Genomic DNA, 57671 nt, shown 5'->3' on the forward strand with positions numbered 1-57671 from the left:
AAACACCCCAGAGTACATAAGATTGATCTTTATTTTCGTCTTTACCTTTCGAGATCACATAGCGTCCGCTATCTTGAAGACGGATATTTGCGTAGTGGCCCGTAGCAATAAATTCACAATCCAGTTTATCAGCACGCTTTAGCAGCGCTTCCCATTTAATATAGGTATTGCAAAGGACACATGGATTGGGAGTCCTCCCGGCGAGGTATTCGTCAACAAAGTTATCTATTACGAAGTCGCCAAACTCATTGCGGATATCAAGGATATAATGAGGAAATCCATAGGATACAGCGAGGGCGCGGGCATCATTAATAGAATCAAGACTACAACAACCGGTTTCTTTAGAGGAACTTCCTGAAGAGGCATAATCCCAGGTTTTCATGGTTAAACCAATTACCTCATAACCTTGTTCATGTAACATAACCGAGGCAACTGAGCTATCCACTCCGCCACTCATCGCAACTAAAATTCGTCCGTGCTTACTCATAATATAAGTTAGCAAAGATAGGTGTTTTAAAGAGGTTGCGTGAAAGAGGGAAGTCAGGAAGTTGTAAAATAGAAAGGGAAGGTTGATTTGAAGTTAAGATCGGTAAGAATCCTGAGTTTAGCTGCTGAATGCTTGCGCTAAACTCAGGATCAACGATTAATTCTCTACAGGTAAAAAGGAATATTTCTTAGCATATTCCATCATCTGCTGATAGAAGGATGTTGGATAAACGACTTTAACATCTGTAATGACATTATTTTTCATGACAGGAACCAGTTTAGCTTGCACAAATCCTTTGTATGGTTTAGCATTTAGCTTAGCATACCGGGCTAAAACTTCTTTCAGAAGCTCCTGATCAACTTTTACGCCGTAGTTCTCAATTAGATTTTTACCTCCCTCGTAATCACCCTCTGATTTAACACGCTGGATCTCTCTAAGCAACTGGCCAAATAATGATCGTAGCTTGTTGTAGTCATTGATCTTTGTGTACGTTTTTCCGTTCTCCTTTACAAACTCGATGACGTTGTCTTTCTTGCCCATTTGATACACCCAATTAGCATTTAGCTGCCTGTTACGCATATGTGCTTCCTGAAGGTCGTCTCCGGGTTTCAAACGGGTAAGCTGGGTGATCAAACCATTCATGATGTAGCTATCGTATTCTGCTTTACCGACTTCCAGGGAGGGCATCACACCGATTTCAACTAGTTTAGGATCCATTACATAGTATAAAGCAACAAGATCTGCCCGTGCTTCTTCGAGTGCCGAGGAGTAATTGCGAAGGGTCTTGTCTGGAGTTTCAACACCTGGGTTGATCTGCCCGGATGCATGACCTATACATTCGTGCATATCGGTATGTAGATCAGATGAAAGGGCTCCGTATTTCTTAATCCGTTCTTTAACCTCTGCGCCATAGGCAAACTCATCCAGTGTACCTCCACCTTTACTGGAAGCAACATTATAGGAATGGATTATATTGCTTAGAGATACAGATTTAGAACCGTGTTCCTTTCTTAGCCAATCCGCATTGGGAAGGTTTATTCCGATAGGAGTAGAGGGAGCAGCGTCTCCACTTTCTACGATCACTGTAATTGCCTTGGCGGTAATTCCGGTCACTTTCTTCTTTTTATGCTCGGGCATTAAAGGAGAATTGTCTTCAAACCATTGCGCCTGATTGGCAATAGCTTTGATTCGCTTTGTTGCTTCAAGATCTTTTAAAGATACAACGCTTTCGAAGCTTCCTTTTTTACCAATGGCATCATTGTACACTTCAATGTAACCATTTACAACATCTATCCTTGAAGCCGTATCTTTTACCCAGGCAATGTTATATTCATCAAAATCTTTTAGATCACCCGTCCTATAATACTTGATCAACTTTTGAAGAGCATCTTTCTGCTCAGCATTTTCAGCAAAAGGTACAGCCTTCTCTAACCAGAAAACTATTTTCTCTATTGCTGCACTATACATGCCTCCAACTTTCCAAACCTTTTCTGTAACCTTGCCATTAACTTTCAAGGTTTTTGAATTTAGTCCCCAAGAGGGAGCATTTCCTTTAGTGTTAAACTTCGAGTAGAAATCTTCGACCTCTTTCTGAGTTACGCCTTCGTAGAAATTATTTGATGACGCAACCACATTATCGATGTTTGGAGAGAGATCAACCATTTTAGGCTGGAAATTCGGATCAAAAATGAGAGGCTTTATACGGGTTAAGAAGGCCTCTAAACTTTCGCCTTTTTTCAAAGGAAAGTTCTTAGTATCTGAATTCTTCACCAGTTTTGTGAAATAGGAGAAATCGTGTTCAGGAACAAATTTTTCATTTCCGTAATGATGATATATACCATTACTGAACCAAACACGCCCGGCGTAGGTTTTGAATTTTTCCCAGTCGGCAGTCTTCCTGTCTCCTTTATAGGTACCGTAAATATTTTCAATCGTCTTCCTTACAAGAAGGTTATACTTCCCTTTTTGATCGTAAATTATATCCCTGCCCGAAAGCCCTGCCTCATACAAGTAATAAGCTAGTTTTTTCTGCTGGAGTGATAATGTTTCAAATCCGGGAACCTGATAACGGAGAATCTGGAGATCGGCAAAAGCTTCTGCATTAACATCGAATGATGATTTCGTGGAGTTCTGCCCATGAACAGAAGAGCTATAACCTAAGCCGCCCAACAGCATGGTTGATAGTACTAAAGAATTTAACTTCATATTAATGATCGTGTATTAGAAAAAAGCAAAGTAAACAATTATTTGCTTTTACTCAACAATCTATAAGTTCATGAAGTGATCTGTAAACGTTTTAAAATCGTCAAACCTAAGATCGTATTTTTCTACCTTACCAAAACCGAAACTAAAAAATACAAAAGGTACACCAGCCAACTCGCTTTCTTGTTGATCTCCTTCTGTATCTCCTATATATACGGGTGTTTTAAGATCATACTTATCGATCAAAAGCTGAATATTATGATGCTTGGGCATGTTATTTACGCCATAAGCCATCTCATCTGTGATATATTCACTAATTTTTGCCCATTGCATAAAGAGAATGATCATCCCTTCGGGACAATTGCTTACTATAAAGAGCTTGTATTTTTGTGAGAGCTGCTTTATTCCATCGACCACTCCTTCGTACATGGATCCTCCTTTTGTGCTGACTAAGTCAGCACGATGTTTATTGATGGTTCCGTAGATCCTGTATTGCTCCTCAGAGGAGTATTCAGGTAAAATTGCGTTCAGAACAATGCTTGAGTCCTTACCCATTAGCGAACTTAATAATTCAGGAGAAACTGATCTTTCAACTCCCTCAGCACGCAAACCGCTATTCCAGGATTCAACATATAAGTCGAGGGCATCCCAAAGGGTGCCATCCATATCAAAGATTAAACTATCAGGTTTTAACATGAAGCAAGTATAAACAAAATGCCTTTTAAGTTAGCGCGGGAGAGGTAATTGTTGCTTCTTCTCCTCACTGATTTTTGAGGGACTGCCAAAAAGAAAATGAAGCTTATTCTTTAAGCCCTGTGCATGAGATACATCTTTCAAAATATCGGCATATTCATGAAAGTTGAGATAGAAGGGGTCTGCCTTGCTTTTTATTGGAGAAGTTAATCCGTAAACAGGCTTTTCGTTTTCTTCCTGAAAGGTATTGAACAGCCTGTCCCAAATAATAAAAGTAGCGGCAAAGTTCTTGTCAATGTACTTTGGGTTGGAACCATGGTGAACCCTGTGGTTGGATGGAGTTGCAAAGATATATTCTATTACTGGATGAAGTTTAGGGATATACTCGGTATGCACCCAAAATTGATAAAGTACGGCCAGCTGATTAGTTATAAAAAAAATAACAGGATGGAAACCAACGAAAGCCAGGGGCAGGAAAAACAGAAGTTTGAAATGCTGCACCCAGCTCTGTCTGAAAGAAACTGTTAGGTTATAATGCTCGCCTGAATGGTGCACTACATGCGACGCCCAGAAGAAGCGATTAAAATGGGAGATCCTATGGGACCAGTAACTACAGAAATCGAATAAAACATAACAAGGCAAAAGGGTGATCCAGTGAAAAGACATCCTCCATGGTACCAGGTTATAAATATATACAGCACCGTACAGCAAAACTACCTTTAGGAAAAGGTTAACTACAAAATTGCCCAGGCCTACCAGTATTGAGCCTATCGTTTCTTTGGTTTCAAATAGCTGCCGGTGCTGAATAACAGAAATAATAAACTCAAGGATAGTAAAGAAAGCAACAGCTGGCAATGCATATAATATGATATTTGGAGAACTTTGTTCAAGCAGAGAAAGATCTTCGTATCGTATTCTGGGCGCACCGATTATTAAATTAACAATATGGATAGTGCTACTCCCCATAATCCTTATTCGGAATTACCAAAACGGGACATTTAGCCTTTCTGACTACCTTTTCGGCTACACTTCCTGAAATAAAATGATCAAAACCAGTTCTGCCATGCGTACCTAAAATGATCATATCTGCATTCCACTCTTCGGCCGCACTCAGGATCTCATCCCTTGTATTACCAATTCTGGGAAAGGTATAAATAGGAGCTTTCCCCATCTTTTCGTTGGCAATCCTATCAAGCAATTTTTTACTTGTTTCTTCCTGAACTTTAATGAGTTCTGGCATCATAACAGGTTGCTCTGTTACCAACGGGTCAGCAACATAAGGAGTTGCAACAGGAAGCTCATCCACATGTACTAAGCCCACTTCTGCACCTAACTTCTGAGCAAGGTCAAAGCCATATTCAACCGCTCTGGTAGAATAAAGGCTATCTTCAACAGCTATTAATATTTTATGTACTTCACTTAATGTTTTCATATATATAAAAACACTAATTGATTTGGTTAAGTTTTTAAAGTTTATATTCTTGGTAATTTTTGTGTTGATTTGTATATATGACAGAATCCGGAATTTGTAATCTTTCCATAGTACCTATTCGCGCCGAAGCCTCCGATAAAAGTGAGATGTTATCGCAGTTGCTATTCGGCGACTGTTTTGAAGTTTTAGAGAAGACGGAAAAGTGGGTGCGTATCCGTACTTATTATGAGAAATATGAGGGATGGATAGATCACAAACAATACGCGATGGTGGAGGAGACTGACTTGTATCAATACCAGAAGGCACTTACATTAAATCTGGCTGTTAGTCATCCTGTAACAAAAGTGTCAAGCGGAGAGGTCATCCATCTGGTTGCAGGAAGCTCTATACCTTCAACTTTCAGGGACAAAACATTTTCTATCAACCAGGAAACTTATGCTTTTACTGACGAGCCTGTATTCTGTACCAACACCGACTTTAGCAGTATGGTCGAAAGTTTGGCCAGATTCTACCTGCAGGCTCCGTACTTATGGGGAGGCCGCACACTGTTTGGCATTGACTGTTCTGGCTTCAGCCAGATTGTATATAAGATGTTGGGGCTACAGTTGGACCGGGACGCCTGGCAGCAGGCAGAACAAGGTTCTGTGGTAAATTTCTTACAGGAGGTAAAGCCTGGTGATCTTGCATTTTTTGATAATGAGGCAGGAAGGATTGTTCACGTGGGAATAATGTTAAATGAAAATAACATCATTCATGCATCGGGTAGAGTAAAAATAGATCCGATTGACGATCAGGGAATATACAGTCTTGACCTAAAAAAGCATACTCATAAGTTACGTATTATAAAGCGATATACTGGTAATTAATTGTTTATAGGGTAATTTTATAAGAACTTTGTCCTATACTTTTGTAGATCTTATGAAACAGGTAGTACTACTTTCTATTTTTCTTTTTTTTGTTACTGGTGCGTTTGCCCAATATGGTAAGCTTGAACCATTGGATGCAAGCAAGGAGACAATTTTTGTTCTTCGTACACCTGAATCGACCTTGAAAAGATTACAAGACACTACTGACAAAGTAAGCAGAAGGAAAGCCGAGTTTATCGAAAATACCGAGCATCAGCTTGAAATTGCCCGCCAGGGCTTCCTTGCGATGAAGCTACCCACTATTAACGTGCAGTCTTTCCTTAATGCAATAAAATACTTGGAGAACCATGGAGTAGACGTGAACTACTACGTTCAGGAATATTTTTACTATTACCCCAACAGACGTAATAGCAGATAATCAGAAGGTCAGTTCCCAGATAATTACATTCTTATCATCTCCTGTGGAGATCAGATGAAAGGTTTCTCGTTCCCAAAATATCTTGTTTATAGAATGAGAATGACTTTCGAAGCCTTTTTCGCGGCTGATGATCTTACGGAGTTTATAGCTTTCTGCATCCCAGATCTTTATACTTTTATCCTGACTTGCAGTAGCAAAATAGGGAAGGGTGGGATGATATTTTATGTCGTAGATTGCAAATAAATGGGCAGGAATAGTTTCAACTAACGAAAGGTCTTGCACATTCCAGATCTTCAACTGCGCATCTCTGCTTCCGGACAAAAGCCTGTTGCCATCCGGTGAAAATTGGAGGGATGTTATGGGCATAGTATGCTCGTGAAGCTCTCCAATAAGAGAATAGTCCTCCACATCGTATAGGCGAATGACATTGTCCTTTGCTCCGAATGCTACTAGTTTCTCATCCGGGCTGACAGCTAAACAACGGACTGTTTCTTTCGAGACCTGGAACTGATAAATCAGCGCAGCATTTAAGGGATCCAGAACAGACACTGTTCCGTCTTCAGAAGTTGCGAGCAATTCTTTTTTATGATCGATAGAAGACAGTGCGAAGACTGGCTTATTGTGGTGATTAAAGCTTGCTTTAACCCTTTGTTCTACAAAATCAAAAAGGTTAACTTTTCCACTCCTCTCGCCTGAGGCCAGAAGGGGAGCAAAAGAAAGTGCATGAAGTGAATAAACTGAACTTGCTACAGGCATCAGTACCTTGATGAACTCCTGTTTCCGGGAGCTCCATTCGACTATGCCTTTATCATTACCCCCTGTAAAAAATATACCGGGTTTTCTGGAAGGTTCAAGTGCATAAATAGGATTTTGGTGTCCGGATAATAATGCCAGTCGTTTTACTTCAATCATAGAGATCCAAAAGTAAAACTTAAAAATCAAATTGGCTGAAACAGACGCATTCCGCTTTCTTAAATTGCATTAATAAAACAAAAGCCCGTAAACGGGCTTAAAATGTATTTATTTTGCTATACGTTTTGACTACCTATGCCTGCTTTCCAGATTTTTAGCTATTGTTTCAAGAGTTAAATTCTTCTCTTTCAATAAAACGAGTAGGTGAAAAACAAGATCAGAAGCTTCATTGATAAGATCATTTTCCGTTTGAGCCAAAGCTGCTATAACGGTTTCAACACCTTCTTCTCCCACTTTTTGAGCGATTTTGTTCAGACCCTTTTGTCTCAGCTTGTTTATATACGAACTTTCAACCGGATTTTCAAACCTGTCTTTAATGATCTCCTCCAGTTGGAATATAAAGTTTTGATTGTACTCAGTTTTAAAGCAGCTACGAGAGCCGGTATGGCAGGTAGGACCAATGGGATTAACTTTTATAAGTAAAGTATCATTATCACAGTCAATACTGATGGACCTTACATTAAGGAAGTTACCGCTCTCTTCGCCTTTTGTCCATAAGCGGTTCTTGGTACGAGAGAAAAAAGTCACTTTTCCTTCGGCCTCTGTTTTCTTAAAAGCCTCCTCATTCATATAACCAAGCATCAATACTTCCAGCGTACTTTCATCCTGAATTACGACCGGAACTAATCCTCCTGATTTTGAAAAATCTATGTTCATTATAATCTTACTTCGATTTGGTGTTTTTTTAATTCTTCTTTCAACGAAGGTATAAGGATTTCACCATAATGAAAAACTGATGCGGCCAAAGCTGCATCAACATCAGTTTGCTGAAAAACATCAATAAAATGCTGAACATTTCCAGCACCTCCGGATGCTATAAGTGGAATTGAAATTTTGTCGTTAACTTTCTTTAAAAGTCCGTTATCAAATCCTCCTTTGGTACCATCATGATCCATTGAGGTTAAGAGGATCTCGCCGGCACCGCGTTCTTCTGCCTCCTTGATCCACTGCTCGGTTTCCATTTCTGTAGCAATGCGTCCTCCGTTCAAGTGAACAAGATTCTTCCCGTTTACAAACTTCGTGTCTACTGCAACTACAACAAACTGCTTTCCAAAAGCAGCAGCAAGTTCATTAATAAGAGCAGGGTTCCTGACAGCAGCAGAGTTAATTGATATTTTATCGGCGCCGGAATTAAGAAGGATATCAGCATCGGCGATTTCATTAATTCCACCACCGATAGTGAAGGGAATATTAACCTGACGAGCGACAGCTTTCACCAGTTCTACCATGGTCTTGCGTCGTTCGTGTGTTGCCGTAATATCGAGGAACACTAGTTCATCAGCTCCTTGCTTGGAGTATTGATAGGCAAGTTCCACAGGATCGCCGGCATCACGAAGATCAACGAAATTAACCCCTTTGACAGTGCGGCCTTCTTTAACATCAAGACAGGGAATAATTCTTTTAGCAAGGCTACCGGCCTCACGGCCCCCTGAAGGGGATGTATGCTTAGCGACTTGTACGGTGGTCAAAACGGAATCTAAATTTCTAAATACTTCGTCATGGATATGCGGTCTGACAAATACCCGAATGATTCGAGTAGAATCGGCCGCTCTTAATCGTTTTACTGAACTTCTGGCTCTGATAGAACAGAGCCAGAAATAATGGGTTTGGTAGTTAGAAAGAGATCAGACTTTTTAAGTTCCAGTCTTTAACTTCTTCTATGGTGATTCTACCCTCATAAATGGCTTTACCAACTACACATGATTCCACTTTAATATCTTGCAAAGCTTTAATATCATCCATAGAGCTGATACCGCCAGATGCAATTAATTTTATGAAAGGGGAGTGGTCAAGTAATTTTTGATATAACTCTACGCCTGCACCGCCTAATTTCCCGTCTTTGTTAATATCGGTACAAAGAAAGCGGAAGAAACCCAGATTAAGACAACGGTCAACGTAATCCATTAGCTTAATTGGCGAGCTTTCCATCCAACCGGAGTACTTGATCACTTCGTCTAAAACGTCAATAGCTACTACGATCTGATCTGAAAGTTTTTCCTTACTGCATACCTGTTCGCTTAAAAGAGGAAGGAAGTCTGGATTTGTAATAGCCTGTGTACCCACTATAACACGGTGGATACCTGCATCTAACAATTCTTTAACTTTTTCTATACTTCTTACTCCACCACCGTACTGAACCTTCATTTCAGTTTTTCTGATGATATCGAAAAGATATTCCTGGTTTGAAAAATCACCCTTTGCGCCGTTCAAATCAATAATGTGTACGTATTCAGTACCATTCGACTGGTACTTTTCAATCATCTCCTCTAAGGTTACATCGTACAATGTAGCGTCATCATAGTTTCCTTCACGCAAACGGACAACTTTCTTGTCCAAAATATCAATTGCCGGAATAATATACATAGTTTAACGTTTTGCTTTTATTTAAATAGTCACATGGACTGAAAAAAATACTTTTAATATTAATAGACTTTAATTGATGCAAAGTTCTTTAACAATTGCTCACCAGCTAATCCTGACTTTTCAGGATGGAATTGAACTCCGTAGAAATTGTCTTTTTTCAAGGCTGCAGAGTACTTTAATCCATACTCTGTAGAAGCGATTGTAAAAGTAGGATTAAATTCAATAAAATAGGAATGTACAAAATAAAAGTACGTTCCACTTTGAATATCCTTAAATAGCTCATTATCAAACTCTCCGTTAACCTTGTTCCAACCCATGTGAGGAACTTTTAGTTTTAGGTTTTCTAAAAAATGACGTGTTTGTAAAGGTGCTATCCCTAATAGCTGCGCATTGCCCTCCTCAGAATAGTCTGTTAATAGCTGCATACCGACACAAATACCTAGAACAGGTTTTGTGGTAGACTTTATTTTTTCGATCATCCCACTTTCCTGAAGCTTCTTCATTGCAGCTCCAGCATGGCCTACGCCAGGAATTATGATACGTTCGTAATTATCAAAATTATCAGGAGAATTAATCATCTCATACGAGATGTTCTGCCGCTCGAGAGCCGCAGTAAGTGAAAAAATATTGCCAGCTCCGTAATTAACGATGCCGACTTGAGCATTGTTAGAATTCCTTTTTATATCGTCACTCATAGTTGAATCTTTACCGCCTTCATCTACCTTTTACTTCTTAAAAGGATGTGCAACTCACATCCCTGTCAGTTGGTCCTTTGAATAGTAATGAATAAGACTATAACAGTCCCTTTGTACTTGGAAGCTGCATGTTATTTACATCACGCTTTACAGCAACCTTAATTGCCTTTGCAAAGGCTTTAAAGATCGCTTCAATTTTATGATGTTCATTCTGACCTTCCGCTTTAATGTTTAGATTACTTCGTGAAGCATCACTGAACGATTTGAAGAAATGAAAAAACATTTCAGTAGGCATTTCTCCTATTTTCTCTCTTTTAAATTCTGCATCCCAGACAATCCAGTTCCGTCCGCCAAAATCTATTGCTACCTGGGCTAAACAATCATCCATTGGAAGACAAAATCCATAACGTTCTATACCTCGTTTATCACCCAGGGCTTTTGCCAAAGCTTCTCCTAACGCAATACCAGTGTCCTCAATGGTATGATGTTCGTCTATGTGCAAGTCGCCTTTGGCTTCAATTTCAAGATCAATACTTCCATGACGAGCTATCTGGTCCAGCATATGATCGAAGAAATGCAGACCTGTAGAAATCTTTGCATCACCCTTACCATCCAAATTCAACTTGATATAGATATCAGTCTCCTTTGTCGTTCTACGATGTTCAATTTCTCTTTTACCGACCTTTAAAAACTCGTAAACATCTTTCCAGAGGGTAGTATCAAGGCTTATAAATGGCTTAAGTTCTGTTGCCTGCTCTCTTATCTCATCAGAACCCAACTCTGGGTTTTGTTTGAGCCAGATTGCTTTACACCCCAGATTCTTTGCAAGCACAACATCTGTAATACGGTCACCAATTACAAAGGAATTAGCAAGATCATACTTATCACGATCAAAATAATGCGTTAAAAGGGCTGTGCCTGGTTTACGGGTAGGTTTATTCTCATGAGCAAATGTCTTATCGATTATAACCTCCTTAAAATAAACCCCTTCAGCTTCAAACGAGTCGATGATAAAATTGTGTACCGGCCAGAAGTTTTCTTCGGGGTGAGAGTCTGTTCCCAAGCCATCCTGATTGGTAACCATGACCAAATCAAAATCCAACTCCTCGGCAATCTTCGTCATGTACTTGAATGCTGACGGATAAAATTTCAATTTCTCAAAGGAATCTACCTGGTAGTCTGCAGGTTCTAGACAGAGAGTTCCGTCACGGTCGATAAAAAGTACTTTACGAGCGCTCATATTATGAGTGAAATGTTTTTAAAGTTTCAACGAGGGTTTCATTTTCGGCTTGAGTTCCAATGGTGATCCTCAAACTTCCTTCACAAAGCTCTACTTTGGAACGGTCACGAACTATAATTCCTTTACTGACAAGGTAGTTATAGATGCCTTTTGCATCAGTAGTTTTGACAAGGATGAAATTGGCGTCTGAAGGGAAAACTTTTAATATAAATGGTAATTTAAGTAATTCTGATACAAGCTTTTCCCGCTCCTTGATCGTGTCTTTTATCCAATTATTAACCTGCTCTACATTCTGTAAGGCTTCTAGAGCAATAAGCTGTGAGGCCTCATTAATATTATAGGGAGGTTTCACCTTATTGAATACCTCTATGATTTCCTCACTGGCGAAGGCCATACCTACACGCAAAGCAGCCAGGCCCCAAGCTTTTGAGAGGGTCTGAAGAACAACAAGGTTACTGTATTCAGTAAGCTCCTGAATAAAAGTTTTTTGACGGGAATAGTTAATATAAGCCTCGTCGATCACCACGATACCTTTAAAATTAACCAGTATTGTTTCTATATCCTCGCGGTTGATAGAGTTCGCTGTAGGATTGTTAGGGGAGCAAATGAAGATCAGTTTGGTTTGTTCGTCTATTGCCTCAGCTATACCTTCCAAATTAAGTTGATAATCAGGCGTCAATGGTACCTTTTTAATCGCAACATCATTGATATTGGCCGATACCTCGTACATTCCGTAGGTAGGAGGGACGGTAATCACATTATCAACTCCTGGCCGACAAAAAGCTCTAAATAAAATATCAATTGCCTCATCACTGCCATTACCAAGGAAGATATTTTGAGGGGGTACCCCTTTTATCTCACTGATTCGTTTTTTAACCTTCCATTGAAGAGGATCTGGATACCTGTTATATTGATCCTTGATTGGAGAGCCATAGCTGTTCTCGTTAGCATCAAGAAAAACAGAAGCTTCGCCTTTAAATTCATCCCGGGCAGAGGAATAGGGCACTAAGTTTTTTATATTATCTCTTAAAAGAGCATTTAAATTAAATTCCATTGTGTTAAATTTAGCTGAGTCCCAACTTTCTAACTGTTACAGCGTTCTTATGGGCTTGTAGTCCCTCTAATTCCGCAAGCACTTCCACAGCCGTTCCTATGTTCTGGATCCCCTGAGGGGTAATGTGCTGAAAGGTGACTTTCTTAACAAAAGAGTCTACTGACACACCTGAATAAGAGCGTGCATAGGCACTAGTGGGAAGGGTGTGATTTGTACCGGACGCATAATCTCCGGCACTTTCAGGGGTAAGATTGCCTAAGAAAACGGAGCCTGCATTACTGATCTGATCTGTAATGGATGCCCACCGTTCTGTTGCCAGAATTAAGTGTTCGGGAGCATACAAGTTACTGAAGTCCATAGCCGCTTCCAGACTGTCGGCTAGTACTGCATAGGAGTTCTCTATTGCTTTTGCTGCAATTTCTTTTCTGGGCAAAACCTGTAGCTGAGCTTCCAATTCCTTAATTGTTTCTGATATTACAACAGAAGAGGTTGAAACGAGTACGGCCTGAGAATCGACTCCATGCTCTGCCTGAGCCAGAAGATCAGCGGCAACATAAATTGGATTTGAGGTTTCATCTGCTATTACCAGTACTTCTGATGGTCCTGCTGGCATATCTATTGCAGTCTGGGTTGTTGACTGTATTATAGTTTTCGCCTTCGTTACATATTGATTACCAGGACCGAAGATCTTATCTACTTTAGGGATAGTTTCTGTACCGTAAGCCATGGCTGCAACAGCCTGAGCTCCACCAGCAAGGTATATCCTGGTAATCCCAAGCAATTTGGCAACATAAGCAACGTAGCAATTTATAGAGCCGTCTTTTTGAGGAGGGGAGCATACTACAACTTCTTTGCAACCAGCGATCTTTGCAGGAATTCCAAGCATTAAAAACGTACTCGGGAGAACGGCTGTACCACCGGGAATATACAGACCAACTTTTTCGATGGGTCTTAACTCTCGCCAGCAAGTTACCCCAGGCATTGTTTCAACCTTCTCTTCCTGCTTAAGTTGCGACTGATGAAACTTATAGATATTCTGATAAGCTGTTTCTATGGCAACTCTCTGTTCTTCTGCAATTGTAGCGGCTATAAGTTCGATTTGCTCCTTATCCAAAAAAAGGGATTTCAGTATTACTCTATCAAAAGCCTCTGCGAAGCCGAATAATGCCTGGTCTCCTTTTAGTCTTACGTCTGAGATAATTGATTCGACCCGTTCCCCTATTACGTTGCTTTCATCTGCATTTCTTGAGACAAGTTCTTCTATTGCAGCTGTGCCTAGTTCGTTGTACTTATAAGTCTTAAGCATCTTTATACCTCACACCTCCTTGATGGAGGAGTTTTTGAATGTATGAGCTACCTTACGCAGCCTTTAAATGATTATCTTTTCAATTGGCATTACCACAATTCCCTGGGCTCCTGCCGCTTTTAACTGGCTGATCTTTCCCCAGAAATCTTTTTCAGGAATTACAGTATGCACTGCCACCCAGCCCTCTTCAGCCAGGGGAACGACCGTTGGACTTTTAATACCAGGCAGAAGAGCCTTTATCTCATCTAAACGGGATTTTTCAACATTAAGAACAACATATTTAGTTTCTTTAGCTCTTAGAACAGACTGAATTCTCTGAATAAGCTCAACTATTAGCGGGTCACTTTCTTCACCTTTACGCCCAATCAACACAGCTTCTGAATGCAACACATCCCCGAATGGCTTCAATCCATTGCTCTTTAAAGTTCCGCCGGTAGAAACCAGGTCACAAATAGCATCACTTAAACCCAGACCCGGAGAAATTTCAACAGAACCAGAGATAGTACGTATTTCAGACTGGATATTATTATCTGCTAAAAACTTCTTAAGTATAGAAGGATATGAAGTAGCAATCGCTTTTCCGTTCAGGTCAGCAAGGGTTTGATAGTTTGCCTGATTGGGAACTGCAAGCTTTAAAGAACACTTCCCAAATCCAAGTCGTTGTAAGTAGGCTACCTCAACTTCGGTTTCACAAATTACATTTTCGCCAACAATACCCAGATCAGCAATTCCGTCCTGAACGTATTCAGGGATGTCATCGTCGCGAAGGAATAGGATCTCTAGAGGAAAATTGGATACTGGGGAAATTAAAGAGCTTTTATAATTTTCGAAATTTAAACCGCAGTTTTTAAGAAGCTCAACAGATTTTTCGTTTAACCTACCCGACTTCTGGATAGCAATTTTGAGTGTTTTCAATGTTTAAAATTTTATAATCAGTTCAACAAAAATATTCGGGGTAAACATGCTTCACGTAGAAACATACAAATTCTATCTATCGCCTACTGGCGATGATGGAAATGCATGCTATGTGTGAATTCGTGTTTCATTTTGTTGATATCCTGATTAACAGGGAGCCGCAAATATATATAAAAATCAAAATTAAAAAGCCAAAATTCGAAAAAGCCATACAAGCTCACATTCATTGGTGCATTCTTTAAATTTATCCTTAAATAAATAGCCCTATCTTTGCGGCATGGCGCAAACTTTTGAAGATTTTAAATTAAACCGGCAAATACTTAATGCAATTGATGATGCTGGATATACCCAACCAACGCCAATTCAGGAAAAGGCAATAGGACCAATTTTATCCGGTCAGGATATTATGGGAGTTGCTCAGACTGGAACAGGTAAAACGGCTGCTTATGTTTTACCGATGCTAATGAAATTAAAGTATGCTCAGGGGGTTGATCCAAGGGCTCTAATCCTTGCTCCTACAAGAGAGCTTGCCATGCAAATTGAGGAAAATATTAAAATCTTCGCGAAATATACAGACCTGAGAACGGTAGTACTATATGGAGGATTGGGACCTAAAACTCAAATAGCGGAGTTAGAGAAGGGATGCGATATTATAGTAGCTAGTCCGGGTAGGTTCTTAGACCTTTACCTGGCTGGAAATATAAATACAAAATATCTTCAGTTCCTTGTGATGGATGAAGCTGATAAAATGATGGATATGGGATTTATTGGTTCAATCCATCGGATATTGGAGGTTGTACCACGCAAACGACAGAATTTATTATTCTCGGCAACCATGGGGGATCTGGTACATAAAATTGCTGGAGACTTTTTAAAATTTCCAACGGTTATTGAGGTTGCGCCCCAGGCAACACCAGCTCAAACTGTAACGCAAATCCTCTATAACGTCCCTAATCTTAAAACCAAACTGAATTTGCTCCAGCATCTACTAAAAAATGACGAGGAGTTCCACAGACTTATCATTTTCTGCAAGACAAAAAATGTTGCAGATAACATCTTCAGTTATTGTGAACGTCGTTATGGGACTAGTAGTGTGAGAGTAATTCACGCAAATAAAGGCCAAAATACCCGTATAAATTCGATTAATGCCTTTAAAGAAGGGGAGGTTCGGATACTGGTTGCTACAGATGTTGCAGCGCGGGGTTTAGATGTAACCAATGTGAGTCACGTTATTAATTTTGATGTTCCTATTGTTATTGAGGACTACGTGCACCGGATTGGAAGAACGGGTAGAGCTTATAATACTGGGACGGCGATAACATTCTGCAACCCAGCTGAAACCTATTTTATCAAGAAAATTGAGAAGCTTATCAGACAGGATATTCCAATTGAAGAAATTCCGGAGGGAGTATTTATTGAGGAAACTCCCTATAATGAACGTCAGGAGATTGCGAAAGAAATAGATATTCAAAAAAGAAAAGAAAATCCTGAATTTAAGGGTGCTTTCCACGACAAGAAAGCATCAAATACGAAGGATACTAAGAAAACTAAACCAGGGAAACAGGCTAAAGAATCTAAGGAGAGCTTTAAGGAGAGAACTGCTGCTGCGAAAAAAGCTCTTAGTAAGGGATCTTTTCAGGGGAATAAACGGGGCAAAAGGTAAGTTTAATGAAAGTAACGCCCTTCAACCTCATATTTGCAGTATTGCTGGGATATTTTGCAGTTAACTTATTGGGTATTAGGCAAACAACCGCGGGAAGCTCGCCTTCTAACTTTAGCTTCTGGCATCTTGGATGGTTAGTAATCATTATAGTTTCTGATATTATTTTCCGGGCTTTAATCGCAGACATAAAAAGGCTTTGGTTAATAGAATCCCTCTTGGTGGTAATTATTGCGGGGATAGTTCATCTTATCCTATAATCACAGGAACATCATTATTCAATTAATCATTTTGATTGTAGATAAAGCTTTTAACATCTTTGCGGCCAATAGAATAATGGTGCAGCCACCAACTAGATCAAAGTAATCAATTCAAATAATGAAGAAAGCAGAAATAAAACTTACGATAGAACTGGATGATAACAACGTCCCTGAAAACATAACATGGGAATCAACTGACGGTGAAAACAAAGAGGCTCTTCCAGTTAAGTCGATGATGTTAGCTCTGTGGGATCATAATTATAAAAATTCCTTACGTATTGATCTCTGGACGAAAGATATGCCTGTGGATGAAATGAAGCGGTTTTTTTATGAGACCCTGCAAACTATGGGGGATAGCTTTTTAAGAGCAACAGGAGAGAAGAACATTGTGGAGGATTTACGCGATTACTGCGCACACTTTGCTGAAAAAATGGAAATAACCCAACAGGGCTAAGTAGAAAGCGGGGATATTGCTTATCCCCGCTAATCAATCATCTGCAAAACAACTAGGGTGTAACAGTGGCTTTCAATGTTGTAGCGTGCTCCAAATGCATCTTCAGGATTGGGAGTTTATCTTGAGCGAACTTCTTAATCTCAGGATCGTCCAGGTCGTCCGCTGCTTCATCAAAGAGGTTCACCGTTCTTTGATGAGAGTCTACCATCATTTGTGCATATGCCCGATCGAAATCAGCACCAGAACGAGCATTGAGATCGTTGTACATGGCCATATGCTCGTCGTTCATATTGGTAGGTACAGCTATACCGTTCTGATCTGCAACGGTTTTAAGTTCTGCGGTTGCCGTGGTATGATCTGAGACCATCATACTGCCATAATTTTTAACTTCAGTTCTTACTCCCTTAGAAATAGCAAGTTTACCTGATTCTATTTCAAAAATATTGCTACTGGCTGCCTTCGAAATGAATTCCGTTTCATCCCCCTCATCAATGTCGTCTTTGTCACATGATTGCAGTGTACATGCACCAATTAAAATTAGTCCGATAATTCTCAATGTTTTCATAATGTAGATATTAAATTTGCTGTTACTTTGCTGGTGAACAATACCAGATGAGAGGGGTTCTTTAAAAATGCAAATGGCGTATTTGACCCCCTATTAATAAAATTATGCAAGTGAACCCCCTTTGTTAAGTTAATCTTCCTAAAAACTATCTTTGCATCTCTGATGAGCACATTTTCGCAAGTTAAATTTTTGGTTAAGAAAGAAATACTGCTGGAGTGGCGGTCTAAATATGCTATTAATGGAATTTTACTCTACCTGGTATCAACCATTTTTGTATGTTTCTTGTCTTTTAAAAAGGTTGACCCTATAACATGGAATGCCTTATTTTGGATTATTATGCTGTTTGCTTCCGTTAATGCAATAGCAAAAAGCTTTCTACAGGAGAACAAGGGCAGGCAATTGTATTATTACAGTATTACCAGTGCAAAAGCAATAATCCTTTCTAAGATTATTTACAATGTCTTGCTCATGTTAATACTATCGGCTATAGCTATAGCTTTCTATTCTATAGTCTTTAAAAATCAAATAGGGGACGTAGTATTCTACCTTTTGTCTGTTTTTATCGGTAGCATCAGTTTTGCCTCTGTTTTTACCATGATCTCAGGCATTGCAGCAAAAGCTAATAATAGTGGTGCTTTAATGGCGATTTTAAGTTTTCCTGTAATTATTCCATTGCTAATGCTTCTGATTAAATTTTCAAAGAATGCTATGGACGGCTTGCAGCGAGATGTTAGCCTGGATGAACTTGGAGTACTTATAGCTATCAATATTGTTGTTATTACAGCTTCGCTAATTCTGTTTCCATTTCTCTGGAAAGAATAACAGTTAGGAATAGTAGAAATTATACATAAGATAAAGACTAAGGGCAGCAAGCAGTAGAACCAAAAGAGAATCTCTTAAACCTTTTCGCATACTGTTGAGTTCAGGATTGCCTTTCATGACCGTTTTATTTTTAAAACAATTTCAAACGCGTTTGGTTTTCGCCCAGAGGTCTGAAAGTTTGTTCATTTTTCTAGACATTCCAGGCTTAGAGTTAGTGTTTAAAAGCTAATATGGCCATAATTAGCGTGTGGATTGATTTTTGATTTTAATAATTACACTTAGATATGGACCTATGAGAAGAAATACTCACCCTTTTAATGTACTTTATTATTCTTTCTTAACTTCCTGCATCATTTCCTTATCTCTTTCTGGTTGTGGAAAAACGGCTAAGATAGGAGCGCAACCTCTGGTAGACAGCGTATATATTACCAGTTTTATGCAATCTCAACCTGCCTTCAAGGATGAACTGGTGTTCGCCAAAAACTTCTATCGGGAAAGAGGTTTTAAATTAGGTTGGTTTAAAAATCACGAGGTTGTTCCTCAGGCTGAAAAAATGCTTTCGGTAATAGCGAAAGCTAACGAAGAGGGACTTGATCCGAAAGATTACCAGATCATCAATTTCGATGAGAAATTCAAAGCACTTAAAGAGGCAAGAAAAGATACAACTAAGGTTAAGGAACTAGAAAAAGAAATAGACCTGGGCTTATCAGCGACCTATTTCAATTGGGCATCAGATTATTACAGAGGCCTGGTTATTCCAAAGAAAAACCCTGAAACGGAGTGGGATGTTAAGCGCAACAAGATAAAACTTCACAAAGCTTTGATGACTATACTGGGTGAACGTGAAAGTAAATATCCTTATGCTGATTTTAGTCCTTTACATCCGCAATATACGAATTTGAAGAAAGCCTTGGCCCGCTACCGGGATGTTCAGGCAAAAGGAGGCTGGCCAAATATTCCTGCAGGATCAAAAGTAAAGCTAGGGGAGCCGTCACCTGTTGTACCTATGCTCCGTAAACGACTGGCCGACTTTGTTGACAATGCAGACAGCGTTAATGCAAATAGTGATGTTTTTGATGCCAATCTTTCAGAAGCGTTAAAAAAATTCCAGGGATACAACAACTTAAAGCCCGATGGCGGCTTGGGTCCTGCAACCATAGCTAAACTTAATATTCCTGTCCAGGATCAAATTAAACAGATCATTATTAACATGGAGCGTTGGAGGTGGATACCAAAAAGCTTTGAGCAGGACTATATTATTGTGAATATACCTGAATACAAGCTACGTGTCTATGAAAAAGCCCGGCAGGTTATGGATATGAAAGTTATTGTAGGAAAAACTTTGCACGAGACGCCAATTTTTAGTGATAAAATGGAGTATGTCGTAATATCTCCCTACTGGAATATTCCATCAAATATATTAAAGAACGAAATAGCTCCAAAAGCAATGGCTGACCCGGGTTTCTTAGACCGTATGGACATGGAGGTAGTTACATCTAAAGGAGTTAAAGTTGATGCTTCTTCAATCGACTGGTCAATGGCAGGGGAGCCTGGATTCAAATATATAGTTAGAAGAAGACCTGGCCCTAAAAATGATCTTGGAGAAGTAAAGTTCATTTTCCCTAACGAAAATGATATCTATTTGCACGATACGCCGCACGATGAATTGTTTAGCCAGACAAAAAGAGGCTTCAGTCACGGTTGTGTAAGGGTAGAAAGACCCCTTGACCTTGCAGCATATTTGCTGAAAAATTCAGGATACGACCGTTCACGTATCATGCAACAGATTAGCACAAGGAAGGAAAAATTTGTATCACTAAAACAGAAACTTCCTGTCTACCTTGTTTATTTTACTGCTGCTGCGGATGAAAATGGCAGAGTTAGTTTTTATGAGGATATTTATAACCACGATAAAAAATTAATGTCGATGTATTTTAGTAAGCTATAATTAATAAACAGGTAGTTATCTCACAAACATCTTAAAAAAACTTTCCTTATTAAAAAATGATAGGTGAAGAAGAAATAGAAAATGTGACCGAATACCTAAATGTTATTAAAGCTTATAAAATAAAGGCGAATGCCGAGGGAAATGTTGAAGACTTTGTATTTAGGGGTCAGACTGGAGACCTTCCCCTGATCCCTAAAATAGGACGGTTAAGTCCCTTTGGAGATCTTCTTCATACAGAGCGTCTTCTGCTGGAAGAGTTTAAACGAACTAACCCTCTCTTAATTGAAGCTCACCGACCGTATGACGACTGGGACTACCTAACGTTGGGGCAACACTTTGGGCTTCCCACACGGTTGTTAGATTGGTCGCATAATGCCCTCACTGCTTTGTGGTTTGCTACTAACGAACATTTGCAGCGGAATTCTTCAGATTATGCTATTGTTTGGGTATTAATGGCCCAAAGCGATGATTACGAATTTAAAATAGAAGGTAATCACCCGTTTCTGATTGAGAAGACCAGGATTTTCAGGCCAAGGATTATAAAGCAGCGAATCAACAACCAATCGGGGGTATTTTCTATACAGCCATCTAATGAGATTGAGAATAAATGTGAATTAGATAAAACAGATAACTTTTCGAATAAGTTACTTAAGCTTAAAATACCCGTATCCAGTTTTAAGGAAATCAAAGACGATCTTAACACACTAGGGATTAATGCATTTACTATTTTCCCGGAATTGGAGGGGCTTTGTGCATATTTACAGTGGCGATATTTCCAGTGATTGGGTTTGGGGCGATAGATAAACGGCTGGAAAACAATATTTATAAAATTTAAGAGACTTGAACATTCCGCTTAAGAAAGTTTTCCGGAGATTGGCTGCTTCTGTTATGTTATTTACCGCAGAAGCTATTCTGGCAGCCTTACTCTTTATATCCTTAGTATTAACATTCCTGGCAATTGCCCATTACGTTCTATCCAATAACAAGAATAGTTTTGATGCAGCTGCTTTTGAATTTGTCCAAACCTATGTGAGCAATTCAACAACTAAAGTAATGCTCTTTTTTACGACACTGGGAAACTATCAATTCTTAGTATTAGCAAATGTCTTGCTTACACTATATTTTTTGGTCATCAAGCGGCATAAATGGTACTCCATCAAAATAGCAAGTATTGCCCTAAGTAGCGTTACTGTAATGTCTTTAATGAAGCTATGGTTTAACAGATCTCGTCCTTTAATGCCCTTACTTGAACCAGCGCGAGGTTTAAGTTTTCCAAGCGGGCATGCGATGAGTAGTGTTACCTTCTTTGGACTAATTATTTATTATGTATATAAAAATGTAAAAAGCAGAGTTTTAAAGATTATTCTAATAGCTATTTTGGTTTTATTGATCCTGGTGATAGGAGTTAGCAGAGTTTACCTGCGGGTACATTATGCCAGCGATGTTCTTGCTGGATTTTTCGCCGGGGCAATCTGGTTGATGATCTCTATTTGGATACTTAAGAAAATTGAGCTTTACAGTAAGAGAGAGCTAAACGATGTAGTTGAAAAAGTTGAGGTATAAATAAGAATACCGGTATAACAATAACCGGTATTCTTATTCTGTAATTACACTTCGGCCGATTGGCTGATATTGAGTGCTTCTAATTGATTTTGAAAGGTGCTCAATTCAATATCCATCTGATACTTATCTGCAAAAGGTATCTGTGGAAGCAGACTCCTATAATACGCTATGCCTCTCAATAATTCTGATCTGAAATTTTCCAGTTGTTTAAGCTTCTTATCGTTTAGATTACCTTCATTATTTTCAATATCTTTTTTAAGATAGTCTACATATAAGTGTAATTCCTTAATGAATAAGTTTGGCCTCTTAATATCTTTTAACAAATCAGTTCGACCATAAATGTGTCCAACTAACTCATTTAATGTATAGATATCATTAAAATAAGCGGTGTTTGGTCCAGGGCATATCGCTACAGCCCTGTTTTCTCTGGGCTTAAGCATATCATTTTTTAATATGGCTGATGTACACAAGCCCACACACAGACACAATTTCTCCGTGATATTATTGAATCTCCGCTTATATTCATTCTCTGGCAAGTCTAACTTATCAAGCTCCTCAAGTTTCAATTTCTGGTATTCCCTTGACGCTGTACAGATAGGATCACTGGTAAATTCAGTATTAGAAACAAGGAACTTTTTTGTACAAGGGCTGCCGGGTCTCCCTTTAGCTATTCGTTCAAGACGAAGTGCCTCTGCTGTACTTTTACTAAAGTTATTAAAAGGTACACCTAGGGGAGAGGCTGCACTAATGTAAAAATCTCTTTCTACAGCATTTTTTAGAAGATCCAACGTATCCCTATCCACATTTGTTACTTCAGGTACCAATAAGAAGGGACTTCCCCATCCAGTTCCATCCAGCTTATAATAGTCTCGCAAAAATTCATCTTCCGCTTTCGTTCCAATGCCACCCTGGACAGTGAAGCGAGTGGAAGGTTGCCGTGGTTCGCTTCCAGTTTTGGCTACAATTGCATTTTTGTAAATTCCATAAAGATCCTCTAACATTGAAGGTCTCTTTTCCTTGAATTCCTCCAAAATAGGTCCGAGTAAATAACCTTCCGTAGCGAACGCATGACCGCCACAGTTCAGGCCTGATTCAATCCTGAATTCATGGACCCACAGACCTTTTTTTGCAAGGAATTTCGCTTGTATTAAAGCAGACCGAAAATCGCTTACCTTAAGAATTACCTTCTTTTTCGCTTGCTTGTCCGCACTTGGAAAGAAGTCCTCGAATTCACTTAAATAGGTGTATAACTTAGGATTCATACCTGCAGACAGCACTACTGATGTGTTAAGTTCACTTTCAGCAAAACCACGTAATGCCGCCAGAGCATCAGTGAACTTATCTCCTAAAGGGAACCCATCTTTTCCGAGATTCACTTTATCAACTTTAACCATGATATTGACCTCTGCATCACCTTTCTTTATAAAAGTTCTCAAAAGATTTTGAAGTTCCTCTTTCTTTTGAGGGTCTGTTTCAAACTGCATTTCCTTGTAAACTTGTTGCTCCTGGCAAGACTCCGGAAGAAGCTCAAAGTATCGGCAGATATCAGATCCTTCTACGAAAGGCTCTTGCTTCAACTCCGAATGTTGACTTTCGATAAGCATATTCACGAGGTTGAGGTATGCTTTCACTCGCTTTGCACGGTGATCCATCTCTACTTTTCTGATTGGATGATAGTCGATATTATTTTGTTTCGAATGAAATTCTCTCATTCGTTCAATCATCTCATCATCTACGATAGATGCAACTGAAGAAATTCCATACCTCGCTACCTTTAGCGGTGTGTCTACGGAAAATCCTAATCCTAAAACGGGAATATGAAAGCTATGACCCATAACCAAGTCGTTAAGTTTTTGTATTAAATATTTTGCTAATTATATAATCCTAGATGGCTTTACTAAATAATTGAGATTCGGGCTTCTTTTGCCACAATCGCATATCAAATGCCATACAAACATTCCTGAGGAATGCTCTTCCGGTTTCAGTTACCTGAACCCGAGATCCCTCAACCTCAACTAATCCATCATCCTCCAGCGGATTAAGCCTTTGCCTTACTTCTTGAAATTCTTGCTTAAGCCAATCACAATCTGTAAATCCTTTACACATTAGTTGGAGAATATGCTTCCTGAATACCAGATCCTGATCTGTTAAAATATGCCCTTTTAATAAGGGGAAGGAACCTTTATTAACCATGTCAAGGTAAAGCTCAACATGTTTGACATTTTGGGCAAAACCGTACCAACTATCGCTTATAGATGAAACACCCAGGGCTATTGATAACTGGGTATATTGATCTGTATAACCCATGAAATTGCGGTGGAGGGTATGGTTCTTTGAGGCCTTGTAAAGACTATCAGATTTCAGAGAGAAATGATCCATTCCGATGTCGTAATAGCCTTTATTCAGGAACATTTCGCGTCCTTTCTCATAAAGGGCCCTTTTCTCGTCATCCTGAGGAAGATCAGCTTCTGTAAATCTTCTTTGACCTGGCTTTACCCAAGGAACGTGAGCGTAACTGTAAAAGGCAATCCTATCGGGCATTAATGTAATTACCTTCTCTACGGTGTCTTGTATACTTTGTAATTTCTGTAAGGGCAGCCCGTATATCAAATCATAATTGACAGAAGTGTAACCGAGGCTGCGGGCATCATCAGTAACTTTTTTTACCTGTTCGTAACTTTGCCTTCTATTAATAATCTCTTGAACCACAGGGTCGAAGTCTTGGATCCCAAGGCTTATTCTCCTGAACCCTGCCTCGTAAAGAACTTTAAGATGGCTATAACTGGTGTTTGCAGGATGTCCCTCAAAAGAAAAACTGGTTTCTGAAGCAAGAGTAGCCCCATCCAACAGGCCATTCATCAACATTTCCAGATTTTCAGGGCTGAAAAACGTTGGAGTACCTCCTCCAAGATGAATTTCCCTGATGTGTGGAGCTTTTCCTATAACTTCCTTGTACATCTGCCATTCTTTAAGAACAGCTTCTATATACGGTCTCTCAACAGCGTGATTCTTAGTGATACGGGTATTACAACCGCAGTATGTACACAAGCTTTCGCAGTAGGGCAGGTGAATATACAAACTTAAACCTGCAGCAGAACTTTCGTTCATTGCTATCCTCACCGTATCGAGCCAACCAGTTACGCTCCACTGCTCCTCCTCCCATAAAGGAACAGTGGGATAACTAGTATATCGTGGTGCTGCTATATTGTATTTTGATATTAATGTGTTCATTATGCAATAGCTAGATTATTTTCAATACAGGCCTTTCCACAGCAGCAGGCATTTCCTGCACATCTACCGGCTTCCCACAGGTCCATGCTGGAGATAGTCTTCTCTGCAATGATCTTAAGCGCTTCCTCTGTTAAAAAGGCCTGATGAGGGGTTAATAGTATCCGCTGATTCTGTATCAGAGACTGTAGTAAGGAGTCTTGTATAGGTTTTTTCCTATGGTTGAAAAAAAACACGTTCTGTTCGAATTCATAAACATCCATGCCGATCTTACCGATCTTACCTGTTAGAAGTGCTTCGTAAACGTCCTGGGTATTGAAGACAGCCCCACGGCTGACATTTATCAGCATCACGCCGTCCTTCATTTTCTTTATACCGTCAGCGTCTACGAGGTGATGAGTATTTTCATTTAAAGGAATATGATAAGAAATAATATCACAGCGGCTATAGAGTTCATCTAAAGATACCTGAGTGGCTCCAATTGTGCCGCAGTCGTTCTTTTCCTCTATATCATTAACAAGTATTTTTGCTCCAAATCCGCTTAAAATCTTTCCAAGAGCCTTGCCGGTTCCACCAAAGCCAACTATACCAACAGTTTTACCTTTGATAGTATTACCGACAAGATTATTGAGACTAAAATCATGATCATGCATTTGATTTTGAGACACAAGAATATTACGGGAAAGTGCGAGGATCAGAGTAATGGCATGTTCGCCTACTGACTCAGGGGAATAGGAGGGAACGTTAGCTATCTTTAAGCCTAGTCGGACGGCTTCAGGAAGATCTATATGATCCGTGCCCGTTGAACGGGTAGCTATATACTTAACGCCTCTTCTTTTAAGCTCTTGAAGAATAGAGGCCGGCAAACTATCTCCGGGAAACACTAATACAGCATCTTTTCCGTCTGCGTAAGCTGCTGTATCAGTTGTTAACCTATTGGATATTAAAGTTATATCGTGCTTTTTCTGATTAGCCTTAATTAAAAGCTCTTTTTCACAGTTTTTTATGCTGTATGCGACCGCTTTCATTCCGTTTCTGTTTAGAAACAAAGGTATCCAGACGGGCTGCTTTAATGCGTGAGGCTAATCAAAGTAAAAAGTGATATTTATCACTTTATTACCTTTATTGTTTGACGCGTTTCAGTTTCTCAATGGATAGAACTTTAATTGTATTGCCTTCTTTTACAATTAACCGCTCCTCTTTAAAGTCTGATAATGTGCGACTTATGGTCTCCGTAGCAGTTCCTACCATAGCCGCGAGGTCGTCACGGGATACTTTAATCTCACAGGAGTCTGAAGGCTCCTTCATGAACTTATCAGAAAGAATTATCAATGCATCAGCAACACGTTTACGAACCGAATTGTAGGCCAGCTTAAGCAACTGCTCCTGTTTTTCAACAATATTATCAGATAGCAGCTCTATAAATCTTTTTGCAATACCTATATCTTTAAACAACAACGTATTAAATTCGCTCTTTCTAATCAGGTGAAGCTCAGAATCATCCATGCTCTCTGCATTTTCAGTATAGGATTTGTTTAAAAGCACTGCTTCATATCCAAAAAAGTCTCCCTCTGAATGCATGCCGGTAATGATCTCCCGGCCGTCCTCGTAAATTAAATAGGTTCTGATCTTTCCCTTTTTAACAAAGTAAACATTCTGCGGTGTATCACCGTCCATGTAAATGTTCTGCTTCTTTTTAAATGATCTTAACCTTCCGCTTTCAGACAACTCCGTCAGCAACTTAGCAGAGCGAGCTTCATCTAACAAGTTTTCTAAACTAGCAGCTGTTGCTGAACTCTTCAGGACGCGTTCCCTTTTAGAAAGCCTGCTTTCTACAGCATTTATAAGTTCCATATCGTCAAAGGGCTTAGTCAGGTAATCATCTGCCCCCATTTCCATACCTTTTCGCATATCAGCCCGTTCTGCTTTCGCAGTTAAAAAAATGAAAGGGATGTTTGCTGTATTTTCGTTTTTGCTTAAAAGGTATAAAACGCCGTAGCCATCCAACTCTGGCATCATTATATCACAGAGGATAATGTCTGGAAGTTGTGCTTGAGCAAGTTCAACTCCTTTTTTTCCGTTCTCTGCGGTGTAAACACTAAAATTAGCAAGCTCCAAAATCTCGGCGGTGCTTTCACGGATATCTTGATTATCCTCAATTATCAGTACAGTTTTTTTCTGCTGGTTCATCCTTTTTTAAAGATTAAAGCAATGGTAGTGCCTTCATTTTGCGCACTTTGGCAAATAACGTCACCACCCATTAGTTCGACGTATCGTTTAACAATATTTAGTCCCAACCCTGTTCCCGGGATATTTCCGGTGTTATGAGCTCTAAAAAACGGTTCAAATAAGTTCTTCTGTTCATCTTCCGGAATTCCAATTCCATTATCCTTCACAGAGATACACACCTCGGAATCTGAAACCTCCGTATTAAACTCTATAAAAGTATTCTCTCCTGAATACTTTATTGCATTCGATACAAGGTTAATAATTGAATTCCTAAGTAAAGAAGGGTCAAGATATACTTCACCTGTTTCGCCTGTGTGCTGGTAAAAAATGTGCTGATTTTGTTTTGCAATTAATTGCATCTCTTCAATAATACCCTCTGAAAACTTAACCAGGTCAAAGTGCTGAAACTGAACTTCAGTCCTTCCAGCTTCCAGTTTCTCCAAAGACAAGAAATCGTTAAGTATTCCGGTAAGATGGCCTACCGAATTTTTGATCTTGGAAGTGTGTTTAAGGATGTTTCCCTCATCTTGTTTCTGAAGATACTTTTCTATCAATGAGGCAGAAAGCTGTACCGAGCTTAAGGGTGTGCGGAACTCATGAGAGGCCATCGAAACGAATCGCGTCTTCAACTGATTCAGTTCTTTCTCCTTTTCAAGAGAGTGACTGGCTTCATCTCGGGCTATCTCGAGCTCTGAAATTAACTCCCTTAAATCGTGAGTTCGCTCTTTTATTGTTTCTTCGAGTTTTTCGGTGTATTTGCGAAGATTCTCTTCTGCCGCTTTTTCCTTCGAAAGGTCGTGTATAAAACCTGTGAATATTTTTCGGTTTTCGTACTCCACCTCACTAACAGCCAGGCGGAAAGGAAATGTTGTTTTATCCTTTCTCAAGCCTTTAACTTCACGCCCGATACCAATAATACGTCTTTCGCCTGTAGACTGGTACCTATGTATGTACCCATCGTGTGCGCTTTTATCGGGTTCAGGCATTAATACAGAAATATTTCTTCCAACCAACTCATCTTCCTTCTCATACCCAAATAAGCGTAATGCCGCCGGATTCATACTTTCAATTAACCCACCAGAGTCAATGGTAATTATGCCGTCAATAGCAGTACTTATAATGGCATGTAGAAGATTTAATTTATCTATGCTCATTCAAAAGCAAACTTAATGTTCCTAAGTAAAAAAAGAAAATTATTATTGGGAGGATATTTTAGTCCAAAAGTAATTTTTACAAGACTGTAAAACAAGAATGAATTATTGTTTTTAAATTAGTTTTGAAGGTGTTTCTGCTTCAAACGAGGAGGCGTTTAGAGGTGAATTAAAAAAATTCAACCCTACTTATTAAAAAGTTATAAAGCCGCCCAAAGACGAAGTATCTACCACAAACAAACCCAAGGGGTGTTCATTTGCAATAAAAAAAGGTTCTGGGCAGCTTCGATAGATTTAAAAATTACTTATACTTACACAGATAAGAAGTTTGTCCTTCTGCTTTCACTTTAAAAGATGCGTTAGCAGGAACTTCGAAAGACTGGCCATTAGTGTAAGAAGCCCATTCTGAAGCTCCCGGAAGAAGCGCTACCAGCTTACCTTCAATTACAACCATAGTTTCGTGTTGAGAAGTTCCAAATTCATATTCGCCGGATTCTATTACCCCGATTGTTGATTTTCCATCTACAGACTGATATGCTAATGACTTTACAGCTCCGTCAAAATATTCGTTAACGTTGATCATATTTTAAATTTTCGCAAATATAGTATTGCTTATAATTTTAACATAACAATTAAGAGATAAAGCTTTATATGGAACAATATTAAAATTGATCCATGAAAAGCGGGAATAATCTTCACAATTTTTCGTTAGCATTTTACAAGTTTGATTACGAGACTTAGTATTACTTTTATGGATATCGAGAAAGATTTGAAACTATGATCGGAATTTCAAAATTCAGGATAGGGAACTATGCTATGTTTGATGGGCTAGTACAAAAAATAGAAACATCATCAGGCTTAAGAGATTCGGATTTTCTTGATCCAATACCAGTTTCTATCTTAAGTTTCAATACAATTGGCATAACCGGACGATCAGAGGAAGGCGGGCGGCTGCGCTATTTTTTTGCCACTGTAAAAGGAGACGGAATAATTGTAACATTTCAAGAGAACAACTTCTTTATTATTACTGAAAAGGTATCAGGCATAGAATTCCCTTTTCTGCGATGGGTACATGAATTACAGAACCTGGTAGAAGACAAAACAAAGGGAAGCCAACCAACTCTAGTTGGCGAAGAAAGGAGAACTATCACTGTAAAATAGTTCTCCTGAAATCTATTTTTTCTTACGCTGACCTGGTGCGTAAGGCTTAGCTGATTTGGATCCTGTGATCTTCTTTGCTTTTCCCGGCGGAACATTACCACTTCTTCCCGCGGTATAAGTTGTACAACCAGCAAATAAGAATAAACTCAAGGTAATCAAAGCAGCAAATTGCAGTGTCTTTCTAAGCATGTTTATTTTGTTTTGTATGCGAAGATAAGAACATCGGCGAACATCCTGAGATGTTGCCAATTGTATCTAGGCTGATGGATTTTCATTTTACTGCCCCAAAAGCGGCAAAAGAACTGTTCTTATGTAATATGTCCACATAGCGGAACCCAACTTTCCTCATCATTTCCATTTGAAAAGTTACTGACTGCGGAGTGTCTTCCTTATCGATATAATCGAGCACCCTTTGCTGAAATGCGTCTCCACCTAAATCACTCAGATAACCTGCGTACTTTTTCCAAAAAAGTTCAGTGATAATTGGCGCTTCGTGAACCACAAGATCGCTAATCCAAAAACTTCCTCCTGGCTTCAATGCTACGTAAATTTTTCTAAAGACCTTTTCCCATTCTTCTTCGTTTCTTAAATGATGTAGAACAGCACCTGCGAGAACGATATCAAAATAGGATGACTTTAACTCAACATCCCTGATATCTCCCTGTATTGTATGAACCTCAGCCTCTGTTTGTTGTTCAACTCTTTGTTTAGCCCTTTCTAGCATGGGAATACTCAAATCAATTAGGGTGCAACTTAGGTTATTAACCTTTGTGAGCATTTTTAAAGTGTAATTGCCAGCACCGCATCCAATATCAAGCAAATTTTCAGCAGCTGCATTAACGGAGCCTGCGGCATCTGTTATCAATTCCAAACTTAAAGGAGCATCAATTGTAGTTTGCTGACCAGTCTCAAGGTTTGAAAACCTCTCAACATCATGATCAAATCTTTCTCTGATTTCGTCAATAGTGGATTTCGGTCTTTCTCTTTGCATAGTTTCTGATTTCTTGTTGCCAAAACTATTCGTATTATTAATATTTGTAAAATATCAATTTCGTCAATCATTCATTCCCCTTAGGTATCATGGAACTGCGCCACCTTCTATACTTTCAGGCAGTAGCCGAAGAACTTCACTTCAGAAAGGCTGCTGAAAGACTATTTATTTCTCAACCTCCACTTAGCAGACAGATAAGAGAACTTGAAGAGGAATTAGAGGTTACACTTTTTGAAAGAAACAATAAACGGGTAGCATTAACAGAAGCCGGAAAATACTTTAAAATTGAGGTAGACGAAATACTCGCTAAAATAGATGCAAGCAGACACCGGGTAAAGGAAATTGAAGGATCTGTAACCGGGCAGCTGAGGATAGGTTATATCAGTTCAGTAAATCAGCACCAACTGATGGCCGTGCTAAAAGACATAAAAAAAACATTTCCTTATGTAAAAACCCGTTTATATGAATTGCCAACTATAAAACAAGTAAAAGCTCTTGAGGAAAACAAATTGGATATCGGAATTATGAGAGCACCGGTGAAGTCAGACAGGTTAGAGGTGAAGACTCTATTCAATGAGCCGTTTGTTTTTGTTTTTGCCCGCGGGGAGGTGGATCCCCTGGATTTTGAAAGCACTAAAAAGTATTTAGCGAAACGATCATTCATTTTTTTCAATAGAGATTACGCGCCAGAATATTTTAACAAACTGGAAGAAATTTGCCAGCGCCTCGGTTTTTATCCGGAAGTAACCCACGAAGTGAATAACGTTCATTCAATCCTGCAACTGGTAGAGAAGGGACTGGGAATATCAATTGTTCCTTCGTCACTTAAAGACAACTTTGATCATCTTAAATTAAGTTTCATTGACTTGAAACATCTACCAGTTACAACTGAGGTGGTATTAGCTTTTAAGGTTGGAAACGCGCATCCTGCTTGCCGGTGGTTCGTCGAAAAATTTCTTGCTCAAACACTACCAGCTGATCGGCAGGTGAATGCAGAAACGGGAACCCTTTCCTAGTTCGCTTTCCACACTTATATCGCCCTGATGTCTTCTTACGATTTCATGAGCTATAAATAAGCCCATTCCAAGTCCTGAGAAAAATGGAGACAAGTCTTCCGAACGGTAAAACTTTTCAAATATGCGGGCTTGATGCGTTCTGGAAATACCTATTCCTTGGTCTTCCACGCAGATTGTAACCTTATTGTTGGTAGTTGATATAGAAAGTTCGATAGCTCCTGTACCTGGAGAATATTTAATGGCATTAACTAATAGATTTATAAGTGCTTGTTCCAGCCTTAGCTTATCACCCTGAAGAGTGATCACCGGAACAGTTTCAGGTCCATTAATTGAATGCGATGAGAACATATGCATAACACTCTCGATACTTTCACTTATAAGTTCAGACAACGGAAAAGGAACTTTATTAATTTTAATACTACCCGCCTGAATTTTGGAAACATCCAATAGGTCGGCAATCAGACTGTTTAATTTATTAGCTTGAGTGTTCGCCTTTTTGACGAAGTTTTTCTGCTTTTCACCCAAATCAGACCTTTCGAGCATCTGGAGATAAGCTTTGATGCTAGTAAGAGGAGTCTTTAGTTCGTGACTTGCTATTCCTATAAACTCATCTTTCTTGCGTTCGATTTCCTTGGTAAAATTCAACTCTTCCAAGGCTGTTTGGCGCTTGTGAATATAATTGAGGGTTACAATATAAAGAAGTATTGAAATTGCGACACCAAATACAAGGACAATTTGTGGCTGAGCCCGCTCTACCTGTGAACCGAATGTATTGTCAGTAGAATAAAATAAAGTCCATCTGTTTCCTGCTATGTTAATAGTACGCGTTGACTGAAATTCAATTGGAGACCGCTGTTGCTGCCTTAGAGATTCAGGCACCTCCTTTGTTTTATAAAGCAAATTATCTGCCTTTAATTTGTCCTGGTCGTATATCTGAATATCAAGATCTGGAAAGCCACTAAAAACAGCATTCATCAGGTCATGGGCTCTGAAAGGAATATAAACAAATCCATTTATATTATTAATTACACCTTCAGTAAGTTTTCGCTCCGGATCATCATATACTGGTAAATACAAAAGAAATCCAGGCTGTATTCCGATGTTTGTCTCCTGGATAAGGGTAACTTTTCGTGTAATTGAAGCCTCGCCTGTCCTCATTGCCCTCAGCATAGCCTGCCGGCGCACCACTTCACTAAACATGTCAAAGCCAAATGCTCTGATATTCCGTTTATTTTTCGGTTCAATATATATGATAGGAGTGAGATAAGACTGCGAGCCCTCTGTCTTAATTTTAAAATCCGGATAACTTTTTTTCATTTCTAGTTCTAACGAAGCTATCTGATCTCTCCTAATATACTTTGCAAAACCTATACCTTGGATCCCAGGGTAATTGTCCGAAAGGTTGAGGTTCCTGGTATAAGTCTTCCATTCGAACGGCGTAACAGAACCTGAGGAGTAAAATAAAGATTGGCATCCTTTCAGTATCTGAGTATAATCTATAATCCGTTTTTCAAGCCTTTCAGTAGCTTGATTAGTGTAAAGTTCAAATAACTTTGCGCGCCTTAGTTTGGCTGATTTACCAAGCTGGTAGAATGAAAACAAGGAAAAAGAGAGTACTGCTATAAACACCAGTACCGCCGGAAGATAAGTTTTCAGCGCATTTTTAGGTTTCATTAAGGCAGATTAATCGAACATTGCTCTCTTCTTGGAAAGCTATGTCTATATAAACAATATTTGAACAAATAGTTTCCTTTATAAAGTATGGAAAAATAGAGCTTGAGGGAATAGGCAAAAACAAAAAAGCCGGTGCTGAGCCCGGCTTATTAATAAGTATTGTTAAAGACTCTCGTCATGCTGACTTATATCCAACCCTAAACGTTCTTCTTCTTCAGAAACTCGAAGGGGTGAAATCAAATCTGTTACTTTGAGAAGCAACATTGATCCGCCAAAAGCAAATACAGAAGCGCCTACTAATGCAATCATTTGCACTCCGAACAGGTGAGTTTCGCCAAAAATCAACCCATTACCGGTAACATTTCCAGGGTTGATGGATTGGTTTGCAAAAACTCCTGTAAGAACCATACCAACCATACCGCCAACTCCATGACAAGGAAAAACATCCAAAGTATCATCTATCGAAGTTCTGGTACGCCATTCGACAACAAGATTACTGATAACAGAGGATAGTATTCCTATAAGTAATGAATGTGGGATAGTAACAAAACCTGCTGCTGGAGTTATTGCAACAAGACCCACAACTGCACCAATACAAGTACCCATGGCCGACGGCTTTCTACCCTTAAAAGCATCAAAGAACACCCAGGCGATAGCAGCAGCTGCTGAGGCTGCCATTGTGGTGCAAAGAGCGATAACAGATAATCTACCTACCCCAAATGCAGACCCCGCATTGAAACCGAACCATCCAAACCAAAGTAGTCCGGTACCCAGCATTACGTAGGTTATACGGGCAGGGTTATGATTAGGCTCGTTACGGCGCTTCAAATAAATAGCGGATGCAAACGCTGCCCAACCTGCAGACATATGTACTACCGTCCCCCCTGCAAAATCCAGTACCCCTAATTTAAAAAGAATACCTTCGGGATGCCAGGTGGCATGTGCAAGAGGAGCATATATAAAAATGAAGAAAAGGCATATGAAGAATACGTACGAGATAAAACGTATTCTTTCAGCAAATGCACCTGTAATTAAGGCCGGAGTTATAATTGCAAATTTTAACTGGTACATTGCAAACAATGCTAATGGAATTGTAGGGGCAAGCTCCCAGGGTTTGCTGTCTAAAACGTTCTGCATCATAAAAAACTCCGAAGGATCTCCTATAATACCTCCTACACTTTTTCCAAAAACTAGTCCGAAGCCAAATACAAACCAGATAACTGTCACAACAGACATACAAATAAAACTTTGCAACATTGTAGAAATGACATTCTTTTTGTTAACCATTCCACCGTAGAAAAAGGCTAGGCCAGGTGTCATAATCAAAACCATTGCTGTAGCAGTAAGCATCCAGGCGATGTCTGTAGGATTGTATACGGTTTTATCCGAATTGTGCGGCACCGAGGGAAATAAAAAACAGAGAAGCGTAAAAACTAAGATGAAAAGAAAGGGAATACGCGACAATTTATTTGCCATATTTTAATTTTTGGTTGTGTTGTGGGCGCAAAGATATTTTAAATACCTTCAAGGATGAAGATTATTTAAAACTTTATTAACAAACGTACGTTTCAACCAATTTTTAAGCAATAAGTTAGACAATTTGTTAAATTTTCACAATTCCATTCGTCAGGCTTTTCCACTGTGCCTTTGAAACACCAAGAATAGCCCCTACAGCCACAATAGTATTACGTATTTTATCCACTATTTTATCGGTATCAGTGTTTGGTTGTTCATTTCTACCATGCACTTCTGCACTTACGGCAAGGCCAATTCTTTTAACCATAAAATAACTATTGGCTTCATCAGAAAAAAAATGTGCCGTGTTATTATCAGATGTTCCAGGATTATCTGTGGGTCTCACTTTGATAAGTGTGTACTCCCAATCGTCCTCTTCATTATGTCCTTCCTCTACTTTCTCAACCTGCACCCAGTCGAATCCAGAACCAGAATCTGTTCCGGGTGCGGGTATATTAATTTTAAAGCGGTCACCTTCACTAACAAGGTCTGCCTTTTCATGTCCAGCACCATCCGTTAAGGAGAATTCGGCGGAGGCAATGCCGGCATACTCATGCCATTTAAAAACAGACAATAAACGTTTACGGACTACAGTGTAATGTTTTTTAGCAAGTTCGACGGAAGAGAATGATTCGGTAGAAATCGTGTCGGTTTTAGCCCCTTTTACATTTTCGGGCACTATAGAATCAGGATGTTTCATAGTAAGACTTTACAATAAAAACATCCTGAAGAAATAATGTTTGTTGAAGTTAAGAAAGAGCTATTCGAAAATAATGGTTTTATTACCTGTGATAAAGACGCGATCCTGAAAAACAAGCTGCAAAGCTTTACTTAAAACAGATTTTTCTACTTCTTTACCAGCAGTCACCATATCACTTACCTTAAAGGTGTGATTAACAGGAATCGTTTGCTGAACTATTATCGGCCCTTCGTCCAGATCATTAGTTACGAAATGAGCAGTGGCGCCTATTACTTTTACTCCTCTTTCATGAGCCTGTCTGTAAGGACTAGCACCTATAAAGGCGGGAAGGAAAGAATGGTGGATGTTTATAATTTTATGTTTAAAGCGGGCAACAAAGTCAGGGGAGAGGATTCTCATAAATTTTGCAAGCACGATATAGTCAGGATTAAATTCCTCAATTGACTTTACTAAATCTTTCTCAAAATCTTGTTTAGACCTGCCTTCATGAGAAACATAGAAAAATGGCACATCAAAACGATTAGTAAAAGGCTTCAGAACATCATAATTACCAGCCACCATGCAAACATTTGCACCAAGTGTATTAAAGCTATGTCTGATAAGAATATCCCCTAGACAATGATATTCCTTTGTAACTAACACAGCAACCTTTTTTTCCTTTTTAGGATTTATCGTAATTTTTGCTTCCTCCGGCAACACCTCCTTCAATTCATTTAGAAGTTTAACTTCACTGACCACGCTACCAAAGCATTCGATGCGAGCAAAAAAAGTATCGTTGTCCTCGTCAACAAATTCCCTCATTGCAGTGATGTTCAAATGATGTTTTGCCATTAATTCTGAAATGATTGCCACTAAGCCAACTTTATCTTTGCATTCAATCAGTATTAAATTTTCATTCATGGGCCTAATATAAAAGTTAATTATTTATTTGAAGCTGTCATCACTAATTCCATCTCTCCTTATAGTAAATCAGATTTAACAACAATTCTGATATTTGACTTTGAAAAAACTATCTTTGAATAACAAGGACAGACAGGGGAAATGGCATTGGAAATGTGTTCGTTAAATTCTGGTAGTAATGGAAATTGCTACTATATAGCAGGCGAAGATGACGCGGTATTAATAGACGCAGGATTATCCTGCAGAGAAACCGAGAAACGGATGAAACGCCTTGGCTTACATATGGACAAAGTAAAGGCCATCTTTATTAGTCACGAACATACTGATCATATTAAAGGAGTAGCCTCCATCGCAAAAAAATATAAACTTCCAATTTATATTACTCCAAACACTTATCGAAACTCTGGGTTGCAATTGGATCAGGAATTAATTCTATCATTTAAAGCTAACATTCCTGTAATTGTTGGTTCTCTTTCCATTACAGCATTTCCAAAATTTCATGATGCAGCAGATCCGCATAGTTTTATAGTCGGTAATAACAATAACAGGGTTGGAGTTTTTACTGACATAGGTATTGTTTGTGAAAATGTCATTGAACACTTCCAGCAGTGTCATGCTGTATTTCTGGAAGCTAATTATGATGACGCGATGCTGGACCGCGGAAGGTACCCTTATTTTCTTAAGAATAGGATCAGAGGAGGGCAGGGCCATCTTTCCAACGCCCAGGCCTTAAAACTATTTCGTGATTACAAATCGAACCAACTGAAATACCTGTTTCTGTCGCACCTATCTAAAGACAACAATTGTCCCGATCTGGCATATACTACATTTAATATAGAAGCTGGAAAAACAGAAATAGTAGTTGCCTCAAGACACGAAGAAAGCAGGATCTATTATTTAGAGAGCCCAAAAGTTATTCCTGAAGACAAGTTTATTCAACTGCAACTGGATTTTTAATAAGCGATGTTGTAAGTTCCTTCAGAAAGTTGAAAATACTTCCCATGGTTCGAAACCAGGGGAAGTACAATAAAGGCTAATCACACTCGGGGTGCGTATAAATAAATGTCTCTGATTGGTTTGAAAAGTTCCCAAAACTTTCGCCGCGACCGGTTTGCCACCACATTTTATTTCTTAACTTCTCTAAGTTTCCGGTCTCATTAAGGTTCTCATCATATAAGTGACCGTTAAGCATTATATATTTGATACGCTCCGTATTCCGGATGTCTTCAAGAGGATTCTCATCCAATACTATCAGATCTGCTAGTTTGCCCGGCTCAATGGAACCAATTTCTTTAGACATACCTAGGTATTCTGCTCCGTTTATTGTTGCGGCTTTCAAGACCTGAAGAGGTGACATCCCGCCTTGTGCCAGCATCCACATTTCCCAATGCGCCCCTAAGCCTTGCAATTGACCGTGCGACCCCAGGTTTATTTTAGTACCACCATCAGCAAGTTGCTTTACTGCTTTTGAAATTTCGATATGGCCATAATCTGCAAATTCAGAAGTATTTCGTCTACGGGCACGACTATCAACTACCGGGCGTGGTACGAAATTCAGCAAACGCTCATTTTCCCAAACGTTTGTTCTGTCGTACCAAAAGTTCTCTCCTGACTGAGCTCCATATGCTACTATTAATGTTGGAGTATAGGCAGTCTTGCTGGCATTCCATAAAGCTTTTACATCCTTATAAACTGGCACTACAGGAATGTTATGCTCGATGCCCGTATGCCCGTCAAGGATCATAGACATATTATGAGAAAAAGTTGATCCACCTTCAGGAACAACTTCCATTTTAAGCTCTCTGGCTGCCTGTATAATCTGCTGACGTTGTTCTCTTCTTGGCTGGTTGTATGATTTAACAGAGAAGGCCCCAAGAACCTTCAATCGACGCAGGCTAGACCGTGCCTCGTCAAGACTGTTGATGACTGCTTTAAAATCCCCCTCCGCACCGTATAGAATTGTGCCGGTTGAAAAGATTCTTGGTCCGGTCAATATGCCTGCCTTTTGCATCTCAGACTGGCTAAATACCATTTCAGAATTACTGGATGGATCATGGGAGGTTGTCACCCCAAAGGCTAAATTAGCTAGGTACCCCCAATCAGATTGAGCCGAAACACCATCTGGACTTGTTGGTAAGTGTGCATGAACGTCGACAAGGCCAGGCATAATTGTCTTATTTTCCGCATTTACAACTTTTGCATCTTCTGGCACCTTAACCTGATCAGATGGGCCAACAGAAACAATCTTATTCTCCTTAATTACAATCGTTCCGTTTTCAATAACCTGATCTCCCTTCATTGTAATTATCCTTGCATTTGTTAATGCAATAGAGCCTGTGGGAACATCAGCTTTAAGCTTTAAACCAATGTCTATTCCTGAACTGTCTGAATTATTTTCCGCCCCGCCGGCAAGATCTTTTATTTCTTCCGAAAAATATCCTGAACCTAGCGTCCAGTTAAGCTTTTTACTGTCTTTACTCCAATGAATATAAGTTCCTGCATCCCTTGTAATCTTGCTAAGGGGAAGAGCTTTGTTATTTGAAGAAAGATCGAGTGAACTATTGGTATTAACTAAAGGTGTTAAATAGACATTGAAAAGCTCGTTGAACGCCATCCATTTACCATCAGGACTTGGAACAAATTGGGTGGCGTACTGGGAAACGTAATGAGTACGAATGTTCGCCCCATTCACATCCATACTCTTAAATGCCTTCTTACCATTTTCATTAGCCTGGAAGTATATTCTGGTATCTGTAGTATTGAAAACTGGCCTTATTCCTGTGTCCGAAATTTTTATTGCCGGCCCCCCTGTGGCGGGCATGGTGTAAATCCCTCCGTTCTTACCATAAGTAAAGCCTAACATCATATTACCGGCACCCTTTCTATAGACAATCCTGTCACCTTTATTTGAGAATTTAGGTGAATAGAAAAAACCTCTGTCTAAAGTAAGCTGTGTAACCCGCCCTGTTGCCAATTCAACTTTATTAATCGAACCCTTCAACTCATCGCTCCAGTTTACGTAGATAATGGACTTGCCATCCGGACTAAATTCGGGTTCAAATTCGAAATCTGTTCCATTTGTAACACGAACCGGCTTACCATTAGGAAGATCCTTGATATAAATATAACCGGCAGCATTGAACGCTACTTTTTTCCCATCGGGTGAGGTGGTTAACTGGCGTATCATCTTCACTTTAACGTCTTCAGAAAAAACTTTCTGGTCGAAGTGTAAAGCTTCGGTTATTGAATGATTCGAAGTAAGCTCAAAAGGAATGATTGAAACAGTCTGTGTGTTAACGTCCAGCTTTCTAATTTTCCCCTTAGAATAGAAAATTATCTCCTTACTATCCGGGGTCCATGCGAAGTTAGGATACACGCCGAAAATAGCCCATGTTTCTTGTTGATCACGGGAAAGGTCGTCATATAATGGCCACTCTTCTCCTGTTGAAAGGTCCTGTACATATAGTACTGTTTTAAGCCTGACCCGCTTAACAAAGGCCATCAACTTTCCATCGGGAGAGATTTCCGGTCTGACAGCTCCTCCTTGACCTCCTGCAACAGTTTCGAATTCACCTGTTTCACGATCAAGTTTTCTAATATTATAAATTTCGCCGTTTGGGTCTTTGTTATATTCAAAATATGGACCGGGGCTCACATCCTCACTAAAGTACAGATATCGCCCATCGGGAGAAACTTCGGGCTCACCAGCGTCCTGCTGATCATTCTTTCGTTTCGTAAGCTGTATTCCATCTCCACCATTAATACTGTAAAGCCACATTTCACCCGCGCCTAGAGATCTGGTGCTTGTAAAATGCTTTCGGGCGATAATATATTGGTTATCTGGAGTCCAGGCTGCATTGTTGAGGAGTCGAAACGATTCCTTAGTAAGAGAGTGTTTTCCTGTACCGTCCGCATTCATGACCCAGATATTATCACCACCCTCTTTATCACTTGTATAGGAAATGTATTTCCCATTAGGACTAAACCGTGGCTGTACTTCATAAGCCGAACCTGCAGATAATACCGTTGCTCTTCCACCAGCTATTGGCATCTTGTATATGTCACCCAAAAGATCAAAAACTATTTCTTTTCCATCGGGACTAACATCAAGGTTCATCCAGGTTCCTTCATCAACAGTGAAAGCAACTGATTTTGCAGGAGCGTTAGTTTTCTCTATATTCCATTTCTGCTGACTAAATACTGGGCTTGCAAAGAGGCCTAATAGGACGACGTATAGTTTTTTCATTCAAATAATTAATTTTGAAACAACGGGAAAACCTATCTGGAAAAGCAATATCCCAACATAAGCATCCCTATCCCGCTTCAACTTATTGTTATAATAAGATAATCGACCCGTTACTACCAAAGAGTTATAGTAGCCGGAAAAATATCTAATGTGTTGGCGCAAATATACCGCTTGTTTTGTGGGTAAAACTAAAATTTCCGGCAATTATTGTCCGGTCTTTGTTAGTTTTGAAAAATGTCCATTTACCAGGTACTAAAAAAATATTGGAACTTTGACTCATTCCGACCACTTCAGGAAGATATTATCCTTTCTATCCTAGAAGGGAGGGATACCCTTGCATTGCTGCCTACTGGAGGAGGAAAGTCAGTTTGCTTCCAGGTACCCGCTCTGGCAATGCCAGGGATATGTATCGTAGTTTCTCCGCTTATTGCCCTGATGAAAGATCAGGTTGAAAACTTGAAAGCACGAGGTATAGAAGCTGTGGCTATAGTATCAGGAATGGGCAAAAGAGAAGTTGACATTCTTCTGGATAATTGCGTTTATGGTCCAATTAAGTTCCTTTACCTGTCACCGGAAAGATTAATGTCTGATCTGGTACGTGAACGGATAAGGTATATGAATGTTAATCTGTTCGCCGTAGATGAGGCTCATTGTATTTCTCAATGGGGATACGACTTCAGACCACCATATCTTGAGCTTGCCAACTTGCGGGAACTACACCCTAAAGTTCCGGTACTGGCTCTTACTGCTACTGCAACAGAGTTCGTGGTTGAAGATATCCAGGTAAGGCTAGCATTTAAGAAAAAAAACGTATTCAGAAAAAGCTTTGAACGCAAAAACCTTAGCTATATAGTCTCTCATGAGGATAATAAGTTGCGAAAGTTATTTGCAATAGCAAACAAGGTGCCGGGTACAGGTATTGTGTATGTAAGAAATCGACGTGAAACTCAGGAAGTGGCAAGGCAATTAAATGCACATGGAATTCAGGCGGATTATTATCATGCAGGGATTCCCGGGTTACAGAGGAGTGAAAAACAGGAAGCTTGGAAAAATAATGAAGTTCGTGTAATTGTTGCTACGAATGCATTCGGGATGGGAATAGACAAACCTGACGTAAGGTTTGTGGTACATTTAGATCTTCCCGAGAGTCTGGAAGCATATTACCAGGAAGCGGGTAGGGCAGGACGAGATGAGAAAAAGGCTTTTGGTGTCCTTCTATATAACAAAGCTGACCGTTTACAACTTGAACGAAAACTTGAGCTAAGTTTTCCCTCTGCTGAAGAAATTAAACAGGTTTACCATTTCCTGGGAAACTATTTCCAGTTGGCTTACGAATCAGGAGAGGGTCTTACTTTTGAATTCGATATTGCTGATTTCTGCTCCAGATATAAGTTAGAGCCAATAAAAACATTGAATATTTTTAAATTTCTGGAACACGATGGCTACATTTCTCTTACAGAAAGTGTTTACCTGCCTTCAAGGGTGAAAATAGCAGTAGGCAACGAGGAGTTGTATAGGTTTCAGATTGAATATGCGAATTACGACGCATTTATAAAAATGCTACTGCGTTCGTACGGAGGCATGTTCGATCAGTATGCAATGATTAGGGAGGCTGATCTCGCAAAACGTGTCGGGATGAGATTTGACGACGTGGTAAAAACTTTGGATAAACTTGAACAGCTTGAAATTATCTCCTACCTAAAACAAACAGACAAGCCGCAAATCTTTTTTAGCAGAGCAAGGGTAGATACCCAAAACCTACATGTAGATACAAAATATATAAGGCAACGTAAAGAGGTAATGCAACAGCAGGTAAATGCTGTATTAGAATATGCAGAGGTAAAAAAATGCAGAAGCATTATGCTGCTGAGATACTTTGACGAGACAAGCGAAGAAAAATGTGGGGTATGCGATGTTTGTATCGCAGAAAAGCGATCAGAAAGCAAGGAAACTGTTGATGCCCGGATCAGTTATGAAATACTGGAAATTCTAGCGGTGGGGCATTTTACAATTGATGAACTGTTGGTAAGGATTACTGTAGGAAGTGAAGCTGAAAAAATAGCAGCCTTCAGGAATTTACTGGATGCAGGGAAGTTGAAGATCGACGGAGAGAAATACTACCTGTAACCGTCATTTAGAAATATTCTTCAAATAGGTCTGTGCTTATAACTCCAATAAGTTAGGCGTCCTAAGAAAATGATAAGGCATAAACAACAAGGTATTCAATAACCGCTTTTTTGATATTTTTTGAACCAGCTACCTACTTTCATTTGAATAACACCGAAGAAGGCTTCTCTAAAGATCCGTGTACTCATTTTAGATTCGCCTTCTGTGCGATCCGTAAAAATGATAGGCACTTCAACAACCTTAAACCCGTGTTGGATTGCTGTAAACTTCATTTCAATCTGAAAAGCATACCCCACGAATCTAATTTTGTCAAGATCAATCGTTTGTAGTACCTTTCTTTTGAAGCACTTAAAGCCCGCTGTTGCATCTTGAATATCTATTCCAGTTACAAATCTTACGTAAACAGAAGCAAAAAATGACATTAGGACACGACTCATTGGCCAATTTACTACATTAACCCCTTTTATATACCGCGAGCCGATCGCTACATCTGCTCCATTTGTACATGCTTCCCTAAGCTTAATAAGATCATCTGGATTATGAGAAAAATCAGCATCCATTTCAAATATAAATTCGTAATCATGCTTTAAGCCCCATTTGAAGCCATGGATGTAGGCAGTACCTAAACCCAGCTTGCCTTTCCGTTCTTCGATGAACAGCTTACCGCTAAATTCACCTTGCAAATGTTTAACAATTCCGGCAGTGCCGTCAGGAGATCCATCATCAATAATTAAAATGTGAAAAACGTGAGTTAAAGAAAAAACCTTACGTATGATTTTCTCAATATTCTCTTTTTCATTATAGGTGGGAATAATTACTAGACTGTCTGAAAGCACGGATTAGTATTAAAGCAGCAAAAGTAATTTTAAAAAAGACAAAAAAAAACCCCGTTATCTAAACAGGGGTTAAAATTTGTTAATTAGTGAACTCCGTGCATCAGTCGCTTTACCAAAGGAGTAAGTAGCATTATAAAAATCCCCACAACAATAGGTATTAGTGTGAAGATGAGAAAGAAAGTTGACATAGAATATTGGGCTGTGATCTTATCAATCATCCCACCTGTTGTGCCGGCAACCTTGTTGCCAATTGCAATGGCGAGATACCAAATACCAAACATTATTGCAATCATCCTTCCTGGTACCAGCTTACTCACATATGACAGCCCTACAGGTGAGATGAACAACTCTCCCATAGTGTGAAAGAAATACGCGAATACTAGCCAAATCATGCTAACAGAAGCAATCTTTGCCCCTTGAGGAATATCGCTCGCCCCGTAAGCCAGTGCAGCAAATCCGATTCCCAAAAGGACCATTCCGAACCCGTATTTCAAGGTTGCGAAAGGATTGTATTTACTCTCCCAGATTTTGGATACAAGGGGAGCAAAGGTAATAATGAACAAGGAGTTTAAAACGTTAAACCAGGACGCTGGAACCTCTGCTTGCACATCATTATATTGGTTCTTCAACATATAAATTACGATACCCCAGATAATTACGAAACTTGTTGCCAAAATACCATTCCCCAGAGCATATCTATCAAAAGTCGAACGGAACAGTTTGAATAATACATAGGAGATAATTAGCAACGGGATGACGGTGATAGCTGTATTTACCACGTTAAATATCAGCTTTGAATTTCCTTCAAGAACACGGGCGGTGTAATCTTTTGCAAAAATAGTCATTGATCCCCCTGCCTGCTCAAAGGCTGCCCAAAAAAATATGGTGATAAATGCCAGGCAAATAACTGCAATCATACGGTCTCTAAGGACCGGTGTATACTGACTAATCCTCTTGATCAATATAAATACAAAAAGGATAAGAGCGAAAAGGATCACAACGTTGTCGCCCTGCAAATTGCCGATGGAGAAATTAAACAGATTAGACTTGGTTATTTTAGAAACAGGATCATTAATGGTCCACACAAGCCCAAGGATCGAAATTAATCCTATGATAATAAGATCAAAGGATGAAAATGGGTTTCTCTTCGCAACACGAGCATCTTCAGTAGCATCTGTCGATTCCTCATCTGTTATAGGTTTCAATCCTATATCGCCGAAAATGTTTCGGGTGAAATAAAATTGGAGCATTCCTATAAACATGAAAATGCCAGCTAGTCCAAAACCATAACTCCACCCCCAATTAGGATTTTCGCCAACATAACCACAAAGTAGAATTCCCAGAAAAGCCCCGGAGTTAACGCCCATGTAAAAAATAGTGTACGCTCCGTCCTTCTTTTCAGGATGCTTTTTATACATATGAGAAAGAATAGAAGTCATATTGGGCTTAAAAAATCCGTTGCCAATTACTAGAAGTCCTAGTCCCAGGTACATAAAAAAGGAGTGAAATTCCATGGCCATAGATAGATGGCCAAGCGTCATCAGAAAGGCACCTAATACCACCGCCCATCTGTAACCTATTATTCTGTCGGCTATATATCCTCCAAGAATGGGAGTTAAGTAAGCTAAAGATGTATAAGAACCATAAACCGCCAACGCGCTTTCTCGTTCCCATCCCCATCCAGGGTTATTTCCAGTAATTGCAGAAGTAAGAAACAGCACAAGCAGCGCCCGCATTCCATAATAGGAAAAACGCTCCCACATCTCCGTAAAAAATAAAACGAACAGTCCCTCAGGATGTCCAATCACTTTCCTATCAAATAAACGATCGTTTGTAGTATATGTCATAAAGAATTTTAGCTATTACCTTACTTCGCCCATTAATTTTTTTATTGCCGGCGATACAGCAATCATCACAATACCAGCAATAAGAGCATAGATCCCTAATTGCTTGTAACCTTCGGTATAGGTAAAGAGTTTTTGCATCAAAGAGTCATTCTCATTTCCTTGAGCAATACCTGCACCTATTATACCAGCGACATATTGCCCATAAGCACTTGCTAGAAACCACATTCCCATCATAACACCCTGAAGTTTAGGAGGAGAAAGCTTAGTCATAGCAGAAAGGCCTATAGGCGAGAGGCACAGCTCTCCAATAGAAATAATAAAATAGGCAATTGTAAAAACATCAAGTGAAGCTACGCCGGAACTATTGGCAAAAAAACGGGTAGCATAGAAAATAAAGAAGGCTCCGGCCAGAAAGATGAATCCTAATCCAAATTTAACTACGGTATTAGGTTCCTTATTATTCCTGGCAAGCCTAACCCAAATAAGACCTAATACCCCGGCGAAGATGATCACAAAAAGTGAATTAGCCGCATTATTTACACCATTTGGATCAAGAGTAAATATACCGAAAAGACTATGGCTTAAATTATTGGCGGCAAAAAGGCTGAGCGATCCACCACTTTGTTCAAAAAAGGCCCAAAACAGTATGGAGAACAAAATGAAAAACAAGGCTGCAAAAAGCTTATTTCGTTCGGCTTTACCGTACTGGGACATTTCGTAAAAAAGATAAAGGAGGGTGGCAGGGCCAATGGTATACATAAACCAGTCTGTATATTGTGTTTGTGCAACCATTACCATTATAAGGGGGATAACTGCCAGGGACCCAAGATACACAAGGTAGGTTAGCCAAACCTTCGGCTTCGCTTTTTGAACTACCATTGCAGGTGCGGTATAAGCAGTTCCCCCAACGGAATCTGTTATTATTGGCTTGACAGTAGCATCTGCAGCGGGAGGGAGGCCAATAGGGCCAAGACTTCTTTGTGTAAAAAGGAATGTCACCAAACTAATCGTCATTACAATACCTGCGAGACCAAAAGCAAGATTCCATGAATACTCTTTTCCAATGGCAATACAGGCATAACCGCCAATTAACGCTCCAACATTAATTCCGGCATAAAACAATGAAAAGCCAGCGTCGCGTCTGGAATCCCCCGCCTTATAAAGAGAACCCACCATTGTAGAGATATTGGGCTTAAAAAAACCAGTACCCACTACAGTAAAACTAATTCCAAGAAAGAAAAATTGATGAGGGTCGAGCGCAAGTATACCGCTACCAACGATCATTAAAAGACCACCCCAGAATAAAGAGCGCCTGAATCCCAGAATCTTGTCGGCAAACAAACCACCAATAAAAGTAAAAGCATAAACAAAAGCCTGAGTAGCTCCGTATTGTAAATTTGCTTTTTCTTCATTCATCAACAGCTCATGCGCCATAAAATAAGTAAGCATACCTCTCATGCCGTAGAAACAGAAGCGTTCCCACATCTCGGAGAAAAACAGGTACCAAAGCTGCCGAGGATAGGATCCCTTAAAATTTTGGATCTCCTCCAGGGTTAATTCTTTTTTAACGTCAGCCATTATAAGTTCTTAAATATAAAATCAGTTAATTTGGAATAAAGATGGAACGTAGTGTTTCCTCCATATATCCCGTGATTTTTATTGGGATAGTAAGCCTGCTCAAAAGACTTACCAGCCTGGATAAGGGCTTCTGAGAACATTGCACTATTCTGAAAATGAACGTTGTCATCGGCGGTCCCATGAACAAGCAAAAATTTGCCTTTCAAATCTTTTGCAAATTGGATAGGAGAGTTAGAATCGTAACCCTCCGGATTTTCTTGAGGAGTTTGAAGAAAACGCTCAGTATATATAGAATCGTAAAATCTCCAGGTTGTAACCGGGGCAACGGCCATGGCCATTTTGAAAATTCCATTTCCTTTTGTTGCACAGAGCGAAGAGAGATAACCACCAAAGCTCCATCCCCAAATCCCAATCCGCCCGCTATCAACATAAGGCTGTGATGCAAACCATTTAGCTGTTTCAATCTGGTCAATTGCTTCCAATTTTCCTAATTGCTTGTAAGTAACCTTCTTGAATTCTGCCCCCCTAAATCCAGTTCCTCTATTGTCAACACAAGCAATGATATAACCCTTCTGCGCTAGCATATTAAACCATATATCTCGTGTTCCTCCAAAGTTATCGTCTGCATTCTGGCTACCCGGCCCGCCGTAAACATACAAGAGCACAGGATACTTTTGTTTGACATCGAAATTCTTTGGTTTAATCATATAGCCATTAAGTTCTATTCCTTGGGATGTTTTAAACTGAAAGAATTCACTTCCACGATATCCAAATTGTTTAAGCCTTTGTTTGAGCGCTAGATTTTCTTCTAAAACTCTAACTAGTTTACCAGATTTTTCATGCAAGGTTATATAAAGTGGCTCATTTATAGTTGAGTGTGAAAGCGTGTAATAACTAAAATCGGAGCTAAAATCAGCGGAATTAGTACCTGGTATTAAACTCAATTTCTTTTTTTCTGTTCCGTCAATACTTATGGAATAAACATCTCGACGCAGGGGAGAAGACTCTGTACTCTGGAAGAAGATTAAACCCTTTTTTTCGTCAACGCCATAAACCTGAGTTACCTCCCAACTCCCTTTAGTAAGCTGTTTAAGAACTTTACCCTCATTATTGTAGAGGTAAATATGATTAAATCCATCCCGTTCACTTACGTTAAAAAAACGTTTACCATCATTTAGGAACGTTAGTTGTTCTTTTTCAATATCAATATACGCCTTGTCCTTTTCTGACATTACCACTTTTGATACTCCAGTAATTGCATTTGTAAAAAGGTAGTCCAATGTGTTCTGATGTCTGTTTAATCTCAAAATGCATAACGTATTCGACAAATTCGTCCATTTAATTCTGGGTAAGTATTGATCTGTCTGGTCGCCTACGTCTGCTTTGGTTGTAATACGGGAATTAGAATCATAAACATGAATGCTTACTTCAGAGTTCTTTTCTCCGGCTTTCGGATATTTATATCTATATTCTCTTGGATATAATCCCTCATAAATAGGCATAGAATATTCCTGAACGGCAGTTTCATTAAATTTGTAATAGGCTAATTTATTACCGTCAGGGCTCCAGGAAAAAGCTCTTGCAAAAGAAAATTCCTCCTCATATACCCAATCAGCCCATCCATTAATAATATGGTTCTTTGCCCCATCTTTCGTGATCTGCTCTTCCTTGCCACTAGTAAGGTTAAGAATATAAATATTATTATCTATAACATAAGCCAACTTGTTTCCGTCGGGTGAGAACGTGGGAAACTGCTGCTTTCCTATTTTTGAAACGGGTGCTACTTTTTTACTTGTTATATTGTATATGTAATACCATGCCTTTCTGGAATGTCTATATATTTCTTCCTCATCCTTCGCCAATAAAACTCTTGTTTCATCGGGGCTAAAATCTGTACTTACCTGCAAACTATCTTTACCGGAAACGATATCTGCTTCGCTGTAAATGATCCGGGCAACTTTATTATCTCTATAAGTATTGCTAACCACGGTGAGGAGCCCGCTTTTAGGATCCCTCACGATTGAGGCATAAGATTTCCCATCCTTCAAAGGCTGCTGCCCATATACAAAATTCTGTCTGAAAGTACCTTTTTTGAAGATATCTTCAAGAGTGATATCTTTAGGTTGTTGGGCAAAAGAAGCTGAAAAAATAAGTAACAGGATACTTAAAGAACTTTTCATTAAAATATTAAAACTAATCTGTGTGTATTGTACGTTGCATTTCTACTATGCGGCTTCCTGCTGAGGTATCAAACCAGTAATGAAACTAGTGCAAATTATAGAAAAAGGCTTAATAAATGAAGAGGAGAGGACAGCTTTTAGTGTAATAAAGGGAGAGAAATTATTATACACCATTTATTTTAAAAGAATTACTATGATAAAACACTAATTGCTATTGTTTATACCATAGTTCTTTACTAAAAAAAATTCATTTCTTGCCTTCTTTCCTGCAGATCAATTTAGACTGTTAAAGAAATTAATCCATAGGAGAAATTTGGTATTAGAGGCCGGTAATAAATCGAAATGGAGGATTCTGAAGAAAGCGGCACTGCAGATCTTTAAAAACTACTATTTGAGAAGGTATATTGAATGAAGATATCTTCCCTGTCAAAATCTACAAAGTTTTTAACTGTTGGTTACATCCTCTGTTTCTTATGAAGATCCTCCTTTTAATGCTACTGACCGCAATCCTCTCAATAATCTCTGTACTTCAATATGTTATCAATTTTTCTCAGATCACCCGTACTTTTTTTAATTCTGTGAAATTTTTGCGAAAAATACTTCACATTTTTTACGAATTTTTAATAAGTTTGATTTGTATCATTAGAGTTAATTATATTTACATTACAAACTTATACATCTACTTAACACTTATGGAACATGAAATTACTAACTCCATCTTGACCAGGTATCGAGGATACAATGGTTTGAAAGGTTACCTCTACCTGACAAAAGACCGCTTGAGCTTTAGTGATGCTAATACAACTAAAGTTTATTATTAGCTTACCCAGCTCATTAACTTAGACAATTAACTAATCACCAAATTTATGTAACCATAGAATAGATTATTTAAGCAGCTTATTGCCCTGTAGCTGTTTAAACCAGTAAGAGATTAACTGTAAATTCAATATTGGCTATTTTATAAAAATTATTAATATGCATTACGGAGAAACTGTAGAACTAGTGGTTCGTCGTGATAACATCAGTATCAGCGAACTTTCAAGGCGTCTGAACGTGAGCAGACGATCTATTTACAATTGGTTTTCGCAGGAAAATTTAAACTTTGAAATTATTTGTAAGATCGGAGACGTGCTCAGTCATGATTTTTCTGTTGAATTCCCTGAACTTTTCACTAAACACCATAGGCTCGGCCAGGTAAAGTACTTTAATGACTCGCGTATGTCTGATTTTGCTGAAGATTCTGTGCAGTACTGGAAAGACAAATACATCAACTTACTTGAAAAGCATAATGATTATCTGCGTCACGGCACACAAAGTGTTGCTGCATTTAATTATTAAGGTTTAAACAAAGTCCATGAATTAACTTTACACTTTCACTAATTTTCTATTTGTTAATCAGAAACAGATAGAAAACATTCCGGAAAATACCTCCACAGCCCTGCTTACCAGTAGGGCTGTCTTTGTATTATCAGAAGTGATCAACTTAAGGAGAACCGGAACACCACCATAAATATCGTTCAAATCAAACTCATCACATTTACTTCACAAAAGCAAAAAAGGGCTTAATCAAATCCTGCACAAATTATAACGGATAAGGGTAATTCCTACAAAATGATAAATGTTATTACCATTAAAAGGGAAAAATTAGCGGCTGTAAAGAAGCTTCACAATGGCTATAGCAGTCTAATAATTTTTGAACTTCCAACAAGTGATTAAAAAATACACTAATCAAATTTTATCACAAAAGAGGGGAAAAAATGCATTGTATCGTTAATTGTACAGCCTATACAACTTGATTTACATTCCGGGAAAAGTGTGTTTTTTTTCTCGTTTACTATCTAGATTTGAATCGTCAATAGAAAGCAAAGTACTACCTATAAAATACTACCTATGAAAAACTTTTATCTTTTCCTGGCACTATGCCTTACCGGATGTTCGGCTTCCAGGAACTTGGTTTACTTCAGCGATCTTAATCAAAAGTCAGAAGGAAATGAAGTAGTAGTTGCAGAACTTGAACCTAAAATTCAGAAAAGTGATCTACTAAATATCTCGGTTACTTCATCCAGTTTAGAGTCTAATGTTTTATTTACTGCAAACGTAACAGAATCAAGGAAAGGAAACTATGAAAAAGAGGGCTATCGCGTAAATAAAAATGGAGAGATAAACTTCCCGGTAGTTGGAAATGTTAAATTAGAGGGATTGACTATAGACCAGGCTCAAAAAGCATTAACAGCTCAACTGGGTAACTACGTAAAGAAACCTATCGTAAACGTTCAATTCCTAAACTTTAAAGTTACTGTAATTGGCGAGGTGAACCATCCTTCAACTCTACAGGTTAACAGCGATAAAATAACCCTTCTAGAAGCACTCGGAATGGCTGGTGATATGACAGCTTATGGCAAGCGGAATAATGTATTAGTGATTAGGGAGATGGGAGATAAAAGAACAATGGCCCGTCTTAACCTGAATAAAAAAGAAACACTTACATCTCCTTACTTTTATCTACAGCAAAATGATGTGGTATATGTAGAGCCAGATAAAGCAAAAGCATTGGAGTATAGCAGGAGCAATACCTTCAGGCCACTGGTAATAGCAACTATCTCGGCAGTAGCTGTCATTACCACAGCTTTCATACGTAATTAACCAATACAAGGAAAATACACCTATCTACCTAATATTCTACCATATGAAAGAGATCATGACCTATGTTAACCGGTGGTACCTATTCGTACTGGCCATCGCGATAAGCCTCACATCCGCCTTCTTCTATTTAAAATTTGCTACACCAATTTATAAAATCACAAGTACCCTGCTTATTGAAGACAATAAAGAGAAGGGAAATCAAGTACTGCAAGGTACTCCGTTCAGCGATCTCGATATGTTTCGGATGGCAAAAACAGTAGATAATGAAATTGAAGTATTACGATCTAAAGACCTTTTAGCCAAAGTAATAAAGTCTTTAGACTTACAGGTAACTTATAAGGTGCAAAACGTATTTGTTAAAAAGGAACTATATGGAAAAAAATTACCTGTTCGGGTAAATATTCACAAGTTGGAACAAGCTGCTTATTTAAAAAAACTTTCAATAGAGGTTATTGATAAAGAGACTTTTATATTTAATGACGGTGAAAATAGAACCAGATATAATTTTAATCAAAAAATACGCAGACCCGAGTACACCATAAGTGTAGGAAAAGGGCCCGATTTTAAGACTGCTGCCGCTGAAGTGTTCTTCCAGTTTAACAATCAGAAACAACTAACAGAGTCTTATAACCTATCCAGACTTATCATCATGCCTGTAGTAAAAGATGCAAATACGATTGTATTAAGCCTGGAAGACGCAGTACCTCAGCGAGGAGTGGATTTTCTGAACACCTTAATTGCCATGTACAACCTCCGCGATGTCAATCAGAAAAACATCATTGCAAGAAGTACTATAAAATTTATAGATAATCGCTTAAGATATCTTACAGGAGACCTTGCGCAAGTTGAAAAAGACGTTGAAAACTATAAGCAGCAAAACAAGGTAACAAACATCTCTGCAGACGCTGAACAAAGCCTGCAGCATTCGGGAACTTATGATCAGCAGCTTGCAGCCGCAGACATCCAACTAAATATTGTAAGCTCCCTAGAAAACTATTTAAATAAAAATGATGACGGGAATGGACTCGTACCCAGCACTCTTGGACTTCAGGACGCAACTCTCTTATCTTTAACAAACCGCTACAACGAACTTCAACTGCAGCGTCAGCAATTATTGCACACAGCAAATGCTCAAAACCCCCTTGTGTTAAATATTTCAGAACAGCTGGAAAAAATAAAGATCAGCTTAAAGGAAAGTTTAAAGAACGTAAAACGAGGTTTATTGGTACAGCGAGAAAACTTTGCTTCGAAGTATGATGACCTGGATTCAAGGATCAGATCTGTACCAGCTATAGAACGGGGATTGCTTGAGCGTAGCCGGGAAGAATCAGTTAAACAAACCCTTTATCAATATTTGCTTCAGAAAAGGGAAGAAGCAGCTTTATCCATCTCTGCTACAATACCTACCTCCCAAGTAGTTGACAAACCTTCATTCGGAAGCATGCCTGTATCTCCTAAGCGTCAGCTAATCTACCTTGCAGCTTTCCTGATAGGATTAATCATCCCTGCCTCAGGAATCTACGCAAAAAACAAGCTGAATTTTAAAGTAAAGGATATGAATGAAGTGGAGTTAATACCTGGCGCAAAAATCCTTGGAGAATTGTCTCATCAACCTCAAAAGGAGCCTCTTGTTGTCCAACGCGGCAGCAGAACTACTATATCCGAACTATTCCGTTACATACGTAATAACCTGAGATTTATGACCACTGATGGTAAAAATCAGGTACTGTTAATTACTTCCGGTATACAAGGCGAAGGAAAAACCTTCTTCAGCATCAACCTTGGAGCCACCCTTTCATTAACAGACAAGAAAGTTGTCTTACTTGAATTTGACTTGCGGAAACCTGACCTTCTCAATAATTTGAAGATTAAACAGCAAAAAGGCATAGCTGAATATTTAGTTTCAAGTACAATGTCTGTCGATGAGATAGTAAGACCCTCACACATACTGCCTAATGTCTGGGTGATTGGCTGTGGACTGCCGCCTGAGGATCCTTCAGAACTATTGTTAAGTCACAAGATGGAAAAGCTTTTTGACAGCTTGCGACAAAAGTTTGATTATATCCTTATTGACACGTCTCCCGTTGGTCAGGTATCCGATGCCTTTAGTATTGCGCCTTATGCTGATTCAAGCATCTACCTTATACGGTACAACTACACAAATAAGTTACAGTTAAAGGTGTTGGAAGACATTTACGAACAAAAGCGCTTTAACAACCCTATGATTGTATTTAACGACGCTAAGGTGAACAACAGAACTTATGCGTATGGTAACTCAAAATATGGAACATAATAACCAAATATAAATCGCAATAGGCCCTGCATCTACCTAAGGGATAATTAAGTACAAAGTTGTGTTAGAATGGTGAGGGGGCAGCGTTGGGCTGCCCTCCAAACCAAACCTTGATACAGTATTGATCAACAAGCAAGAACTGTATCCTTAGAAACTATTGCCTGAAATTAGCCTGGATAGTATCTCTTCCAGCGCAGGACAAGAAGGTGGGAAGACAAGCAGAAAGAAATTGAGTTGAACCAAGCTCATAAGTAAAAATAGTCATGTAAGTGAGTTGGCGAAGCTGTATTCCGCCTCCAATCATGATTACCCATAAGAACCCTTCTAATTAAGGGAGCTCCAAAAAGCCTCTAAAAGAAAAAATTTGATCATGTAAGTGAGTTGGCGAAGCTGTATCAAGACTCAAAGACAATATTGAAATCTACCTATGGAAACAAGGACCTTTAAGAAGCCCGAAAAAAAATGGTTAGCTGTTTATACGCGACCACGCTGGGAAAAAAAGATCGATCATCTTTTAAAAGAACAGGGAGTTGAGTCGTTCTGCCCGGTTCGAAGAGTTGAAAGCCAATGGGCTGACCGAAAAAAAGTGGTTGAACTCCCGCTTTTTAACTCCTATGTCTTTGTGAAAGTTGATCCCAAAGAAGAATTAACAGTGCGGCAGACAATTGGCGTACTTAACTTCATTTACTACATGGGAAAACCCGCTGTATTACGAGAGTCAGAAATGGAGAATATTAAACATTTGGTGGACACCCAAAACGATATTGAAGTGATAAGTCTATCGAACTTATCCGTGGGAGATCGTGTGATGATCAAAAGCGGTATCATGAGCAAGCAGGAAGGAGCCGTTCTAAAGATAAATGGCAAAAATGTCCTGATGGTATTTGATAAACTTGACTTCGCTGTAGTTACGAGGGTAGATCTTGCAAATCTTACACCTGTAACCTACTGATTCTTAATCAGTATCCTTTTAACACTAGATCATGAGTTTAAGAGAGAAAACGGTATCAGGCATATCATGGTCTTTGGCCGAGCAGTTCGGCAGTAAAATAGTTGGCTTCGTTATATCCATTATTCTGGCAAGATTACTGCTTCCAGAACAATTTGGTCTGATTGCAATGCTTTCCATTTTTATTTCCATTGGAAACTCTCTGATGGACAGCGGACTAACATCTTCCCTAATCAGGACAAACGACGCAAACCAAAGGGACTATTCGACAATTTTTTTCTTCAATCTTATTGGAAGCGTCCTCATTTATTCGATTATATATATAGCTGCACCTTTGATATCCGGCTTTTATAAACAGTCTTTATTAACCAATATTATCCGGGTTTATAGTATATCCTTTATAATCAACGCATTCTTTTCCATCCAAAGTACGCGATTGACTAAAGAAATGAACTTCAAGGCACAAACGGCTATCAAAGTACCATCTTCAATTGTCGGTGGAATTTCAGGAATAGTAATGGCAAAAATGGGACTAGGAGTGTGGAGCCTGGTGGCCATGTATCTCTTAAACTCGTTTTGCTCAACCCTGTTGCATTGGATCTACTCCGATTGGAGGCCCAGCTTTTTATTCGACCGTAACAGCTTTAAAAGACACTTCTTTTTCGGTTATAAAATGACTATTTCCGGTCTACTAGAAACGCTCTATCAAAATATTTATGTTGTTATTATCGGAAAGAACTATCCGGCATCTCAATTGGGTTTTTATTCCAGGGCAGACACCATAAGTCAACTCCCTATTAGCAATATATCCATTGCCATCAATAAAGTCACTTATCCGGTTCTGGCCAAGATTTCAGACGACAGTTCAAAATTGAAAGAGGTTTATCGCCAATTGCTTCAACAGATAATATTTTGCAACACACCAATCTTGATTTGTCTATCTGTGATTGCAGAGCCCTTATTCAGGTTTCTTTTAACGGAAAAATGGCTTACAGCCGTTCCGTATTTTCAGATACTCTGCCTGGCCGGCATATCTTATCCACTTCACTCATACAATCTAAATATATTAAAGGTAAAAGGCCGTAGTGATCTTTTACTTCAATTGGAATTAGTAAAAAAAGTAATAAGCATAGTCGGAATTATATGCGTAATCCCTTATGGAGTTTTGGGTTTACTGTATTTTCAGCTTGCATTCAGTTTCGTAAGCTACCTTATAAACTCCTTTTACAGTGGTAAGATTATTAATTATCCTGTGAAAGAACAAGTGGCAGATGTTTACCCATCACTACTCCTTGCCTCAATTGCCGGGTACATCTGCTATTTGTTCGATTTTTACCTGAGCTACTATCAGGTAGTAGATCTTGCAAGAATAATAATTAGCTCATTCATATATTTTGCAGCCTACCTGGGCGCAAGTTACCTGCTAAAACTAACAGCAATAACCAATCTAAAGCATCTAATCCTACGAAAATGATCCCTGTAACAAAACCCTACCTTCCTGACCTAAAGGAATTTGATGAGTATATCGCTAGTATTTGGGAACGTCAATGGCTAACTAATAATGGACCATTGGTAAACGAACTTGAAATACGACTTAAGGAGTATCTGAATGTTAATCATATGCTTTACGTCTCAAATGGAACGATTGCATTACAGATAGCAATTAAAGCTCTTGGTCTTAAAGGCGAAATCATTACTACTCCCTTTTCATTCATTGCTACAACAAGCAGTATCGTTTGGGAAGGATGCGAACCAGTTTTTGTTGATATCGAAGCAGACACTTTTAACATAGACCCATTAAAAATAGAAGAGGCTATTACTCCAAAAACATCAGCTATTCTGGCTACACATGTTTTTGGGAATCCATGTAAAGTTGAAGCGATACAAAGGATAGCAAACAAGTATGGATTAAAGGTGATTTATGATGCTGCCCATTGCTTTGGCACAAAATATAAAGGCCGGTCAGTCTATGAGTACGGCGACATAAGCACAACCAGTTTCCACGCAACAAAACTGTTCCATACAATTGAAGGAGGCGCCGTTTTTACCCAGAACCCAGACCTTTTAAAAAGGATGGTGTACATGAGGAACTTCGGCCACCACGGACCAGAAGAATTTGTTGAAGTAGGAATCAATGGCAAGAATTGCGAACTCCATGCTGCCATGGGACTATGCAATCTTAATCATGCTGATGAGATCCTTGCAAAGAGAAAACTTCTCTACGAATATTATCTTAAAAGACTAGCTAACGTTAAATGCTCATTCCAGCAACTGGAAGCTAACCAAATATATAATTACGCTTATTTCCCTGTTGTTTTTGAGAGTGAAGAGCTGATGCTTAATTGCATGAATGAACTAAAGAATGAGAAAGTATTTTGCAGAAGGTATTTCTATCCTTCCCTGGCAAGCTTACCTTTTCTTGATAAAACAGAAATGCCTGTTTGCGATAGTATTGTAAATAGGATCCTCTGCTTGCCATTGTATCATACTT

The 57671-nt window shown here is 39.1% G+C and carries 52 protein-coding genes (2 of these 52 cut by a window edge); 20 read left to right on the top strand and 32 right to left on the bottom strand.

Going from position 1 to position 57671, the window contains the following annotated elements; translation table 11 throughout:
- The 5 genes from mnmA to J4N24_RS07215 all read right to left on the bottom strand — a co-directional run.
- Positions 1-487: the start of a tRNA 2-thiouridine(34) synthase MnmA gene (gene mnmA / locus J4N24_RS07195; protein ID WP_207532998.1), read on the bottom strand. Its footprint begins 602 nt before the window's first position; the window shows 487 of its 1089 coding nt (coding positions 1-487); its start codon is at positions 485-487; its stop codon lies off the left edge, out of view.
- A gap of 156 nt (positions 488-643) precedes the next feature.
- The gene (locus tag J4N24_RS07200) at positions 644-2692 is read right to left on the bottom strand and encodes a dipeptidyl-peptidase 3 family protein (RefSeq protein ID WP_207532999.1); all 2049 of its coding nucleotides are present in this window, start codon (positions 2690-2692) and stop codon (positions 644-646) included.
- 60 nt (positions 2693-2752) lie between these two features.
- Complete coding sequence (locus J4N24_RS07205) at positions 2753-3385, bottom strand: HAD family hydrolase (protein ID WP_207533000.1); 633 nt, start codon at positions 3383-3385, stop codon at positions 2753-2755.
- A gap of 30 nt (positions 3386-3415) precedes the next feature.
- The gene (locus J4N24_RS07210) at positions 3416-4348 is read right to left on the bottom strand and encodes a sterol desaturase family protein (protein ID WP_207533001.1); all 933 of its coding nucleotides are present in this window, start codon (positions 4346-4348) and stop codon (positions 3416-3418) included.
- Positions 4338-4814: a universal stress protein gene (locus J4N24_RS07215; RefSeq protein ID WP_207533002.1), complete on the bottom strand. Its 477-nt coding sequence runs from the start codon at positions 4812-4814 to the stop codon at positions 4338-4340. The genes J4N24_RS07210 and J4N24_RS07215 overlap by 11 nt, the downstream gene beginning before the upstream one ends.
- 77 nt (positions 4815-4891) lie before the next feature.
- Between J4N24_RS07215 and J4N24_RS07220 the strand changes: the two genes are divergently transcribed.
- Positions 4892-5680: a C40 family peptidase gene (locus tag J4N24_RS07220; RefSeq protein WP_207533003.1), complete on the top strand. Its 789-nt coding sequence runs from the start codon at positions 4892-4894 to the stop codon at positions 5678-5680.
- Positions 5681-5732: 52 nt separating this feature from the next.
- On the top strand, positions 5733-6098 hold the full coding sequence (locus J4N24_RS07225) for a hypothetical protein (protein WP_207533004.1): 366 nt from the start codon (positions 5733-5735) through the stop codon (positions 6096-6098).
- Here J4N24_RS07225 and J4N24_RS07230 read toward each other — a convergent pair whose 3' ends face one another.
- From J4N24_RS07230 to hisG, 9 genes are all read right to left on the bottom strand, one after another.
- On the bottom strand, positions 6099-7010 hold the full coding sequence (locus J4N24_RS07230; RefSeq protein WP_207533005.1) for a WD40 repeat domain-containing protein: 912 nt from the start codon (positions 7008-7010) through the stop codon (positions 6099-6101).
- A 129-nt stretch (positions 7011-7139) separates the two neighbouring features.
- Positions 7140-7727 (bottom strand): bifunctional phosphoribosyl-AMP cyclohydrolase/phosphoribosyl-ATP diphosphatase HisIE, encoded by a 588-nt coding sequence (gene hisIE / locus J4N24_RS07235; protein WP_207533006.1) that lies wholly within the window; start codon positions 7725-7727, stop codon positions 7140-7142.
- Positions 7727-8539 (bottom strand): imidazole glycerol phosphate synthase subunit HisF, encoded by an 813-nt coding sequence (gene hisF / locus J4N24_RS07240; RefSeq protein ID WP_207533007.1) that lies wholly within the window; start codon positions 8537-8539, stop codon positions 7727-7729. The genes hisIE and hisF overlap by 1 nt, the downstream gene beginning before the upstream one ends.
- A 145-nt stretch (positions 8540-8684) precedes the next feature.
- Positions 8685-9434, bottom strand: coding sequence for a 1-(5-phosphoribosyl)-5-[(5-phosphoribosylamino)methylideneamino]imidazole-4-carboxamide isomerase (locus J4N24_RS07245; protein WP_207533008.1), 750 nt, complete (start codon positions 9432-9434; stop codon positions 8685-8687).
- A 59-nt stretch (positions 9435-9493) separates the two neighbouring features.
- The gene (hisH, locus tag J4N24_RS07250) at positions 9494-10129 is read right to left on the bottom strand and encodes an imidazole glycerol phosphate synthase subunit HisH (RefSeq protein WP_207533009.1); all 636 of its coding nucleotides are present in this window, start codon (positions 10127-10129) and stop codon (positions 9494-9496) included.
- 97 nt (positions 10130-10226) lie between these two features.
- A complete protein-coding gene (gene hisB / locus J4N24_RS07255; protein WP_207533010.1) occupies positions 10227-11369 on the bottom strand; it encodes a bifunctional histidinol-phosphatase/imidazoleglycerol-phosphate dehydratase HisB in 1143 nt (380 codons plus the stop codon).
- A 1-nt stretch (position 11370) separates the two neighbouring features.
- Positions 11371-12423 carry a histidinol-phosphate transaminase gene (gene hisC, locus J4N24_RS07260; protein ID WP_207533011.1) on the bottom strand — a complete coding sequence of 351 codons (1053 nt, stop codon included), beginning with the start codon at positions 12421-12423 and terminating at the stop codon, positions 11371-11373.
- A 10-nt stretch (positions 12424-12433) separates the two neighbouring features.
- On the bottom strand, positions 12434-13729 hold the full coding sequence (gene hisD / locus J4N24_RS07265) for a histidinol dehydrogenase (RefSeq protein ID WP_207533012.1): 1296 nt from the start codon (positions 13727-13729) through the stop codon (positions 12434-12436).
- Between the two features lie 63 nt (positions 13730-13792).
- Complete coding sequence (gene hisG / locus J4N24_RS07270; RefSeq protein ID WP_207533013.1) at positions 13793-14644, bottom strand: ATP phosphoribosyltransferase; 852 nt, start codon at positions 14642-14644, stop codon at positions 13793-13795.
- A gap of 277 nt (positions 14645-14921) precedes the next feature.
- Here hisG and J4N24_RS07275 point away from each other — a divergent pair, with 277 nt between their 5' ends.
- From J4N24_RS07275 to gldC, 3 genes are all read left to right on the top strand, one after another.
- Positions 14922-16307 carry a DEAD/DEAH box helicase gene (locus tag J4N24_RS07275; RefSeq protein WP_207533014.1) on the top strand — a complete coding sequence of 462 codons (1386 nt, stop codon included), beginning with the start codon at positions 14922-14924 and terminating at the stop codon, positions 16305-16307.
- Positions 16308-16312: 5 nt separating this feature from the next.
- The gene (locus J4N24_RS07280; RefSeq protein WP_207533015.1) at positions 16313-16564 is read left to right on the top strand and encodes a hypothetical protein; all 252 of its coding nucleotides are present in this window, start codon (positions 16313-16315) and stop codon (positions 16562-16564) included.
- 118 nt (positions 16565-16682) lie between these two features.
- Positions 16683-17018 carry a gliding motility protein GldC gene (gene gldC / locus J4N24_RS07285; protein WP_207533016.1) on the top strand — a complete coding sequence of 112 codons (336 nt, stop codon included), beginning with the start codon at positions 16683-16685 and terminating at the stop codon, positions 17016-17018.
- Between the two features lie 52 nt (positions 17019-17070).
- Here gldC and J4N24_RS07290 read toward each other — a convergent pair whose 3' ends face one another.
- Positions 17071-17583, bottom strand: coding sequence for a DUF4142 domain-containing protein (locus J4N24_RS07290; protein WP_207533017.1), 513 nt, complete (start codon positions 17581-17583; stop codon positions 17071-17073).
- Between the two features lie 162 nt (positions 17584-17745).
- Here J4N24_RS07290 and J4N24_RS07295 point away from each other — a divergent pair, with 162 nt between their 5' ends.
- The 4 genes from J4N24_RS07295 to J4N24_RS07310 all read left to right on the top strand — a co-directional run bounded on the left by J4N24_RS07295 (position 17746) and on the right by J4N24_RS07310 (position 21916).
- On the top strand, positions 17746-18405 hold the full coding sequence (locus tag J4N24_RS07295; RefSeq protein ID WP_207533018.1) for a heme exporter protein CcmB: 660 nt from the start codon (positions 17746-17748) through the stop codon (positions 18403-18405).
- 292 nt (positions 18406-18697) lie between these two features.
- Positions 18698-20353, top strand: a complete 1656-nt coding sequence (locus J4N24_RS07300) for a L,D-transpeptidase family protein (RefSeq protein ID WP_207533019.1) — start codon at positions 18698-18700, stop codon at positions 20351-20353.
- A 56-nt stretch (positions 20354-20409) separates the two neighbouring features.
- On the top strand, positions 20410-21135 hold the full coding sequence (locus tag J4N24_RS07305) for an FRG domain-containing protein (protein WP_207533020.1): 726 nt from the start codon (positions 20410-20412) through the stop codon (positions 21133-21135).
- A 58-nt stretch (positions 21136-21193) separates the two neighbouring features.
- The gene (locus tag J4N24_RS07310; RefSeq protein WP_207533021.1) at positions 21194-21916 is read left to right on the top strand and encodes a phosphatase PAP2 family protein; all 723 of its coding nucleotides are present in this window, start codon (positions 21194-21196) and stop codon (positions 21914-21916) included.
- A gap of 44 nt (positions 21917-21960) precedes the next feature.
- Here J4N24_RS07310 and J4N24_RS07315 read toward each other — a convergent pair whose 3' ends face one another.
- The 6 genes from J4N24_RS07315 to ppnP all read right to left on the bottom strand — a co-directional run bounded on the left by J4N24_RS07315 (position 21961) and on the right by ppnP (position 29107).
- Positions 21961-23751: a hypothetical protein gene (locus J4N24_RS07315; protein ID WP_207533022.1), complete on the bottom strand. Its 1791-nt coding sequence runs from the start codon at positions 23749-23751 to the stop codon at positions 21961-21963.
- A 49-nt stretch (positions 23752-23800) separates the two neighbouring features.
- Positions 23801-25147, bottom strand: a complete 1347-nt coding sequence (gene hemN, locus J4N24_RS07320; RefSeq protein ID WP_207533023.1) for an oxygen-independent coproporphyrinogen III oxidase — start codon at positions 25145-25147, stop codon at positions 23801-23803.
- Positions 25147-26172, bottom strand: a complete 1026-nt coding sequence (locus J4N24_RS07325; RefSeq protein ID WP_207533024.1) for an NAD(P)-dependent oxidoreductase — start codon at positions 26170-26172, stop codon at positions 25147-25149. Before J4N24_RS07325 ends, hemN begins: the two co-directional genes overlap by 1 nt.
- A 94-nt stretch (positions 26173-26266) precedes the next feature.
- Positions 26267-27334 (bottom strand): response regulator, encoded by a 1068-nt coding sequence (locus J4N24_RS07330; RefSeq protein ID WP_207533025.1) that lies wholly within the window; start codon positions 27332-27334, stop codon positions 26267-26269.
- On the bottom strand, positions 27331-28521 hold the full coding sequence (locus tag J4N24_RS07335; RefSeq protein WP_207533463.1) for a PAS domain-containing sensor histidine kinase: 1191 nt from the start codon (positions 28519-28521) through the stop codon (positions 27331-27333). Before J4N24_RS07335 ends, J4N24_RS07330 begins: the two co-directional genes overlap by 4 nt.
- Before the next feature lie 304 nt (positions 28522-28825).
- Positions 28826-29107 (bottom strand): pyrimidine/purine nucleoside phosphorylase, encoded by a 282-nt coding sequence (gene ppnP, locus J4N24_RS07340; RefSeq protein WP_207533026.1) that lies wholly within the window; start codon positions 29105-29107, stop codon positions 28826-28828.
- 194 nt (positions 29108-29301) lie between these two features.
- Between ppnP and J4N24_RS07345 the strand changes: the two genes are divergently transcribed.
- Positions 29302-29685, top strand: coding sequence for a hypothetical protein (locus J4N24_RS07345; protein WP_207533027.1), 384 nt, complete (start codon positions 29302-29304; stop codon positions 29683-29685).
- A 12-nt stretch (positions 29686-29697) separates the two neighbouring features.
- Here J4N24_RS07345 and J4N24_RS07350 read toward each other — a convergent pair whose 3' ends face one another.
- The gene (locus tag J4N24_RS07350) at positions 29698-29874 is read right to left on the bottom strand and encodes a quinol oxidase subunit 4 (RefSeq protein WP_242691554.1); all 177 of its coding nucleotides are present in this window, start codon (positions 29872-29874) and stop codon (positions 29698-29700) included.
- An 82-nt stretch (positions 29875-29956) separates the two neighbouring features.
- A complete protein-coding gene (locus tag J4N24_RS07355) occupies positions 29957-30676 on the bottom strand; it encodes a class I SAM-dependent methyltransferase (RefSeq protein WP_207533028.1) in 720 nt (239 codons plus the stop codon).
- An 89-nt stretch (positions 30677-30765) separates the two neighbouring features.
- On the opposite strand from J4N24_RS07355, the gene J4N24_RS07360 reads away from it, so the two are divergent.
- Positions 30766-31692, top strand: coding sequence for a LysR family transcriptional regulator (locus J4N24_RS07360; protein ID WP_207533029.1), 927 nt, complete (start codon positions 30766-30768; stop codon positions 31690-31692).
- On the opposite strand, the gene J4N24_RS07365 is transcribed toward J4N24_RS07360, so the two are convergent.
- From J4N24_RS07365 to purU, 4 genes are all read right to left on the bottom strand, one after another.
- Complete coding sequence (locus J4N24_RS07365) at positions 31645-33366, bottom strand: CHASE domain-containing sensor histidine kinase (protein ID WP_207533030.1); 1722 nt, start codon at positions 33364-33366, stop codon at positions 31645-31647. The genes J4N24_RS07360 and J4N24_RS07365 overlap by 48 nt on opposite strands.
- 162 nt (positions 33367-33528) lie before the next feature.
- Positions 33529-34842 (bottom strand): ammonium transporter, encoded by a 1314-nt coding sequence (locus tag J4N24_RS07370; RefSeq protein WP_207533031.1) that lies wholly within the window; start codon positions 34840-34842, stop codon positions 33529-33531.
- 127 nt (positions 34843-34969) lie between these two features.
- On the bottom strand, positions 34970-35581 hold the full coding sequence (locus tag J4N24_RS07375; RefSeq protein WP_207533032.1) for a hypothetical protein: 612 nt from the start codon (positions 35579-35581) through the stop codon (positions 34970-34972).
- A gap of 60 nt (positions 35582-35641) precedes the next feature.
- Positions 35642-36481, bottom strand: a complete 840-nt coding sequence (gene purU, locus J4N24_RS07380) for a formyltetrahydrofolate deformylase (RefSeq protein ID WP_207533033.1) — start codon at positions 36479-36481, stop codon at positions 35642-35644.
- A 141-nt stretch (positions 36482-36622) separates the two neighbouring features.
- On the opposite strand from purU, the gene J4N24_RS07385 reads away from it, so the two are divergent.
- Positions 36623-37438 carry an MBL fold metallo-hydrolase gene (locus J4N24_RS07385; RefSeq protein WP_207533034.1) on the top strand — a complete coding sequence of 272 codons (816 nt, stop codon included), beginning with the start codon at positions 36623-36625 and terminating at the stop codon, positions 37436-37438.
- Between the two features lie 76 nt (positions 37439-37514).
- Here J4N24_RS07385 and J4N24_RS07390 read toward each other — a convergent pair whose 3' ends face one another.
- Positions 37515-40727, bottom strand: a complete 3213-nt coding sequence (locus J4N24_RS07390) for an amidohydrolase family protein (RefSeq protein ID WP_207533035.1) — start codon at positions 40725-40727, stop codon at positions 37515-37517.
- A 234-nt stretch (positions 40728-40961) separates the two neighbouring features.
- On the opposite strand from J4N24_RS07390, the gene J4N24_RS07395 reads away from it, so the two are divergent.
- Positions 40962-42854: a RecQ family ATP-dependent DNA helicase gene (locus tag J4N24_RS07395; RefSeq protein ID WP_207533036.1), complete on the top strand. Its 1893-nt coding sequence runs from the start codon at positions 40962-40964 to the stop codon at positions 42852-42854.
- 95 nt (positions 42855-42949) lie between these two features.
- On the opposite strand, the gene J4N24_RS07400 is transcribed toward J4N24_RS07395, so the two are convergent.
- The 4 genes from J4N24_RS07400 to J4N24_RS07415 form a co-directional block, all read right to left on the bottom strand.
- On the bottom strand, positions 42950-43690 hold the full coding sequence (locus J4N24_RS07400; RefSeq protein ID WP_207533037.1) for a polyprenol monophosphomannose synthase: 741 nt from the start codon (positions 43688-43690) through the stop codon (positions 42950-42952).
- 83 nt (positions 43691-43773) lie between these two features.
- Positions 43774-45537 (bottom strand): peptide MFS transporter, encoded by a 1764-nt coding sequence (locus J4N24_RS07405; protein WP_207533038.1) that lies wholly within the window; start codon positions 45535-45537, stop codon positions 43774-43776.
- Positions 45538-45552: 15 nt separating this feature from the next.
- Positions 45553-47115: a peptide MFS transporter gene (locus J4N24_RS07410; protein WP_207533039.1), complete on the bottom strand. Its 1563-nt coding sequence runs from the start codon at positions 47113-47115 to the stop codon at positions 45553-45555.
- Positions 47115-49295, bottom strand: a complete 2181-nt coding sequence (locus J4N24_RS07415) for a S9 family peptidase (protein ID WP_207533040.1) — start codon at positions 49293-49295, stop codon at positions 47115-47117. The genes J4N24_RS07410 and J4N24_RS07415 overlap by 1 nt, the downstream gene beginning before the upstream one ends.
- 692 nt (positions 49296-49987) lie before the next feature.
- On the opposite strand from J4N24_RS07415, the gene J4N24_RS25700 reads away from it, so the two are divergent.
- From J4N24_RS25700 to J4N24_RS07445, 7 genes are all read left to right on the top strand, one after another.
- Positions 49988-50116, top strand: coding sequence for a hypothetical protein (locus J4N24_RS25700; RefSeq protein ID WP_256439361.1), 129 nt, complete (start codon positions 49988-49990; stop codon positions 50114-50116).
- Between the two features lie 154 nt (positions 50117-50270).
- The gene (locus J4N24_RS07420; protein WP_242691555.1) at positions 50271-50633 is read left to right on the top strand and encodes an HTH domain-containing protein; all 363 of its coding nucleotides are present in this window, start codon (positions 50271-50273) and stop codon (positions 50631-50633) included.
- Between the two features lie 552 nt (positions 50634-51185).
- Complete coding sequence (locus tag J4N24_RS07425; RefSeq protein WP_207533041.1) at positions 51186-51938, top strand: polysaccharide biosynthesis/export family protein; 753 nt, start codon at positions 51186-51188, stop codon at positions 51936-51938.
- Positions 51939-51981: 43 nt separating this feature from the next.
- Positions 51982-54231 carry a GumC family protein gene (locus J4N24_RS07430; protein WP_207533042.1) on the top strand — a complete coding sequence of 750 codons (2250 nt, stop codon included), beginning with the start codon at positions 51982-51984 and terminating at the stop codon, positions 54229-54231.
- Between the two features lie 427 nt (positions 54232-54658).
- Positions 54659-55183, top strand: coding sequence for a UpxY family transcription antiterminator (locus J4N24_RS07435; RefSeq protein ID WP_207533043.1), 525 nt, complete (start codon positions 54659-54661; stop codon positions 55181-55183).
- 31 nt (positions 55184-55214) lie between these two features.
- Positions 55215-56654: a lipopolysaccharide biosynthesis protein gene (locus J4N24_RS07440; protein WP_207533044.1), complete on the top strand. Its 1440-nt coding sequence runs from the start codon at positions 55215-55217 to the stop codon at positions 56652-56654.
- Positions 56651-57671 carry the 5' portion of a DegT/DnrJ/EryC1/StrS family aminotransferase gene (locus J4N24_RS07445; RefSeq protein WP_207533045.1) on the top strand. 146 nt of this gene lie beyond the right edge of the window, so 1021 of the gene's 1167 nt are visible here — the first part of the coding sequence; it begins with the start codon at positions 56651-56653; its stop codon lies beyond the right edge, outside the window. Before J4N24_RS07440 ends, J4N24_RS07445 begins: the two co-directional genes overlap by 4 nt.

The organism is Desertivirga arenae, assembly GCF_017355785.1.
GTDB lineage: Bacteria > Bacteroidota > Bacteroidia > Sphingobacteriales > Sphingobacteriaceae > Desertivirga > Desertivirga arenae.

Excerpts from the sequence above, each read along its gene's own strand:
- J4N24_RS07210 (WP_207533001.1), bottom strand. The coding sequence starts at position 4,348 with ATGGGGAGTAGCACTATCCATATTGTTAATTTAATAATCGGTGCGCCC.
- hemN (WP_207533023.1), bottom strand. The coding sequence starts at position 25,147 with ATGAACACATTAATATCAAAATACAATATAGCAGCACCACGATATACT.
- J4N24_RS07215 (WP_207533002.1), bottom strand. The coding sequence starts at position 4,814 with ATGAAAACATTAAGTGAAGTACATAAAATATTAATAGCTGTTGAAGAT.
- J4N24_RS07315 (WP_207533022.1), bottom strand. The coding sequence starts at position 23,751 with ATGGGTCATAGCTTTCATATTCCCGTTTTAGGATTAGGATTTTCCGTA.
- J4N24_RS07385 (WP_207533034.1), top strand. The coding sequence starts at position 36,623 with ATGGCATTGGAAATGTGTTCGTTAAATTCTGGTAGTAATGGAAATTGC.
- J4N24_RS07350 (WP_242691554.1), bottom strand. The coding sequence starts at position 29,874 with ATGCTTAGAAAGACACTGCAATTTGCTGCTTTGATTACCTTGAGTTTA.
- J4N24_RS07440 (WP_207533044.1), top strand. The coding sequence starts at position 55,215 with ATGAGTTTAAGAGAGAAAACGGTATCAGGCATATCATGGTCTTTGGCC.
- J4N24_RS25700 (WP_256439361.1), top strand. The coding sequence starts at position 49,988 with ATGGAACATGAAATTACTAACTCCATCTTGACCAGGTATCGAGGATAC.
- J4N24_RS07375 (WP_207533032.1), bottom strand. The coding sequence starts at position 35,581 with ATGAAACATCCTGATTCTATAGTGCCCGAAAATGTAAAAGGGGCTAAA.
- J4N24_RS07205 (WP_207533000.1), bottom strand. The coding sequence starts at position 3,385 with ATGTTAAAACCTGATAGTTTAATCTTTGATATGGATGGCACCCTTTGG.
- J4N24_RS07290 (WP_207533017.1), bottom strand. The coding sequence starts at position 17,583 with ATGAAAACATTGAGAATTATCGGACTAATTTTAATTGGTGCATGTACA.
- J4N24_RS07225 (WP_207533004.1), top strand. The coding sequence starts at position 5,733 with ATGAAACAGGTAGTACTACTTTCTATTTTTCTTTTTTTTGTTACTGGT.
- hisC (WP_207533011.1), bottom strand. The coding sequence starts at position 12,423 with ATGGAATTTAATTTAAATGCTCTTTTAAGAGATAATATAAAAAACTTA.
- J4N24_RS07300 (WP_207533019.1), top strand. The coding sequence starts at position 18,698 with ATGAGAAGAAATACTCACCCTTTTAATGTACTTTATTATTCTTTCTTA.
- J4N24_RS07360 (WP_207533029.1), top strand. The coding sequence starts at position 30,766 with ATGGAACTGCGCCACCTTCTATACTTTCAGGCAGTAGCCGAAGAACTT.
- J4N24_RS07325 (WP_207533024.1), bottom strand. The coding sequence starts at position 26,172 with ATGAAAGCGGTCGCATACAGCATAAAAAACTGTGAAAAAGAGCTTTTA.
- J4N24_RS07200 (WP_207532999.1), bottom strand. The coding sequence starts at position 2,692 with ATGAAGTTAAATTCTTTAGTACTATCAACCATGCTGTTGGGCGGCTTA.
- J4N24_RS07420 (WP_242691555.1), top strand. The coding sequence starts at position 50,271 with ATGCATTACGGAGAAACTGTAGAACTAGTGGTTCGTCGTGATAACATC.
- hisH (WP_207533009.1), bottom strand. The coding sequence starts at position 10,129 with ATGAGTGACGATATAAAAAGGAATTCTAACAATGCTCAAGTCGGCATC.
- J4N24_RS07370 (WP_207533031.1), bottom strand. The coding sequence starts at position 34,842 with ATGGCAAATAAATTGTCGCGTATTCCCTTTCTTTTCATCTTAGTTTTT.
- hisD (WP_207533012.1), bottom strand. The coding sequence starts at position 13,729 with ATGCTTAAGACTTATAAGTACAACGAACTAGGCACAGCTGCAATAGAA.
- purU (WP_207533033.1), bottom strand. The coding sequence starts at position 36,481 with ATGAATGAAAATTTAATACTGATTGAATGCAAAGATAAAGTTGGCTTA.
- J4N24_RS07405 (WP_207533038.1), bottom strand. The coding sequence starts at position 45,537 with ATGACATATACTACAAACGATCGTTTATTTGATAGGAAAGTGATTGGA.
- J4N24_RS07230 (WP_207533005.1), bottom strand. The coding sequence starts at position 7,010 with ATGATTGAAGTAAAACGACTGGCATTATTATCCGGACACCAAAATCCT.
- J4N24_RS07395 (WP_207533036.1), top strand. The coding sequence starts at position 40,962 with ATGTCCATTTACCAGGTACTAAAAAAATATTGGAACTTTGACTCATTC.
- J4N24_RS07425 (WP_207533041.1), top strand. The coding sequence starts at position 51,186 with ATGAAAAACTTTTATCTTTTCCTGGCACTATGCCTTACCGGATGTTCG.
- gldC (WP_207533016.1), top strand. The coding sequence starts at position 16,683 with ATGAAGAAAGCAGAAATAAAACTTACGATAGAACTGGATGATAACAAC.
- J4N24_RS07365 (WP_207533030.1), bottom strand. The coding sequence starts at position 33,366 with ATGAAACCTAAAAATGCGCTGAAAACTTATCTTCCGGCGGTACTGGTG.
- J4N24_RS07355 (WP_207533028.1), bottom strand. The coding sequence starts at position 30,676 with ATGCAAAGAGAAAGACCGAAATCCACTATTGACGAAATCAGAGAAAGA.
- J4N24_RS07430 (WP_207533042.1), top strand. The coding sequence starts at position 51,982 with ATGAAAGAGATCATGACCTATGTTAACCGGTGGTACCTATTCGTACTG.
- J4N24_RS07280 (WP_207533015.1), top strand. The coding sequence starts at position 16,313 with ATGAAAGTAACGCCCTTCAACCTCATATTTGCAGTATTGCTGGGATAT.
- J4N24_RS07415 (WP_207533040.1), bottom strand. The coding sequence starts at position 49,295 with ATGAAAAGTTCTTTAAGTATCCTGTTACTTATTTTTTCAGCTTCTTTT.
- J4N24_RS07390 (WP_207533035.1), bottom strand. The coding sequence starts at position 40,727 with ATGAAAAAACTATACGTCGTCCTATTAGGCCTCTTTGCAAGCCCAGTA.
- J4N24_RS07305 (WP_207533020.1), top strand. The coding sequence starts at position 20,410 with ATGATAGGTGAAGAAGAAATAGAAAATGTGACCGAATACCTAAATGTT.
- J4N24_RS07330 (WP_207533025.1), bottom strand. The coding sequence starts at position 27,334 with ATGAACCAGCAGAAAAAAACTGTACTGATAATTGAGGATAATCAAGAT.
- hisIE (WP_207533006.1), bottom strand. The coding sequence starts at position 7,727 with ATGAACATAGATTTTTCAAAATCAGGAGGATTAGTTCCGGTCGTAATT.
- hisB (WP_207533010.1), bottom strand. The coding sequence starts at position 11,369 with ATGAGCGCTCGTAAAGTACTTTTTATCGACCGTGACGGAACTCTCTGT.
- ppnP (WP_207533026.1), bottom strand. The coding sequence starts at position 29,107 with ATGATCAACGTTAACGAATATTTTGACGGAGCTGTAAAGTCATTAGCA.
- J4N24_RS07435 (WP_207533043.1), top strand. The coding sequence starts at position 54,659 with ATGGAAACAAGGACCTTTAAGAAGCCCGAAAAAAAATGGTTAGCTGTT.
- J4N24_RS07295 (WP_207533018.1), top strand. The coding sequence starts at position 17,746 with ATGAGCACATTTTCGCAAGTTAAATTTTTGGTTAAGAAAGAAATACTG.
- J4N24_RS07345 (WP_207533027.1), top strand. The coding sequence starts at position 29,302 with ATGATCGGAATTTCAAAATTCAGGATAGGGAACTATGCTATGTTTGAT.
- J4N24_RS07410 (WP_207533039.1), bottom strand. The coding sequence starts at position 47,115 with ATGGCTGACGTTAAAAAAGAATTAACCCTGGAGGAGATCCAAAATTTT.
- J4N24_RS07275 (WP_207533014.1), top strand. The coding sequence starts at position 14,922 with ATGGCGCAAACTTTTGAAGATTTTAAATTAAACCGGCAAATACTTAAT.
- J4N24_RS07245 (WP_207533008.1), bottom strand. The coding sequence starts at position 9,434 with ATGTATATTATTCCGGCAATTGATATTTTGGACAAGAAAGTTGTCCGT.
- J4N24_RS07220 (WP_207533003.1), top strand. The coding sequence starts at position 4,892 with ATGACAGAATCCGGAATTTGTAATCTTTCCATAGTACCTATTCGCGCC.